The 57,671-nt window shown below is 36.5% G+C and carries 59 protein-coding genes, 2 other RNA genes and 1 other annotated feature (2 of these 62 only partly in view); of the genes, 5 read left to right on the top strand and 56 right to left on the bottom strand.

What is annotated here, in order from left to right; all coding sequences use genetic code 11:
* The 14 genes from VXM77_RS04440 to VXM77_RS04375 all read right to left on the bottom strand — a co-directional run.
* Positions 1-374 carry the 5' portion of a helix-turn-helix domain-containing protein gene (locus VXM77_RS04440; RefSeq protein WP_161832943.1) on the bottom strand. 160 nt of this gene lie to the left of the window's left edge, so 374 of the gene's 534 nt are visible here — the first part of the coding sequence; it begins with the start codon at positions 372-374; the stop codon falls past the left edge of the window.
* Between the two features lie 82 nt (positions 375-456).
* Positions 457-1,044, bottom strand: coding sequence for a helix-turn-helix domain-containing protein (locus tag VXM77_RS04435; protein WP_161830831.1), 588 nt, complete (start codon positions 1,042-1,044; stop codon positions 457-459).
* Between the two features lie 306 nt (positions 1,045-1,350).
* Positions 1,351-1,497 (bottom strand): hypothetical protein, encoded by a 147-nt coding sequence (locus VXM77_RS04430; protein ID WP_338507236.1) that lies wholly within the window; start codon positions 1,495-1,497, stop codon positions 1,351-1,353.
* Positions 1,498-1,556: 59 nt separating this feature from the next.
* A complete protein-coding gene (scpB, locus tag VXM77_RS04425) occupies positions 1,557-2,135 on the bottom strand; it encodes an SMC-Scp complex subunit ScpB (RefSeq protein WP_161830829.1) in 579 nt (192 codons plus the stop codon).
* A complete protein-coding gene (locus VXM77_RS04420; RefSeq protein ID WP_161830828.1) occupies positions 2,128-2,862 on the bottom strand; it encodes a segregation/condensation protein A in 735 nt (244 codons plus the stop codon). The genes scpB and VXM77_RS04420 overlap by 8 nt, the downstream gene beginning before the upstream one ends.
* Before the next feature lie 283 nt (positions 2,863-3,145).
* Positions 3,146-4,621 carry a spore germination protein gene (locus VXM77_RS04415; protein ID WP_161830827.1) on the bottom strand — a complete coding sequence of 492 codons (1,476 nt, stop codon included), beginning with the start codon at positions 4,619-4,621 and terminating at the stop codon, positions 3,146-3,148.
* A 40-nt stretch (positions 4,622-4,661) separates the two neighbouring features.
* A complete protein-coding gene (spoVAE, locus tag VXM77_RS04410; protein WP_161830826.1) occupies positions 4,662-5,012 on the bottom strand; it encodes a stage V sporulation protein AE in 351 nt (116 codons plus the stop codon).
* 49 nt (positions 5,013-5,061) lie between these two features.
* On the bottom strand, positions 5,062-6,063 hold the full coding sequence (gene spoVAD / locus VXM77_RS04405) for a stage V sporulation protein AD (RefSeq protein WP_262950258.1): 1,002 nt from the start codon (positions 6,061-6,063) through the stop codon (positions 5,062-5,064).
* 156 nt (positions 6,064-6,219) lie between these two features.
* Positions 6,220-6,672, bottom strand: coding sequence for a stage V sporulation protein AC (gene spoVAC / locus VXM77_RS04400; RefSeq protein WP_161830824.1), 453 nt, complete (start codon positions 6,670-6,672; stop codon positions 6,220-6,222).
* A gap of 328 nt (positions 6,673-7,000) precedes the next feature.
* Positions 7,001-7,711, bottom strand: coding sequence for a sigma-70 family RNA polymerase sigma factor (locus VXM77_RS04395; protein WP_161830823.1), 711 nt, complete (start codon positions 7,709-7,711; stop codon positions 7,001-7,003).
* Between the two features lie 46 nt (positions 7,712-7,757).
* A complete protein-coding gene (spoIIAB, locus tag VXM77_RS04390) occupies positions 7,758-8,198 on the bottom strand; it encodes an anti-sigma F factor (protein ID WP_161830822.1) in 441 nt (146 codons plus the stop codon).
* A 1-nt stretch (position 8,199) separates the two neighbouring features.
* Positions 8,200-8,553, bottom strand: coding sequence for an anti-sigma F factor antagonist (gene spoIIAA / locus VXM77_RS04385; RefSeq protein WP_161830821.1), 354 nt, complete (start codon positions 8,551-8,553; stop codon positions 8,200-8,202).
* Between the two features lie 173 nt (positions 8,554-8,726).
* Positions 8,727-9,896 (bottom strand): D-alanyl-D-alanine carboxypeptidase family protein, encoded by a 1,170-nt coding sequence (locus VXM77_RS04380; protein WP_161830820.1) that lies wholly within the window; start codon positions 9,894-9,896, stop codon positions 8,727-8,729.
* 279 nt (positions 9,897-10,175) lie between these two features.
* Positions 10,176-11,477 (bottom strand): pyrimidine-nucleoside phosphorylase, encoded by a 1,302-nt coding sequence (locus tag VXM77_RS04375; RefSeq protein ID WP_338507233.1) that lies wholly within the window; start codon positions 11,475-11,477, stop codon positions 10,176-10,178.
* Positions 11,478-11,645: 168 nt separating this feature from the next.
* Between VXM77_RS04375 and VXM77_RS04370 the strand changes: the two genes are divergently transcribed.
* Positions 11,646-11,927: a hypothetical protein gene (locus tag VXM77_RS04370; RefSeq protein ID WP_161830818.1), complete on the top strand. Its 282-nt coding sequence runs from the start codon at positions 11,646-11,648 to the stop codon at positions 11,925-11,927.
* A gap of 51 nt (positions 11,928-11,978) precedes the next feature.
* On the opposite strand, the gene VXM77_RS04365 is transcribed toward VXM77_RS04370, so the two are convergent.
* From VXM77_RS04365 to VXM77_RS04305, 13 genes are all read right to left on the bottom strand, one after another.
* Entirely contained in the window at positions 11,979-12,152 is a 174-nt protein-coding gene (locus VXM77_RS04365; protein ID WP_161830817.1) for a hypothetical protein, read from the bottom strand.
* A gap of 13 nt (positions 12,153-12,165) precedes the next feature.
* Positions 12,166-12,390 carry a hypothetical protein gene (locus VXM77_RS04360; RefSeq protein ID WP_161830816.1) on the bottom strand — a complete coding sequence of 75 codons (225 nt, stop codon included), beginning with the start codon at positions 12,388-12,390 and terminating at the stop codon, positions 12,166-12,168.
* 239 nt (positions 12,391-12,629) lie between these two features.
* Entirely contained in the window at positions 12,630-13,346 is a 717-nt protein-coding gene (locus VXM77_RS04355) for a 1-acyl-sn-glycerol-3-phosphate acyltransferase (protein WP_161830815.1), read from the bottom strand.
* Complete coding sequence (locus VXM77_RS04350) at positions 13,346-13,825, bottom strand: dihydrofolate reductase (RefSeq protein ID WP_161830814.1); 480 nt, start codon at positions 13,823-13,825, stop codon at positions 13,346-13,348. The genes VXM77_RS04355 and VXM77_RS04350 overlap by 1 nt, the downstream gene beginning before the upstream one ends.
* The gene (locus tag VXM77_RS04345) at positions 13,822-14,631 is read right to left on the bottom strand and encodes a class I SAM-dependent methyltransferase (RefSeq protein WP_262953507.1); all 810 of its coding nucleotides are present in this window, start codon (positions 14,629-14,631) and stop codon (positions 13,822-13,824) included. The genes VXM77_RS04350 and VXM77_RS04345 overlap by 4 nt, the downstream gene beginning before the upstream one ends.
* 116 nt (positions 14,632-14,747) lie before the next feature.
* Entirely contained in the window at positions 14,748-15,131 is a 384-nt protein-coding gene (gene ssb / locus VXM77_RS04340; RefSeq protein ID WP_161830812.1) for a single-stranded DNA-binding protein, read from the bottom strand.
* 477 nt (positions 15,132-15,608) lie between these two features.
* The gene (locus VXM77_RS04335) at positions 15,609-16,898 is read right to left on the bottom strand and encodes a pitrilysin family protein (RefSeq protein WP_262953508.1); all 1,290 of its coding nucleotides are present in this window, start codon (positions 16,896-16,898) and stop codon (positions 15,609-15,611) included.
* Complete coding sequence (locus VXM77_RS04330) at positions 16,898-18,172, bottom strand: pitrilysin family protein (RefSeq protein WP_161830810.1); 1,275 nt, start codon at positions 18,170-18,172, stop codon at positions 16,898-16,900. The genes VXM77_RS04335 and VXM77_RS04330 overlap by 1 nt, the downstream gene beginning before the upstream one ends.
* A 319-nt stretch (positions 18,173-18,491) precedes the next feature.
* Positions 18,492-19,202, bottom strand: coding sequence for a purine-nucleoside phosphorylase (gene deoD / locus VXM77_RS04325; protein ID WP_161830809.1), 711 nt, complete (start codon positions 19,200-19,202; stop codon positions 18,492-18,494).
* 29 nt (positions 19,203-19,231) lie between these two features.
* On the bottom strand, positions 19,232-19,894 hold the full coding sequence (gene deoC, locus VXM77_RS04320) for a deoxyribose-phosphate aldolase (RefSeq protein WP_161830808.1): 663 nt from the start codon (positions 19,892-19,894) through the stop codon (positions 19,232-19,234).
* A gap of 235 nt (positions 19,895-20,129) precedes the next feature.
* A complete protein-coding gene (locus tag VXM77_RS04315; protein WP_161830807.1) occupies positions 20,130-21,215 on the bottom strand; it encodes an AI-2E family transporter in 1,086 nt (361 codons plus the stop codon).
* A 239-nt stretch (positions 21,216-21,454) separates the two neighbouring features.
* On the bottom strand, positions 21,455-22,486 hold the full coding sequence (locus VXM77_RS04310) for an RnfABCDGE type electron transport complex subunit D (protein WP_161830806.1): 1,032 nt from the start codon (positions 22,484-22,486) through the stop codon (positions 21,455-21,457).
* A 191-nt stretch (positions 22,487-22,677) separates the two neighbouring features.
* A complete protein-coding gene (locus VXM77_RS04305; protein WP_161830805.1) occupies positions 22,678-23,439 on the bottom strand; it encodes a tRNA threonylcarbamoyladenosine dehydratase in 762 nt (253 codons plus the stop codon).
* A 417-nt stretch (positions 23,440-23,856) separates the two neighbouring features.
* On the opposite strand from VXM77_RS04305, the gene ssrS (VXM77_RS04300) reads away from it, so the two are divergent.
* A non-coding RNA gene (gene ssrS / locus VXM77_RS04300) (6S RNA) lies at positions 23,857-24,047 on the top strand.
* Positions 24,048-24,165: 118 nt separating this feature from the next.
* Positions 24,166-24,355, top strand: a non-coding RNA gene (ssrS, locus tag VXM77_RS04295) — 6S RNA.
* Between the two features lie 72 nt (positions 24,356-24,427).
* Here ssrS (VXM77_RS04295) and VXM77_RS04290 read toward each other — a convergent pair.
* The 17 genes from VXM77_RS04290 to recJ all read right to left on the bottom strand — a co-directional run bounded on the left by VXM77_RS04290 (position 24,428) and on the right by recJ (position 45,930).
* Positions 24,428-25,276 carry a beta-1,6-N-acetylglucosaminyltransferase gene (locus VXM77_RS04290; protein WP_262953513.1) on the bottom strand — a complete coding sequence of 283 codons (849 nt, stop codon included), beginning with the start codon at positions 25,274-25,276 and terminating at the stop codon, positions 24,428-24,430.
* 10 nt (positions 25,277-25,286) lie between these two features.
* Entirely contained in the window at positions 25,287-25,757 is a 471-nt protein-coding gene (gene pssE / locus VXM77_RS04285) for a PssE/Cps14G family polysaccharide biosynthesis glycosyltransferase (RefSeq protein ID WP_161830803.1), read from the bottom strand.
* Positions 25,754-26,218: a PssD/Cps14F family polysaccharide biosynthesis glycosyltransferase gene (gene pssD / locus VXM77_RS04280; RefSeq protein ID WP_161830802.1), complete on the bottom strand. Its 465-nt coding sequence runs from the start codon at positions 26,216-26,218 to the stop codon at positions 25,754-25,756. The genes pssE and pssD overlap by 4 nt, the downstream gene beginning before the upstream one ends.
* Positions 26,219-26,232: 14 nt before the next feature.
* Positions 26,233-27,207 carry a glycosyltransferase gene (locus tag VXM77_RS04275; protein ID WP_262953515.1) on the bottom strand — a complete coding sequence of 325 codons (975 nt, stop codon included), beginning with the start codon at positions 27,205-27,207 and terminating at the stop codon, positions 26,233-26,235.
* 9 nt (positions 27,208-27,216) lie between these two features.
* Positions 27,217-28,788 carry an O-antigen ligase family protein gene (locus VXM77_RS04270; RefSeq protein WP_161830800.1) on the bottom strand — a complete coding sequence of 524 codons (1,572 nt, stop codon included), beginning with the start codon at positions 28,786-28,788 and terminating at the stop codon, positions 27,217-27,219.
* Complete coding sequence (locus tag VXM77_RS04265) at positions 28,778-29,965, bottom strand: glycosyltransferase (protein WP_338507231.1); 1,188 nt, start codon at positions 29,963-29,965, stop codon at positions 28,778-28,780. The genes VXM77_RS04270 and VXM77_RS04265 overlap by 11 nt, the downstream gene beginning before the upstream one ends.
* A gap of 39 nt (positions 29,966-30,004) precedes the next feature.
* Positions 30,005-30,973 (bottom strand): glycosyltransferase family 2 protein, encoded by a 969-nt coding sequence (locus VXM77_RS04260; RefSeq protein ID WP_161830798.1) that lies wholly within the window; start codon positions 30,971-30,973, stop codon positions 30,005-30,007.
* Between the two features lie 175 nt (positions 30,974-31,148).
* Entirely contained in the window at positions 31,149-32,147 is a 999-nt protein-coding gene (locus VXM77_RS04255) for a glycosyltransferase family 2 protein (RefSeq protein ID WP_161830797.1), read from the bottom strand.
* Positions 32,148-32,189: 42 nt separating this feature from the next.
* Complete coding sequence (locus VXM77_RS04250; RefSeq protein ID WP_161830796.1) at positions 32,190-33,713, bottom strand: hypothetical protein; 1,524 nt, start codon at positions 33,711-33,713, stop codon at positions 32,190-32,192.
* 110 nt (positions 33,714-33,823) lie between these two features.
* On the bottom strand, positions 33,824-35,836 hold the full coding sequence (locus VXM77_RS04245) for an LCP family protein (RefSeq protein WP_262953520.1): 2,013 nt from the start codon (positions 35,834-35,836) through the stop codon (positions 33,824-33,826).
* 12 nt (positions 35,837-35,848) lie between these two features.
* Positions 35,849-36,541: a hypothetical protein gene (locus VXM77_RS04240; protein ID WP_338507229.1), complete on the bottom strand. Its 693-nt coding sequence runs from the start codon at positions 36,539-36,541 to the stop codon at positions 35,849-35,851.
* A 282-nt stretch (positions 36,542-36,823) separates the two neighbouring features.
* Positions 36,824-38,581: an aspartate--tRNA ligase gene (gene aspS, locus VXM77_RS04235; protein ID WP_161830793.1), complete on the bottom strand. Its 1,758-nt coding sequence runs from the start codon at positions 38,579-38,581 to the stop codon at positions 36,824-36,826.
* 15 nt (positions 38,582-38,596) lie between these two features.
* Positions 38,597-39,961, bottom strand: coding sequence for a histidine--tRNA ligase (gene hisS / locus VXM77_RS04230; RefSeq protein ID WP_161830792.1), 1,365 nt, complete (start codon positions 39,959-39,961; stop codon positions 38,597-38,599).
* A 92-nt stretch (positions 39,962-40,053) separates the two neighbouring features.
* Positions 40,054-40,270, bottom strand: a binding site (T-box leader).
* A gap of 41 nt (positions 40,271-40,311) precedes the next feature.
* Positions 40,312-40,752, bottom strand: a complete 441-nt coding sequence (gene dtd, locus VXM77_RS04225; protein WP_262950197.1) for a D-aminoacyl-tRNA deacylase — start codon at positions 40,750-40,752, stop codon at positions 40,312-40,314.
* Positions 40,753-40,768: 16 nt separating this feature from the next.
* On the bottom strand, positions 40,769-42,961 hold the full coding sequence (locus VXM77_RS04220) for a bifunctional (p)ppGpp synthetase/guanosine-3',5'-bis(diphosphate) 3'-pyrophosphohydrolase (protein ID WP_161830790.1): 2,193 nt from the start codon (positions 42,959-42,961) through the stop codon (positions 40,769-40,771).
* Positions 42,962-43,202: 241 nt separating this feature from the next.
* A complete protein-coding gene (locus tag VXM77_RS04215) occupies positions 43,203-43,715 on the bottom strand; it encodes an adenine phosphoribosyltransferase (protein WP_262953521.1) in 513 nt (170 codons plus the stop codon).
* Positions 43,705-45,930 carry a single-stranded-DNA-specific exonuclease RecJ gene (gene recJ, locus VXM77_RS04210; protein ID WP_237658853.1) on the bottom strand — a complete coding sequence of 742 codons (2,226 nt, stop codon included), beginning with the start codon at positions 45,928-45,930 and terminating at the stop codon, positions 43,705-43,707. The genes VXM77_RS04215 and recJ overlap by 11 nt, the downstream gene beginning before the upstream one ends.
* Positions 45,931-46,012: 82 nt before the next feature.
* On the opposite strand from recJ, the gene spoVB reads away from it, so the two are divergent.
* On the top strand, positions 46,013-47,560 hold the full coding sequence (spoVB, locus tag VXM77_RS04205; RefSeq protein ID WP_161830788.1) for a stage V sporulation protein B: 1,548 nt from the start codon (positions 46,013-46,015) through the stop codon (positions 47,558-47,560).
* 45 nt (positions 47,561-47,605) lie between these two features.
* On the opposite strand, the gene VXM77_RS04200 is transcribed toward spoVB, so the two are convergent.
* Entirely contained in the window at positions 47,606-48,274 is a 669-nt protein-coding gene (locus VXM77_RS04200) for a DUF421 domain-containing protein (protein ID WP_161830787.1), read from the bottom strand.
* Between the two features lie 102 nt (positions 48,275-48,376).
* On the opposite strand from VXM77_RS04200, the gene VXM77_RS04195 reads away from it, so the two are divergent.
* Positions 48,377-48,751, top strand: a complete 375-nt coding sequence (locus VXM77_RS04195) for a TIGR04086 family membrane protein (protein ID WP_161830786.1) — start codon at positions 48,377-48,379, stop codon at positions 48,749-48,751.
* 35 nt (positions 48,752-48,786) lie between these two features.
* Here the strand turns inward: VXM77_RS04195 and yajC are convergent, their stop codons facing one another.
* The 11 genes from yajC to VXM77_RS04140 form a co-directional block, all read right to left on the bottom strand.
* Positions 48,787-48,987, bottom strand: coding sequence for a preprotein translocase subunit YajC (yajC, locus tag VXM77_RS04190; RefSeq protein ID WP_338507227.1), 201 nt, complete (start codon positions 48,985-48,987; stop codon positions 48,787-48,789).
* A gap of 167 nt (positions 48,988-49,154) precedes the next feature.
* Positions 49,155-50,291, bottom strand: coding sequence for a tRNA guanosine(34) transglycosylase Tgt (tgt, locus tag VXM77_RS04185; RefSeq protein ID WP_338507225.1), 1,137 nt, complete (start codon positions 50,289-50,291; stop codon positions 49,155-49,157).
* Positions 50,292-50,325: 34 nt separating this feature from the next.
* Positions 50,326-51,357 carry a tRNA preQ1(34) S-adenosylmethionine ribosyltransferase-isomerase QueA gene (gene queA, locus VXM77_RS04180; RefSeq protein WP_161830783.1) on the bottom strand — a complete coding sequence of 344 codons (1,032 nt, stop codon included), beginning with the start codon at positions 51,355-51,357 and terminating at the stop codon, positions 50,326-50,328.
* 76 nt (positions 51,358-51,433) lie between these two features.
* Positions 51,434-52,435: a Holliday junction branch migration DNA helicase RuvB gene (gene ruvB, locus VXM77_RS04175; protein ID WP_202618673.1), complete on the bottom strand. Its 1,002-nt coding sequence runs from the start codon at positions 52,433-52,435 to the stop codon at positions 51,434-51,436.
* 3 nt (positions 52,436-52,438) lie between these two features.
* On the bottom strand, positions 52,439-52,642 hold the full coding sequence (locus tag VXM77_RS04170) for a hypothetical protein (protein WP_161830781.1): 204 nt from the start codon (positions 52,640-52,642) through the stop codon (positions 52,439-52,441).
* Between the two features lie 14 nt (positions 52,643-52,656).
* Entirely contained in the window at positions 52,657-53,217 is a 561-nt protein-coding gene (gene ruvA, locus VXM77_RS04165) for a Holliday junction branch migration protein RuvA (protein WP_161830780.1), read from the bottom strand.
* 151 nt (positions 53,218-53,368) lie between these two features.
* Positions 53,369-54,160, bottom strand: a complete 792-nt coding sequence (locus tag VXM77_RS04160; protein ID WP_161830779.1) for a formate/nitrite transporter family protein — start codon at positions 54,158-54,160, stop codon at positions 53,369-53,371.
* 150 nt (positions 54,161-54,310) lie between these two features.
* Positions 54,311-55,390, bottom strand: a complete 1,080-nt coding sequence (locus tag VXM77_RS04155) for an AI-2E family transporter (RefSeq protein ID WP_161830778.1) — start codon at positions 55,388-55,390, stop codon at positions 54,311-54,313.
* 153 nt (positions 55,391-55,543) lie between these two features.
* On the bottom strand, positions 55,544-56,407 hold the full coding sequence (locus VXM77_RS04150) for a patatin-like phospholipase family protein (RefSeq protein WP_338507222.1): 864 nt from the start codon (positions 56,405-56,407) through the stop codon (positions 55,544-55,546).
* Between the two features lie 129 nt (positions 56,408-56,536).
* A complete protein-coding gene (locus tag VXM77_RS04145; protein WP_338507221.1) occupies positions 56,537-57,622 on the bottom strand; it encodes a hypothetical protein in 1,086 nt (361 codons plus the stop codon).
* An 18-nt stretch (positions 57,623-57,640) separates the two neighbouring features.
* On the bottom strand, positions 57,641-57,671 hold the final stretch of the coding sequence (locus tag VXM77_RS04140) for a hypothetical protein (protein ID WP_161830775.1). Its footprint extends 260 nt past the window's final position; only the last 31 of its 291 coding nucleotides appear in the window; its start codon lies beyond the right edge, outside the window; the stop codon is at positions 57,641-57,643.

Here is a 57,671-nt window from a genome sequence, read left to right as displayed (position 1 = left end):
TTTAATTTTGGCATAGGGCTTTGAGACCTTCCTTTCGGTTTAAGTAATGCCTCTACACCGCCTTTTAGAAACGTTGCATTCCAATTCGCAATCGTTCCTATATCTGATATTCCAAAATGAATAGCAGTTTGGCTATATGAAGCACCTGTTGTCTTGATATAGTTTAATACATTTAATTTAAATTCTCCAGTATATACTTGTTTTTCTTTTGGTTGTAATCCGTTTTTTCCTTCTTGTTTATACTGTCTAACCCATGTTTCAATTTGTGATTGACTTGGAATCTGATATTTCTTAGCAAGCGATCGATAACCTAAAGTCCCTTGTAAATATTCATTAACAATCCTTAATTTGAATTCTGGACTATATTTAGCCATAGAAAAAACACCCCTAACGTTAGATTTTTTAGTCTAACATTTGGGGTGCACATCAAATTCATCCTTTTTTGTTCGTACCCGCCTATTTAATCAATTGATAAAACAGTCCATGTTCCTTACAGTAAAAATAAACACGAGCATATTTACGCTTTGGCATCCTAAATTGTAATTGCCACTCCGGATATTGTTTTTTCATGATGAGCGTATCTTCAATAATTGCGGCCGTAAACATAATGTAATGCTCTTTTGTCATCTCATGCGATGTTGTCAAGTAAAATTCACCGTCTACTTCCTCGACCACTAACTCATGCCCTTGTTCCGCCTTACGCGGTGTGAGGGGTTGTAATAATTGATGACAGCACGAAATCGTAGCTTCAGAAATCGATGTTGCAACATTACCGCATTGCGGGCAGACATAAAATTTTGATTGTTTCATATTTCCTCCTATTTGTTCATTTAAGTTTAATTCCCCTGATAACAGGTAATCGACACTTACATTAAAAAATTCTGCTAACTCCGGCAAAACAGAAATATCTGGACAGCCTAGTCCACATTCCCATTTACTCACTGTTTTATCACTTATATTTAAAGCGTTAGCCACTTGTTTTTGGGTTAAATCTCGTTCCTTCCTTAAAAAATAAAGAAGCTCACCTATTTTGTCCACTTGCATCCTTTCCACTCCTTCCTATATAAAAGTTAAGACTTTCTTTAATCTATGACCTCTTCCTTTTCCTTCTTAAACGAATTCCGCTGTTATCCCCCCAGTTAGTTTATCCGCTAAATGAGCAAACAAGGACACTTCCTCCCGCAGGGGCAAGTCGTCTTCCCTTTTACACGATTGATTTAACCTCTTTTCTATTTTAACATTCTCGCTAGCAAATACAATCCACGCTCCATAGAGTTCATCACGTGTAAACTAAAGAAAGCTATCAAATCCCCTTTGGGCGTTTGATAGCTTTCGCATTAAAATCCTTGATTAGTTATAAGTTTTTTTAGGTTTTTTCCCTTTTTTAAGACGTGGCTTTGAATCATCCACTACTTCAGCTGCGATTTCAGCAGACATCGTATTCTTCGCAGCTTTTGCATTTGTGACTTTTTTACTTTTAGGGTCTCTTGGCATCACATTACGCCTCCTTATAAACTAGGATACCTTTTTATTATGCCAAAAAGGGGAAAAAATATTTATTCTTCTTCATCTTCTGAAAAATTAAATAAATCGGATTCTTCTTCTAAGTTAAAATCCGGAGTAATAAACGGTAATTCAGGAAGTTCCTCTAACGTTTTAATTCCAAAGTAATCCAAAAATTCATCCGTTGTCTTAAATAAAATAGGGCGACCTGGTCCTTCTAGACGTCCTCCTTCTTCAATTAATGAAAAGTTTAATAACTTTCTGAGAACATTGTCACTACTAGCTCCGCGGATATTTTCAATTTCATGGCGCGTAATGGGTTGGCGATACGCCACAATGGCTAAGACTTCCAATGCAGCATTTGAAAGACCACGTTGATGTGGATTTTGAATCAGTCGCTTTAAATAAGGGGCGTGTTCCTTTTTCGTTGTCATCTTATAAACCCCTGCCACCTCAATAATTGTTACACCACTACTTATATTTTGATAGCGATCTTTTAATTCCAATAATAAAGAGTTTACCTCGTCTTTATTAACCTCTAATACGTACTCCACTTGTGCAGGTGTAATTCCTTCATCCCCTACCGCAAATAATAATCCTTCTAAAATACCTAAACGTTCTTGCTTAAACAACCTCATCACCTTCTAAACTTGAAATATAAATGTCCTCGTAGTAGCTTTGTTGAGAAATACTAATCTGATTACTTTTAACCAGTTCAAGCAATGCTAAAAAAGTAACAACAATATATTCTTTATCAAATCGCTCAAATAAACTCGCAAAGGCCACTCTTTTTTTATATTTCAATTGCTGACTTAATGACTTCATGCGCTCTTCAACAGAAATATTTTGTGGCACAATTCTCGTCTTTAGGGGCTTTGTTAACTTATGCCGACGTAAAAGCTTTTCAAATGCCGAGATTAATTGCTCAACTTGAAGATTTTGTGGCAACTTCTCGACATGATCAATATAATCAGAAAAATCAATAGGCGGCTTCGTAAAAAATTGTCCTCGCTCTTCCTCTAATTCTCGCAACTCCTTTGTTACCTCTTTATACTGTTGATACTCCACTAAACGTTGAATCAACGCCTCTCTCGTATCCTCTTCATACTCATCTTCTATTTCAACAACCTGTTTTGGCAATAAACTCTTACTTTTAATCTCAATTAATGTCGCAGCCATGACCAAATATTCAGATGCAATTTCAAGTTTCAACTCTTCCATAGCATGTATATAATCTAGGTACTGGTGCGTGATTTCAGATATTTTGATATCATAAATACTCACTTTTGCTTCTTTTAATAAATGCAATAATAAATCAAGTGGCCCTTCGAATGCATCAATTCGCACTTCGTAACCCATAACCCACCTACTTCCTACTAAATACCCTTTCTCTATAAAAACAAGTCACTTTTCTCATAGTTAAGAAAAAAGAGCCCCCTTATAAACCATTGAACGACAAAAGTCTCTCTATAAGTACTAGTTAACCCCCGTTGTACAAAAATAAGCCTAATCTCCCATCTTCATTTTAACGAATTTTTTTATTTTTCTCAATCGTTCTCAAAAAAAAATCAATAATCCTTATATTTCATCGTAAAAACCCCCTCATCATCCCATTTATCGGAATTTCATAAGGGGGCAACAATTATTCAGGTTGAGAATCTTTTTGGGATTGTCGTTGGCGACTGTTATATCTATACGGAATCGGATAGCGAATAATGGCTTTCATTAGCGCCTTAAAGTTAAATGGAACAAGTGGATAGAGATAAGGTTTTCCAAAACTTTTCATCGTTGCTAAGAAAATAAATCCCACTACAATCGCTCCAATATATCCATATAGTCCTAAAAGAGCGGTCGCGATAATAATAAAGAGTTTAAACATCTTATTAGCAAGCCCTAATTCATAACTTGGGGTAACAAATGCACCGATTGCACCGATTGCCACGCAAAATAAAATTTCCGGACCAAATAGACCTACATCAACAGCAACCTGACCAATTAGAATGGCCGAAACAATCCCAAGCGCAGAAGAAATCGCCGTTGGGGTATGAATGGAAGCTAATCGTAAGAATTCCATACCGATTTCACCTGCTAACACCTGAATAACAATTGGAATACTTCCTTCCTCCTGAGGAATTAAAAAGCTCATAAAATCAGGTAAATATTCCGGATGTAACACGAGTAAAAGCCATGTTGGCATTAAGAAAATGGAAACGATAATTCCTACATAACGAATAAATCTTAAAAATGTTCCCACCGCTGGGGTTTGGCGATATTCCTCTACACTTGTGAGGTGATCAAATAACGTAACAGGACCTATCATCACACTTGGTGATGTATCGACAATAATTGCTATCATCCCCTGATAAAGATGGGCCGCAACAACATCCGGTCGTTCTGTATACCTTACTAACGGATAAGGATTATAAACCTGTCCAGTAATGAACTCTTCTAGTTCTTTATCCGTCATTGTTAATCCATCAACCTTCACTTGTTCAATTCGATGTTTCACATCGTCAACCATTTGTTGATCGGCAAGCCCCTCGATGTACATTAAAACAACATCCGTTTTTGATTGATCGCCGACCTTTAAAATAACATTTCTTAACTTACCTGTACGGATTCGGCGACGCGTTAACGCCGTATTAACCACAATATTCTCAGTATACCCATCCCGAGATCCTCGTACGGTTTTCTCCGTATCAGGCTCAGCTGGGCCGCGTCCAGGATAACTACGGACATCAATAACAAATCCCTCTGCTTCGCCATCAACAATCATAGCCACTAGCCCACTCAAGACACTCGTACAAATTTCGTCAATTTTATCCGTGGGTGTGACTTGTTGGTGAACCAATCGATTATGTACCGTTTGTAAAACATCATTGCCGGGGTGCGGTAAGCTGTTGAGTAACAATAATTGTGTCATTAACTCGACTAATAACTCGGAGTCGACCAGACCCGTTACATAATAAATTTGAAGACGACGTCCCATGACAACAATCTCACGCTGTCCGACATCAAAACTTTTACCAATCCCAAGCTTTTCCTCTAATACCTTTTGGGTCTCATCAATATTCTTTTTTATGACTAAATCAGCCTGCGTCGTTTTATCTTCGGCCATAGTATCCCACCTTTCCTCATAGTCATTCATCCATTACCAATCAGCCTTTCGGTTTAAATACGAGAGCGATAATAAAGGCAAATAAAATGGCTGCCGTAATTCCAACAGCGGTTAAATCAAACATCCCCATTCCAATTCCAATAAACCCTAACTGTTCGGATTTTTCCATAGCTCCATGAATCACTGAATGTCCAAAACTCATGATAGGAAGTTGAGCTCCGGCACCGGCAAATTCAATTAATCGATCATAAAGTCCAAATACATCTAGTGCCGCTCCTGTCACGACAAAGCCACATGTAATATGCGCTGGCGTTAACTTAAAAAAATCTAAGATAAATTGTCCGAGGGCACAAATCAATCCACCAACCACAAATGCTTTTAAGAATATCATCTCGACAATCGCTTCTTTCCTTTTATATTTTAAACAACACACTTATTTATTAATCCGCCGAACAGAGTGCAACAGCATGAGCGATACATGGAATTGTTTCCTTTTGTTGCACAATTAAAGGATTTAACAAGGCCCCAGTCGCCACAACAAGAACCCGTTTTAATCTTTGTTGCTCTAATAATTTTTTAATATGACCATACGTCACAACTGCACAGCAACCGCATCCACTACCACCAGAAAAGACAGGTTGATCCGGTGAAAAAACTAGTTTCCCACAGTCATTATGCTGTTCACTGATATCGTATCCCTCCTGTCTTAGGATATCAACGACGATGGGACTTCCGCAACTCGCCAAATCCCCTGTCAAGATGAGGTCATAATAAGAAGGATCAACTCCTAAATCCACAAAATGTTGCTTAATAGTGTGTGCAGCAGCGGGGGCCATTGCTGCTCCCATATCATTAGGGTTATTTTGAGCCGCATCAACAATAATTCCCGCTGTCGCCGATTCAATACGAATTTTTGTTTTTTTATGACTGACTAACGCCACGCCCGATCCCGTCACAGTATATTGAGCCGTTTCTGGTTTTGGACCACCGTATTCTGTCGGATTACGATACTGACGTTCTGCAGAAGAGTTATGACTACTCGTCGCTGCCAACGCGATTTTGGCATTATCACTGTCTACCATCAACGCGCTCAACATTAGCGATTCCATCGATGTAGAACATGCCCCGTAAATACCGAAAAAGGGAATATTTGTCTCTCTAAATGTGTAATGCGTTGGAACAATTTGATTCACCAAATCTCCAGCAAAAGCAACGGATATTTCATTTTCTTGAATTTTAGCTTTTTCGATTACTTTTGTAATAGCGCTACGCATTAACTGAGACTCAGCTTGTTCCCAAGATTTTTGACCACAATAGGGCTCATCAAACATGACATCAAAATCATCTTTCAGTGGTCCCTGCGACTCTAGTGGACCAACTGCTGTTGCCGTTTCTAATAAGTATACGTCATTAAATTTCCAAGATTGTCTTCCGGCTTTCATTCCTATCATCCTTTTCTAACACGATCAATCTGACTAATTTTTTACACGGAGTCTGTCGTTAAAACGTTGGATACGACACCCCTTTAATAGAACTAAAGCTTCACCTTTAAGCACCCTTCGTCGCAAGGTGGCTTATCATCCAATCCATATTTTTTTCTAGCCTAGTACATTAAACTCTATTAATAAATAGCGTAAAATTCCGAATACATAGGCTGAAACAACAGCAAAGACAATTACCGCTCCCGCTAACTTAAATAAATTCGTCGCAATTCCAAGTACGACTCCCTCACTTTTACTTTCTAGGGCAGCCGAAGTCAATGAATTGGCAAACCCTGTAATAGGAACAAATGCCCCTGCCTTTGCCACTTGACCAAACTCATCGTAAACTCCAAGTCCTGTCGCCACCGATGCAATTAAAATCACCGTTACGAGCGCAAGCGTACTTGCTGTTTCACGCACAAAACCAAAAAAATGAACATACATCTCAATAAGCAGTTGTCCACCAACGCAAATTAAACCGCCAAAGAAAAAGGAAACTAGAGCATTTTTTAAATAATTAGGTTTTACTTCATGATTTTTAATAACCTCTTCATATTTTTTCGTTTTCACAGACGTCACCACTCCTCAAAAAATGAACTCTACACTTTAATATGACTTTATTTCTAAAAATTATAAGTTCTTCTCACAAAATTCCCCATAAAATCATAAAATTAATCGACTAAAATAATTTTTTTCATCGCTTCTAAGAGGGGCAAATACTTTTGTCTTAGTATCAACATTTAATCCCGTTACAAGCTTCCTTAGCTCCTTTGATTAAAGCGAGTCCTTCATCAATTACTCACCTATCTACGTCCATCTAACAAGCTCTCCTTATTTTCCTTAAATAAAAAAAACGTCGCCCCAACCTACGTTTACCGTAGATTGAGACGACGTTTCACTAACTTGTCATCTTTTCTTTTAATTCTTTTAATATTTTCTTTTCAAGACGGGAGACAGCTACCTGATTAATTTCTAACCGCTTTGCGACTTCCGATTGGGTGTAACCTAAGTCAAATCGTAAATAAATAAGCATTCTTTCGGTCGAATCTAGATCCGATACTAGCTGTTTTAACACGATTTTTTGCTCAAGTTGCATTCCTTCACGATGATTTGGAATCCGCTCAATAAGTGGCATATCCTCTCTCTCATAATTATCTAATGAAGAAACATTCGTCGGCGCATTTAACGCCAAAATAATTTGCTCTTCCGTTAGCTCGGTTGCCTCGGCCAATTCTTTCATTGTGGGCTCCCGTTCAAGCGTTTTATTAAGCTGATCCTTTACCTCTTGAATTTTATGAATATTACTTTTAATACTGCGGCTAATTTTGATTGGACTTTGTTCACGAATAAAAGCTTTAATCTCACCAATAATCAGTGGAATGGCGTACGTTGATAAGGTGGTATCATAAGAAATATCAAATTGGATGATAGCCTTTAGCAATCCCATACAACCTATCTGAAATAGGTCATCCTTTTCAACCTCTAAGTGCCCAAATTTATGAACAACAGACCAAACTAAATCCATATGATTTTGTACTAAAATTAGCTTTGCTTCTTCATCACCACTTTGAGCCTTTCGTATTAGCTCCTGAATTTCTTTTTTATTCATCCAACCATCCCTCATGCCTTGTCATTTCTGTCTAATGTTTGCCATGTTACTGCGCCGATGAATCTAAAGGTAAAAACTCTTTTTCAAATGAAACCACTGTCCCAACTCCCACTTCCGAATGAACCTCAAATTGGTCACTAAATGATTCCATAATCATAAATCCTAACCCACTTCGCTCTTCTTCCTGCTTTGTCGTATAGAGTGGTTGTTTTGCCAATTCAATATTTTCAATTCCTTTTCCAAAATCTTGAATAGTCACACGTAAGCGACGCCCAACAAGCGTAGCTTTCATATCGATCATTCCATCCTCATTATCCTCATACCCGTGAATAATCGCATTAGTTACCCCTTCTGAAACAATCGTTTTAATCTCATTTAATTCTTGTGCATTTGGATCTAATGGTGCAATAAAGCCAATAATGACAAGTCGTGCAAAACTTTCATTAATACTTTTTGCAGGAAATTGTAAATGCATCTCGTTATTCATATTATGCAATCCCCCTAATGGCAGACTCTAATTGTGAGTCATCTTCAATAACTTTAATAATTTTTGAAAGACCAGATAATTCGAACACCTTTGAAACTAATGGTTTCATTCCAATAACCATAACCGTTCCATTCACTGATTTTAATTGATTATATCGCCCTAAAATAATTCCGATTCCTGAACTATCCATAAAATCTAAATGTTTTAGGTTAAAAACGATATGCTTAATCTGTGATTCCCCCATCACAGTATTTAGACGGCTACGCAATTGATCGGATGTATGGTGATCTAACTCACCATTTAAATTGACGTATAACACTTGATTTTCAACATAAAGTGAGACAGTTATACTCATAATAATCCCCTTCCCATGTTAGATTGACTCCATTTTAACCGATTAAAAAGATTCATATTTCCTTTTCGACAATTGTAGTGTTTTATTTTTTTCGCCCCTTCCGCAATCGCTCCTAAAATTATCATCCTATTTGTCTTAAAAAATAAAAAAAGGAGGAAAATGCATAAACTCTGTTATGCATTTTCCCCAAATAACATTTGTGACACAATATAGCCGAGTAGTCCAATAAAACTATTTTTTTCAACAGGCTCTTTTACCGTTAAGGCCACTTCTTTATAAACTTCACCATTATAATAATAAGTTAATGTCCCAACTTTATCTCCAGGTTGAATCGGTAACTCCATATTATCGTTTAACGTTACCTCATAATTTGTCTCCTGTTCAGGATCAGTTTTCTTTTTAAGCAATGTAATTGGTTCTGACGTCACAATATCAAATTGACGGTTTTTGGCTAATAAATTATATCCAGTTGAAACTAATTTTTGATCCTCTAATTTTGGAACTAATTCATATTGTTCATAAGCATATTCAATTAAACGCGCCACTTCTTGGTTACGAATATCTGACTTACTTGCTCCCATAACAACAGCAATCACGCGCATATCATCGCGGTTAGCTGTTGCTGTCAAACAATATCCCGCTTCTTTTGTATAACCCGTTTTTAACCCATCAACGCCATCAACATACTTTAATAACTTATTCGTATTAACTAACCAAAATGGAGATTCCGTATCCTGGCGAATATAATCTTCGTAAAGACCTGAAAACTCCGTAATCTCAGGATAGTCTTGGACTAAATGACGTCCAATAATTGACATATCATACGCCGTTGTTAAATGTCCTTTTGTCGATAATCCTGTTGGATTTTTAAACTCCGTGTTCTTCATCCCTAATTCTTTTGCCTTCTCATTCATTTGTTCAACGAACTTTTCTTCTGTTCCGGCTACACGTTCAGCAAGTGCCGTTACCGCATCATTCGCCGATGCAATAGCAATACTTTTGAATAAATCCTTTACGGACATTTCCTCACCTGGTTTTAAGAAAACCTGTGATCCCCCTAGACTAGCCGCATGCTCACTGACACGAATCACTTCATCCCACTTCATCGATCCATTCTCGATTGCTTCTAGGATTAAGTACATCGACATCATCTTCGTCATACTCGCGGGTGCGAATTGTTCATGAGCATTTTTCTCATACAAAACATTCCCTGTTTGTGCCTCAATTAAAACCGCTGCCTTACCATCTGATACTAACTCATCTGCACGAGCCACAGTCACATGAATAAAGCAACTCAACGTAAAGCATGCAACTAAACTAATTAACACTTTTCTTATTTTCATTTTTACACCTCTTTTTCTTCCTGTGGCGTTACTACACATTTATGTCTCCCGAATTTAAAATATACCTTGTGACAGAAAGGTCACCTCCTTTTCACTTTAGGGCACCTTCTTCTTTTAGCAGATAACAACGAAATCCACCTAATCTGCCCTTGATTTGTTATAAATTGTTGCATTTCCTCCATACGTCTTCCTGCAAAAAAAGTTAGCCCGTAAAGACCCCTCGGTCTTAGCAGGCTAACCTTTTCATTGACTATTTTGTCACATAAAAAAACGATTAACTTAGGCAATGACATCATAAATTAAAGTAGGTGGACACACCGGGTCCTTACAGATACAATACGCCTTCTGAATATAGGCGATTGCCTCTTCATTATCAACACGATTCGCGTGAATATAAGCTAATACATCTCCTTCACCCACCGAATCACCGACTTTTTTATCGAGAACAACACCGACAGCCATATCGATCATATCATCTTTCGTCGCACGTCCCGCTCCAAGTTTCATCGCTGCAAGTCCAATGGATAACGCATCGATTTGGTGAACGTATCCTGTTTGAGAAGCTTTAACCGGAATAATAGAAGCTGCTTTAGGCAATAAATCAGGATTCTCGATTTGAGCAACATCACCGCCTTGAGCTTGAACAAACTCTTTAAACTTGTTAAACGCCTCTCCGCTATGAAGTTTCTCTTTAAGTTGCTCATAAGCCGTTTCAACATCCGGTGCCTTTTTCGCTAATACAACCATTTGACTTGCTAATTGAAGCACAAGTTCCTCTAAATCTTTTGGTCCATGACCCTTCAACGTTTCAATGGCCTCCTTCACCTCAAGCGCATTTCCAATGGCTAACCCCAATGGTTGATTCATATCTGTTAAAAAGGCCACCGTCTGGCGATGGGCATCGCGTCCAATTTCAACCATCGCTTGAGCAAGCTGCTTCGCATCCTCTAATGTTTTCATAAACGCCCCGGCACCAAACTTTACATCAAGAACGATCGCATCAGCACCCGCGGCAATCTTTTTACTCATAATAGAAGAGGCGATTAACGGAATCGACTCGACTGTCGCTGTCACATCTCGTAGCGCATATAAATATTTATCTGCCGGCGCTAAGTTTCCAGTTTGGCCGATAATAGCCAGTTTAATTTCATTAACTTGCTCGATAAAACGTTCCATATCAAGCTCAATCGTCATGCCTGAAATGGATTCTAATTTATCTAGCGTACCACCTGTATGGCCTAATCCTCTTCCACTCATCTTAGCAACAGGAACTCCCATTGAGGCAACCAATGGTCCTAAAATTAAAGAGGTCTTATCCCCTACTCCCCCCGTTGAATGTTTGTCAACTTTAATTCCCTCGATGGCTGATAAGTCGACAACTTCCCCACTGCCAACCATCGCCTGTGTTAGAGCTAAACGTTCAGCAGGCGTCATTCCATTAAAGACAACCGCCATTAAAAAGGCAGACATTTGGTAATCCGGGATTACTTTATCTGTATAATTTCGAATCATCCATTCAATTTCTTCAGTTGTTAATTCAATATGATCGCGTTTTTTAGCGATTAAATCTACCATTCGCATGCTAATCACCTATTTCCATTTATGATAAAAACACTTTCAATTATACCTTAAACAGGGGGGCGGATGAAATGTCTCCATGAAAATATCTATTAAAAAAGCGTTTTTTTGAATACTTCCCATAAGTCGTGGGAAAATATAAATATAACTTGATATCATTGGGGTGAAAATATGTTTCGACAACACAAAATCTTATGCGAAAATAAAGAAACAGTCATCTATCTTTTTCTATACGATCAACAGATTGACTTAGAAACAATGAAAATTATCTTTGCTCAAATTTCAAGTCAAAAACTCGAGGCGCGAATTATTGATTACTTTAAGCAATGTAACATTAAATATCAAGGGAATCATGTGCGACTCGTTTATCGTGAAACCATCATTCGAGACTTATATCTCAGTCATTATCACCAATCACATACGGACGCAACAAATGTCATCCATCTTTTTTAATATATTACCCACTTGGGACGTAAAAGCTGTAAAGAACATTCTTTACAGCTTTTACTTTTTCTCGGATGTTTTTGATTTTTTAAACCAATGAAATTCCTGTCCCATCTCAGTTGATAAATCAACGGGTGAAAGGAACGATCCAAAAAGATAACGATTCATCTCTTGTTCCCATGCTGTTGTAAAAGCATCAGGATAATCAATTGGCTGTCTCTTTTTCTGTTTCATGACAACCCTCCTTTTATGATAACATCCCCGTTAAACTCGCAAGTAATACAATAATCACTAAATAGATTAAAACAGCGATTGAAAAGTTCCGTTTATTCGCATTTAAGCGCCGATTAAAACAAAAATAACCAAAAACGATGAAGTTAATAATAGGAAGCATCGCAATTAAAATTAAAAATAGCCACTCTTCAATTTTAACTACGGGTTCAACCGATGTCTTCTCACGTTCCGCTTCCATCTATCCACGCCCTTCCCGTATCAAAGATAAAAATAGTATTTGAAAAAAATTGATTTTTATACCCTATTTTACTTGTGCTTATCAAATAAACGACGCTCAGAAGGGAAAAGATTACGGCTTTCTACCCTCTAGTCTTCATCTCATGCAAAACAAGGCCTGTCCTTAACCTACTAGCCCCTTAGGCCATCAAAAAAGAGGTGATCCGATTGGTCACCTCTTTTCAATTCATCTCTATTAATCTAGCTTAAAGGCTTTTTAATAAGTGCTTCAACTTGCTCACACACATCATTTGTTGGCAACTCGGCATAAGTCTCATAAGGAATAGGATCGTGAACCTCTAAACGAATCACAGTACGGCGCGGCCAACGTTTTGCCACCTCATAACTATTATAAATCGTTACGGGTATAATGGCAGCCTTAGCCTTCTGGGCTAACTTAAAACTACCTGCTTTAAATGTTCCCACTTCAGCCCGAACCATACGCGTACCCTCAGGAAAAATCACCATTAAATGACCTTCCTTCACACTCTTAGCCGCAGCCGAAATCACCTTAACCGATTGTCTCACATCATTTCGATCCATAAACTGACACTGGATTAAACGCATCGCATCGCTTAGTAAGAAAATATGATCCAATTCTTTTTTAGCCACATAGCCATGTGGACGTTTAATCACCTTTAACATGGCGACAATATCAAGGTTACTTTGATGATTCGCATAAATAACCCCATGCTCGATTGTATCTAACTTTTCAAGCCCCTTTGCTTCAACTCGAACGCGAAAAATAAGTGGGATCGCCCATGAAACAACCCAACTAATAAAGTTAAAACGCTCAGTATTAGAGTATTGATCCCCCTTTAATTGCTGTACTCGTGCATTCACACATAAAACAACAATTACAACAAGTGCTAACGCCGTGAGTAAAACGCCTAGCACAATCCATAAAATGGTTAACATTATTCCTTCACCCTTTCATAAATAGTAAAACGTAATTCATGACTTACTTTCTCCTTAACTTTCACCCATTTCGAAAAGTCTAGCGGTGGAAAATAGCAATCTCCCTCAAATTCCCTTTCAATATGTGTGATATAAAGACGCTCGACATAAGGAAGAAACTGTTCATATATTGAACGGCCACCTATAATAAATAACTCTTTCTCTTTCGGATAATGTTCGATAAACGTGACACCATCTGTAAGCGTCGTTACTTCCTTAAAGTCATAACTTTTTATCGTCGTTAAAACATAGTGATGTCGGTTTGGAAGAGGAACCCCTTTATAGGAGAGGATAGATTCAAAGGTTAAACGTCCCATTAGTAAATCGTGTCCTGTTGTTATTTGCTTAAAATAATCAAGATCCTCCTTATAAAACCAGGGTAACCGGTTCTTCGATCCAATTAAGTGATTCTGATCAAAGGCAACAATCAAGGAAATCATAGGCTGTCCGCCTTCTTATTCATGTCCTCAATCTCAATCACACCATAAAAAAAGTGACGCTTTTGATTTTGTCGAGAAATAGTAAACCCGAGCTTTTCAATGATAGGATTTTTATAACCCGATTTTACTACTACGCGTTTTTTAGCGACACGAATGGCCTCCTTCACATGGTCCTCCGTCATCACATCATAAGCAACGACCGGCTTAATGACTTTAATGCCCTGAGAACTTTCTACAGAATGATGAAACATAAAATCAAAATAAACGACATCGAAGGCATCATTTTCACAAGTGCGCAAATAATCTAAATTATCTGCTCGCACTAAAGAAACTCGGTCAATCAGCGCCTTCCACTCCGGCTTTTCATACGCTGCAAAATAAGTAAGTCCTTCCCTAACCAAAACAAATAATGGGAAGCTTTTTTCTAATGACACCACTTTCCCCTGTGGTCCTACTTGATAATTAGCTACGAGCGTATCGCTTGCTAGTCCTAGCGTACAATCTAAAAAACTCATCCCCTCTTTAAGGCCACATGCCGTAACTAAGCTATCCGTTTGCCCACGTTCAAGCTGTTTAATACGGTGCATTGCCATATTAGGGTGGAAAAAGACCTCTTCTTGACCTTTCTCATAGTAACTCAACCCTCTTTGGTTATTCACCACAAATAGTTGAGAATCCAAAGAATCAAGTAATGACTTTACGGTTTTTTTTCTTCTTGGCACAAACGGAATCGATAAATCATCTGCGAGGTGTTTTGCCCTTTGAACTAATTCCGCTGTTTCATCAAATGCTGTTGTAACAATCACCTTATCACCACTCTTTTTAAACTCTTATCTTCTTATTGTGACAGATAACAGGCAAGAGTTCAAGTTGTTTTAGATGGGAACTAAAAAATCGTCCTTTTACTGGACGATTTTTTCATTTATACCGAAGCTTCCTCCACTTTCATCTCTGTTAGTTCACTACTTTCTTTTATCGTTGATGTTTTCGTTTGAATAAACGATACCTTTTCTGCCACTACCTCGACCACCCGCAATGACTTATGATTAGGAATTTCATAAGTTTTGTGAACTAACCTTCCTTTAATTCCAATAATCGCACCTTTTCCACAATATTCTACCACGTTATGTGCTAAACCTTCCCACAAACTTACATTGATAAAATCAGTCTCATATTCGCCCGTCACTGAGTTTTTAAATGAACGATGAACCGCTAATGTTACCGTCGTCACTCGTTTCCCTTCCTGAGTCTCCATTAATTCCGGTTGACGGACTACCCGTCCAACTAAAACAACATTATTAAGCATCAATATTCTCCTTTATTTTGTGTCTTCATCTAACTATACGCAAAAAAACGACGATTTCCTTTTTTAATTTAACCTTTTTTATTCACTTCGTTCTCATAGGCTAAAAATTATTGAAAACGTATTCTGTCGATTTTTCTGCAAAGGACACAAAAAAGACATATTTTCTTGTCGAATTTTGATATAATAACAACTGTATTCATGAACATCCCCCCCCCGTTCATGTAATACATTCCTTTCATTATTGTTTTTCATTCCATTTTTTAATTTTTACATCCCCTCATCAAACAAATGTATTGGGTTAAATTTTAACAAACTTTTTTTGTTAAAATTCCAAAAACCTTATACTATTCCCCTCTGGGAGAATTAGTGCCCCCCACTAATTCTCCCCTTTTTTTATTTTCCTGACTAAATCTATTAAAATGCAACCTTTTGATAGGATGAAATAAATCTAAAAAAAAGCTCTCATATGAGAGCTTTTTACGATTGTTTAGGGAGTAATTTAAATGTGCTCATGCGATCTTCAATAAAATATTCTTTCGCAATCGTTTGCAAATCTTGTAAACTTAACTCCTCTAAAATATCTAAGATTGAGAATAATTGAACACCATTAAAAGCATATTGTGTAAATTGATTTGCAATAAACTCAACTGAGTTTAAAGCTGATAGGAAGCGTCCAACTTTTTTATTTTTAATTCGTGTAAATTCAGACTCATCAATTGACATGGTTGGAATGGTTAAAAGCTTATCCTTAATACTTTTAGCCAATTCATCAGGGTAGCGTGTATCCCCTCCGACAATTGAAAATCCAAATGATAACTCACAATTTGTCTCATATGAGAACGTATCATTAATATAGCCTTTATCTAATAATTCTTCGTAGTACGTCGATGAACTACCAAATACTAAATCAAAGATAATATCTAATGCAACTTCTTTTTTCAATAACGCACGTCCATCCTGATCGACGCTTGCATCTTTTACCCCAACAAATACTTTTGCTGTCCCAACTTCCATCTCCAACGTGCTTTCCTCACGAAAAACTTGTGGATTTTCTTTCGGATACTCACGAGGAATTGGGTCTTCTTTTTGATAATCTTTTTTCGCTTGATTTTCACGAACAAGTGCCATCATTTCTTCAACATCAAAATCCCCGATTACAAATAAAAGCATATTTGATGGGTGATAGAATGTATGATAACATTCGTATAATAATTCAGCCGTAATGGGTTGAATCGACTCAACCGTTCCGGCAATATCAATTCTCACGGGATGAGTTTTAAACATGTTTCCAATGATTTCATAATATGCTCGAAAATCGGGATTATCATCGTACATCTTAATCTCTTGTGCAATAATTCCTTTTTCTTTTTCAACGGTTTGCTCCGTAAAATAAGGAGATTGGACAAAGTCGATGAGCGTCGTCAAATTCTCTTTTAAATCACTCGTACATGAAAATAAATAACAAGTTCTTGTAAACGATGTAAATGCATTAGACGAGGCACTATGTGCAGAAAATTTTTCAAACACATCATAATCTTCTTTTTCAAACATTTTATGTTCAAGGAAGTGAGCAATTCCATCAGGCACTAATTTCATCTCATCTTGACCAATTGGAATAAAATGATTATCAATTGAACCGTATTTAGTCGTAAATGTCGCAAATGACTTATTAAAACCTGGCTTTGGAAGCATGTAAACTTCTAATCCATTTTCTAATTGTTCATAATATAATTTTTCTTTTAATTGAGGAAACTCTTTAAATTCCATTACTCGGCCACCTCTTTTCCTGTTAAGAAGAAGACTGTATCCTCTTTAATTTTTTTGGCTACTGCAACAACTTGCTCAGCTGTCACGGCATTCACCGCTGCTACCCATTCTTCAACACTTAATGGATGTTTTAATAATTTATTTAATGCTTCGTGAGCCATCATTCCTGAAGCTTGATCCATAGATTCTAATTTTGAATTAATTAAAGATTTTTTCGCTAAGTCTATTTCTTTCTCACTAAAATTACCAGACACCATATCTTTTAATTGCTCATCAATGATTTTAAGAGCCTTGTCATAATTTTGTGACTCAATCCCTGAGTATACATACATGACTCCTTTATAATTATCTAAGCGAGAGGCACAGTAATAACAAAGCGATTCCTTCTCACGCACATTCATAAACAATTTCGAGTGCGCATATCCTCCAAAAATTCCATTGAATACGAGCAATGGTAAATAATCATCATCGTCGATTCGTGTATGCGTACGATATCCGATATTTAATTTACCTTGTGAAATATCTTGAACCTCTTTAATGACCTTCACTTCTTGGATGACTTTATCTTCATGATCAATAACTTCTTGATTGACGCTTCGGTGAGCAAAGTTAAACTGTTTACTAAATATTTCATAAACATGTTGTGGGTCAATGTCCCCAACAACTGCAACGCTAACTTGGTTATTGTTTAACATTTCCTCATACGTTTTCATTAAATTTTTCCCGTTAATTTCAGCTAAATCATCGGCATATCCAATCGAATTGATACTAAACGTCTCACCTTGACACATGTTTTCAACGAGCTTTTGTAAAGAATATGAGACTTTATCATCATAAATCGACTCAATATATTCTTTTAATAAACGTTTTTCAATGTCAACCACTTGCTCCTTAAAAGCACCATCTACCAGCAATGGCTTTAAGATAACTTCTTTTAAAAGCGCGACTCCCTCTTCTAGTAAAGGCTCTTGGTGACCTAAAAATTTCTCATTTGCTAAAGAAAGATAGAATTTAATATTATGCGTTTTCCCTCTTTTCTCAACTGTCGTTGATAACGAAGCTCCATAGAGCGATTCTAGGTAAGTATTTAACGCCTTTTTCGAAGGATATTTCTCTGTTGCCCCACGTAAAACATAAGGTAATAATGAACGCTTCGTCACTGTGTCACGATTGATCTCCGACTGGAATGAAACTGAAATAAGATTCGTTTTAAATTTATCCGTTTTTATTGTTGTTAAAGTATAACCTAAATCATCAAATTGACGAACTTCCATAGAGTCACCACCTATTTTTCTAATATGAATTAATACACGGATGTTTTGAAGAGAATTCGGCCATTTTATTAGTCCATTGATTGTTGTTAACAAAAAAAGCCATTTTAAACTAGTGGGCACACCTCACCTAAATCTCTTCAGATTTTCCTCATTAAACACGATAGAGTACACGTTAAAACTCACTCTTTCACTATTTTATGATTTGTTGCCTTCTTTTAGTCAGAACTTTCACTCTTTTTTAAAATTTTTCTTTTCATAAACATTCTTAAACTTGATACAAAAAGAACAACCCCTTAGAGGTTGTTCTTTTTAATTAAGATTACGCTAACTCTAATGCAATCTCCATCATTTGCGTAAACGTATTTTGACGTTCTTCTGGAGTCGTTGCTTCATGTGTCACTAATGAGTCAGAAACAGTTAATAAACATAGCGCATTAACTCCTGCATAAGCCGCATTCATATATAAGGCAGCAGCCTCCATTTCAACCCCCATAACGCCCATTGCGCCCCATTTTTTCCATGAGTCTTTTTGAGCGTCATAGAATGTATCTGAAGATAAAATGTTTCCTACTTTAACTTCGATTCCTTTTTCTTTTGCAACATTTACAGCTTTATTTAATAATTCCCATGAGGCAATAGGTGCGTATGTTCCTGGAAGCTCATATTGAGCCGCATAGTTTGAATTTGTACAAGCACCCATTCCAATTAATACGTCACGAATTTTAACATCTTCACGGATAGCCCCACAAGAGCCAATACGAATTAAATTTTTCACACCGTAAAAGTGAATTAATTCATAAGAGTAAATACCAATTGAAGGGATCCCCATTCCAGAACCCATTACAGAGATTTTTTTCCCTTTATAAGTTCCTGTATACCCAAACATATTACGAACAGTATTAAACTGTACCACGTCTTCTAAATACGTGTCGGCAATAAATTTAGCACGTAAAGGGTCTCCTGGTAATAAAATAGTTTCGGCAATTAAGCCAGGTTCACTACATTGAATATGCGGTGTAGGAATTGTCATAAATCTCGCTCCTTACTTATGTATAAATTTTAGTATGCTGTCGTATTATCTTTTCCTTGAACTAAAGCAACTCCACCTGAAGTACCAATACGGTTTGCTCCGGCTTCTACCATCGCTTTCATATCATCTGATGTACGAACACCACCAGCTGCTTTTACACCTACAGTTTCTCCAACTGTTTGACGCATTAAACGCACATCTTCAACAGTTGCTCCGCCAGTTGAGAATCCAGTTGATGTCTTCACAAAGTGGGCACCTGCTTTCACTGACATCTGGCAAGCTTTTACTTTTTCTTCATCTGTTAATAAACAAGCTTCAATAATTACTTTAACTAGTGTACCGTTGGCTGCATCAACGACACTTTTTACATCTTCGTACACTAATTCCCAGTCACCATCTTTCGCTGCACCAATATTGATAACCATATCAATCTCAGTTGCCCCTGCTTCAATGGCACACTTTGTTTCGAATGCTTTAACTTCTTTAAACGTTGCCCCTAAAGGAAATCCAACAACTGTACAAACCTTTACGTCTGTTCCTTTTAACTGATCGGCACATAATGAAACCCACGTTGGATTTACACAAACAGAAGCAAAATCATGCGCTTTTGCCTCTTCACATAACGCTAAAATTTGCGCCTTCGTTGTTTCAGGTTTTAAAACAGTATGATCGATATATTTACTCGCCTTCATAAGGTACCTCCTCATTACATTGATCAAAAACGATCTAAGCCTTCTTTAGTATAGCTGAAGTTTGAAAGATTATATCAAAAAATAAAAATATTCTTTGTTCTGTTCATTTTCCCGTCTTTTAAAATAAAAAAAATGAAGACGTCTTACAAACAACACACGCTTCATTTTACCAAAAAACGTTTTATTTTAAAACAATTATTACAAAATAATTACAAAATCCGCCTAAGTCTTCCACCTATTTAGTTCCCCGTTTTATCTGAATCGCGTACGTCACTAACGTCCGTCCGACAAGAAAGACAGGAATTGCAAAAAAGATTCCCATCAGACCAAAAAAGCTTCCCGCAAGCATCATTAAAATCATAATAAACAGGGGGTGCATATCTAAATTTCTACCAATAATAAAAGGTTGTAAAAAATTCCCCTCGATTGCCTGTAAAATTCCTAAAATAATAATTACAACAATGACCTTATTCCACGAAATAGACAATGCAAAGATAATAACTGGAATCGCACCGATAAATGGTCCAATGAACGGAATAAAATCGGTAAGACCGATTAAAAACCCAAATAATAAAGCATAATCAATGCCTGCAAACATTAAGAGGACTGTTGCAATCAAAGACACACAGACCATCACTAAAAAGACCCCTCGAATATATTCACCTAGCGACCGATCTAAAAGTTGTGAAATTCTCACGACATGAGGACGATATTGACTAGGAAAAACACCGACCAATCCTTTAACTATTTTTTCATAATCCTTTAAGAAGTAAAATAATGCAATTGGTACGATGACAATAAACATGAGCGAACCTATAATGGAGAAAATCAAATTAAAGGTAAAGCTACTTACTTCCTGAATATGTTCAGAAATTGCCCCCATCCAAGAAGGATACTGACTAAAAAAGAACTCACTTAAATGAAGCCCCATCTCATGATCAAAAAGAAGTAATTGATTTTGAATGGCCGTTAAATAGGTCGGTAAATTTAAAATTAAATCATGAACCTCACGTATCAATGTTGGCAAAAACCAAGAAATACCTCCATATAATCCCCCAAAAACTCCCCCATAAAATAAGGTAACTGAGATTACACGAGGCAATCGTAATCGTTCTATCCATAAAATAAGCGGATGAATTAAATAGGCCAGTAAAAAGGCCACGAAAAATGGAAATAGACTACTAAATACTTCTCCCCAAATTTTTTTCCATACGGCGGATGTCTGAATGAATAAAAATAGGATTACTAAACTGACTAAAAAGGCCACTGAATATAAAACATAACGTATCATCCGATGATGTTTATTAAAAAATTCATCCATCTCTATCACCTCATTAACTCAAATCATTGCTACCCTTGTCTTTATATTATAAGTTTATCAACCTCAATTATGCTTATTTTTCTCTATATCCATAAATATCTCGTTTACTAAGGAGCACAAGCTCTTCCGATAGTCGTAAAAAAAATTTCTACTCCATTCCCTTTTTTAATAAACATCCTTATTAAAAAGGCCCCACCTGGTAAAGTAGAGCCTTCATCTAAGTTTCAATGGCGGTGTCCTCACCCCAACCGCTTCATTTGACCGACTAAAAAAACAAGTCCTTGTAAGAGCAGAAGCACCAAATAAGGAGCAATGACAAAGTGTACAAAATAACAACCAACAGCCGATAACACCGCTGCACCTACCACATAAATATATTTAAATGAAACAATTCGAGAAAAGGTAACCGCATCTGGTAACAGAAAAATCCCACTTAATACGATCGATCCATTCAGTAAAAAAAGTACCGTCAACCAAAGGGGTTGTCCGATTAAGATTCCCATTAATCCACCCGTTAAAATGTAGCCTAAAAAATAAACGACGACAACCCGCCACTCAATGACGCGGCGTCGCATTAAAAACAAGGCACTAACACATAACGGAATAATTAACGTATAACTCATTCCCCCTTCAAATAAACCAAAAATAACATTCGTCATCGAATAATAATGCTGTTTAAAAGCAGTCAATGATGAATGAAGCTCATAGACGGTCGTCCTATATGGGGCTGTCAATGAAGGTGAAATATCAGTTAATCCTAAATTATATTGAGTTGCCATAAGGCCAATTACACCTACTACATAAGCAATCAAGACCGGGTGAAAGGTATAATAGGAATATCCATGACGGGTATTTTGTGAAAAAAGGGCAACAACTGTTATGGCCACACAAAAAACAGAAATAGGTGCGTCTAAGGAAAACATTAAAATTAATAACATTGTGTTTAAAACCGTTGGCCTATGAAGTGGAAAAAGTAATCCTTCCTTTAATTGGCGCGGAAGTGTTCCCACTAAAAAAGCAGCTAACCAGTCTATTAGAAACGCATAACCCACAATCCCCCCAAACTTCACAACGTGTACTTTTACTATTTCAAATGCTATCTTTTGACCTAACTGGCCAATCGTGGAATAATAAGCAAATTCCACAAATATCCCTAATAGAATTAAAAGAACAGTCACCATTAAAAAATGTTGCGTTTGGCATTTAACATAAACACGTCGCTCTTCATACTCCTTGGCTTTTTTCTTTATAACTTCTTGAATCCTTTTCATGTTCGAATCAACTCACTCCCTTTTCAATCCATTCAAAATAATTATATTCTATCACGTTAATCCTTTTTTTGGTATATAAGTTGATGACTATTTAAAAAAAGATTAGCATGGCTAATCCTTTTGAATAAATCTTCTTTCAATCATCAATGGAGACTCCTCATCTAACTTAACTTATTTACATAAAGAAGCCCTTACTGTCCTTTACGTTGAATCGGAATAGATTTTGTTAATTCTCGAACCACATAACTTGCTGCAATCAACCCTGCAACACTTGGAACAAAAGCATTTGAAGCAGGCGGTAATTGTTGTTTACGAACTTCGCTCTCCTCCTTACCAACAACTTTCAACGTGTCTTCTCGACCAATAATTGGACTCTCTGTTGAATAAATAACTGGAATTTTCCCACTGATCTTTTCCTTCTTCAATTTTGTTCGAATCACCTTAGCGACTGGATCATACGATGTTTTCCAAATATCTGCGATTTCAAACCGTGTCGGATCCAATTTATTAGCGGCTCCCATTGAAGAGATAAATTTAATCTTACGTCGCAAACATTGCTTAATTAAGTGAATTTTGAACGTAATCGTATCTGAAGCATCAACGATAAAATCAATCGGATAGTCAAAAAGTTGCGGTGCTGTTTCCTCATTATAAAACATATGGAGTTGAACCACACGGCAGTTTGGATTAATCTCGGCAATTCGTTCGGCCATCACTTCAACCTTTGGTCTTCCTACCGTCTTAAGTGTCGCATGAATTTGACGGTTCACATTCGTTATATCTACTACATCCTTATCGATTAAAATGAGGGTTCCAACTCCTGTACGTGCCAATGCTTCCGCGGCAAAAGAACCTACACCACCAATACCTAAAATCGCAACTGTACTATTTTTTAAAATTTCTGTTCCCTCGGGACCGTAAACTAATTCATTTCTAGAAAATTGATGTAACATATTTGTGATACTCCTTACGCTTCTATTTTTATAAACCGATTATACCGTTATTATCTTCAAATTACTACATATATACAAATAAATCGTCTCATTTTTCACCTTCTTTCTTCTTGTAAAACAGGATGGCCTCACCCACACTAAATAGTTCATCATTTTTTTTATTTTTTTATCATAAAGATGTATTATTTTAAAAGACTCTGCTCATAATAGTATTGTCAAGAAGAGAAGTAAATAGACAGTGAGTATTTATTGAAGTTAAAATACTTATATTTCGGATTTAGAGTATGCAATATCAAGTCGCTGCCTATCCAATAATTTTATATATCGTTGATATGTTCAATTCATTATTGCCCTTCTTGATGACGTATATTCTGAATTTCCCTACGTGGATTGTAACGAATATACTCTTCTACTTAATCATCCCTAGATTGTGCGTATAGTGATTAGTTGTTGAATCCGAACATCTCTGATAAGGGAATCTGGCGTTCTAATATGGTGTTGAATGCTTAACCACTTCTTTGGTTAAGACTCCTAATATATTAGACAGGATACCCACCTGCTACCTTAGCGGGTTTTTATCCTAACACTTACGGCAATTTGGGCCCATTAAGTTAAGCACGAGAAATAATTCTCGTGCTTTTTTTAGCTTTCTTGAACCCTCTATAAAATCATTTATTTATATCTGTAAACTCTTGTTTTTTATCTCAGAACATGATAGAATTTAAACAACATCTGAGGTATGCGTAAGGTGATTAGTTCTTTAAATCCGAACACTTCTGATAAGGGAATCCGATTCGCTAATACCGTGTTGAATGCCTAGCCTTTTCCGCCTAGGACTCCTAACGTATTAGATACGATGCCCACCTGCTAATTTAGCGGGTTTATATCCTAACACCTACGGTACTTCGGAGAAAACACAAGCCCCGGCTTGTGTTTTTATTTTATCTAAAAAAAGAAGGTATCTGTCTAAATGACGATACCTTCTTTTTTATTTTATCTTACAGTAAACCCAATCAATAATCTCACAATCGACATCACTATCAAACTTGCGAGCAAATAATTCTGGACTATCGAGCAGCAAATCGGCATCTGACATCGTATACGTCTTAGGATTAGCGCCACCATCCCATTGAATTTCCCGAAGTGTTCGATTAATCACACTCTCTTTAAAGGGTGAATTTAAAATAAGGGTCTGTATAAAGTGCTCATCTGCACAAATCGTATGTTTAAACTGGCGAATAAACTCCGGATGTTGTTGTAAATAATCAAGCACATACGTCACACAATCACCCGATAATGTAAACCAGTTTGCCCCCTTGTAAACAGTAAACCCCTTTAAGTTAGGACGCATCGGAAATCTTTTATACAGGGAGGAAAGGAACGCATTCACCTTGGCAAGCGGACGAGCACGATTATATTTACAATCTGTTAATAGATAATACCCCTTCACCCGCCAATAATCCTGATTTTTACGAACCTCTAAAAATTGATGCCCAACATATTGTTGAAGAAAACGTGTAACCTCTTCCTTTGATTTAATAAATAAATCTTGTCCACTAATTAGGTGATAAAAATCATACGTTTTTCCTCTGGTTTGTTTTAATAACGCCACCATCGCTAAAACCTGAGAATAACCACCCCAATGAATACTAATTCGTTGTTTAACAAAAAATACATGAGGATTTTCATTAAAATATTGACTTAACGAAACAAACATCTCCTCACTTTTTTGATCAATGTGAACATAGACCTGATGGTTTTCATCGGCAATCCATTCAATGAGCCGCTTCGTTTGCTCTTCATTTTTGTGTGCCATCATTAAAAAAGCTTGCTTCATTTTTCTCACCCTATTTTAAATATTTATCTAATCGTTGATCAATGAGCGATTCCATATTGCCCTTTTGTTGAAACTTTGCTGGCGTAAATTTTTTAGCACGCTCATACAACTCAAGAAAGTCCTCTCCGTCATGGTAAGTTAAAATACAGCCAAGTTCCTCTAATTTATTTGCCAACTCAATTTGATGGTCGTTTACATGCTCCTGGTATTTTTTCAACCGCGGAACAGCAATAATTCTTTTTTGACTTTTCACACCTTGTAAAATCGAACCTGCCCCTGCATGCGTCACAATCAGATCAGCTTTCTGATATAACTTTTCCATCTCATCATTTGACGTAAAATCAAATAATTTCATTTTATTCGTTTTGTACTGATTATGCCCGGCTTGCACCACGACTTCTTCCTGATCGGCTACCTGTTCAACTAAACGGAGTAATCGCGTAAAATCTTGCTTTTGAGTTCCACATAAAACTAAAATCAAAATAAACACCCTCCTACAATAGCATTCGGATAAACTTCTAATAATTCTTCCCATTGAATATAAAAATCCGTCGCAATCTTATACATCAATTTTCCACTCATTGACGGGCTATGAACATTGGCAACCGTTTCAATATAGATAACCTTCCGTCCGAATAGACGACCATAAACACACATCGGAATAGTTGAATGAACACCCGTTGAAACAATTACTTTTGGATTGTACTTCATAAAATAAATAAATGAAATGAGCCAAACGTAGAGATATTCAAAAATATAAATCCAACCATCATTCTTCGAACAATACATTAAATACTCAGTTGGAAAAACACTATCCTGAGAAATCTTCGTTTTCTCCGTGACAATCACGCCGTGATATTTTTCGATTAAATGACTTAACTGCAACAGCTCCGTATAATGGCCGCCTGCACTTGAACAAAATAAAACTTTTCCTTTTTTCACGTCTAATCACCGCATTATTTTTTAAATTTAACCTTCGTCAGATAAATGACCCTTGATAACATCTGATAAAACAATCGATTCGTACACTTGTAATATAGATGTTTTTTATCTTTTTTACTCATAAGATATCGATTTTTCTTCCAATTGGGAAAACATTCATTTAACAAACGCCATCCCTCGTTTAAAATCCGCTCTCGGTCTTTTTTATCTCCTATTTGAGACGCCCTTAAAAATGAACTTCCTAAAAAATACTTTAATGTTAAATATTCGAGCTCCTCATGATATTCTTCCTCAAGACCATGACACTTATAAAAATCAAAAATATCATAAAAAACAGTTAACATATCGCCCACTTTTGCATTTTGCGTATAAGTAATCGAATCTTGTCGTTGAACATAGTAAACAAGGGGTTCGGAAACATAAGCTATTTTTTTTATAAACGGGGCTACCCGGATGGAAAAGGAACTATCTTCATACCTTAATCCAACTGGAAATTCAATTCCTAATGTTTCAAACCAACTTCTTTTATAGAGCTTATTCCACACCGTAGGCATCATCTCAACGAGCATCTCTTTTGAATGATGGTAAGGTCCATCTATTTGACGCTTGAGTTGATCGGGGTATGCCCAATAAAAATCACACGTCGTTACCTCAGCATCCGCCTTCATCGCCGCGTCGTATAGCTTTTCAAACATCGTCTCATCTACGTAGTCATCACCATCAACAAACCCAAAATAATCTCCACGCATATGTTTCATTCCATAGTTTCTTGCATCTGATAATCCACCGTTTGGTTTTATTAAACTTTTAATCTTATTTGGATAACGTGCTTGATAGCGTTCAATAATCACATGCGATTCATCAGGAGATGAATCGTTAACAACAATAATTTCAATATCTTCGAGCGTTTGGCGAACCAACGATTCTAAACAACGCTCTAAATAGTTCTCCACATTATAAACGGGTACAATGACACTTACCTTGGGCATGATTTCACCTTATCTTTCTATATTAACATTTTTTACAGAAGTACATAAAAATAAGGTCATCGCAATAAATCCTAAATATAAATTGGTAAATAGTTCATCTATTACATGACCACTATAGTAAGCAGCTCCAAGCCCAACCCCTACCGATAAAAGAAGCATTAAGTTACTAAACTTAACAACCTTCTTAAACTGGAGTAATGCTCTAATGGTTGAAAGGAACACCAGTAATAAATAAGGACCAACAAATAAAATAACTCCAACGAATCCCATTGTATAAAGTTGGCGCCATCCATCTTGTTCAAGGATCAATTCTCCTTCACTCAATCTCGAGAAGCCCATTCCTAACATTTTTTCTTTAGTATCCATCATATCCCATTTATACTCTGCAAATAATTTTTGTAATTTTCGTCCATCGCTTCGCTTTTCAAATGGTTCATTTAACACAAAGTTCCAAAATTCTGGATCAAACTCAATCGGATAACTTTTATCGTAATAAATAGATGGGAACGTAAATAAATATGAGTTTTCCCTCAATACGGCAATCAACACAGCGTCTTTTCCCTCTTTATCATCGACGTGTTTTTGAAGTTGCTCCACTTGATTTGACATTTGGTTAATTCCGTCGGACTTCTCTTCTTCTTCCTTTAAATTTTTAATTAATTGCGTATTACTCTCCTGATATTTAATGGCTGGCGTATACGGATACACAACAACTGTTAGAGCAATCATCGCAATAATAATCATAAAAAACTTTAATCTAAAGGGGTTTAACCTTAAAACACTGCATCCAATATAACTAAACAATGCCGCAATAGCAACTAAAACAACACCGAGTGTAGCCACGCGTGTTCCGATCATCATCATACAAAGTGAATGTAACATGATGAGTAAAACAATTGGCCATTTTCGTTTCATCTCGTATAAAACCTTATACAATAACGGCAATAACATAAATAATAAGGCCCCTAACACGTTGGCCGCAGGGTACCAACCTTTTGACATAAGTAACTTAGGATCTAGTCCCTCACGATAACTTTCCGTAAACCACGAAATAAAGTTAGCTTCTGTCATTCCACCATAACTTCCTAGTGAAACATGAAAAATATTCGTTATAAAGATAACAGAACATGTAATAAGTGAGACACTGATCACTAATTTATTAAGTGTCTCTTTTGTAAACTGGGCTAAATATGTGCAATACATCATTAAAAAAGGCAGCACCAGAATTAAAATGTATTTAATCTCTATTTTAAAGTCAGCCCTAAAATTAGCCGGTAAATGAATATCTAATTTTTTCATTCCAATAAGGTGAAAAACTGAATAAATTCCAATGACAAGAGCACAACCCAATAGGAATGGAAAAGATTTCTTCTTATTTTTATCAATAAAAAAGAACCCTATCATTGCTAAAACTGGAAGGCCTAAAAAACGAATAATCGTTGATGGAACGATAAGCCCATATCCCTTTAAAAAATCGTTTGCAAGATAATCCAGCTCAAGAATGGGCTGAATCACTAACAATACAAATACCGCTACTGAAAAAACCTTAACTCTATCCATTTCTCTAAACCTATTTACCATATGTCCCCTCCACTAATTGATTAAATTGATCAATAATAACACTGTTTTTATAATGATAATTTTCTAAATTTTGACGCATTGCGGTTAATAAAGACGGATTTACTAACACATTTTTCATTGCCTCATAAAATTTTTCCTCATTATTTTCTGTAACAAGCCCATATTGATCTCCTTTTAATTGTTCTTCGATTCCTGCAACCTCAGTTGCAATAACAGGCGTTTTGCAAATAAATGACTCAAACACAACGGTTGGTAACCCCTCATACCTTGACGGAAGTAAAAAACAGTCAGCAAGCTTAAAATAAGCAAATGGATTTTCCTTAAATCCAATGAGTTTGAAAGTTTCTTGACACCCAAACTCTTCTATTGCTTGACGAAGTGCCGCTTCATCTTCACCACTTCCAATAATCATAATCTGATGATCAAACCCCTCACTCATAAGCCTACGGTGAATGTTAATTAGGCGATCGTACCCCTTTTGTTCAACCAATCGACCAACACTTATAAATGTTAACGCGTCACCTTTAAATAATTTGACATATTCCTGTGGTACTTCTTGTTTTGATTTTTCTTTAATCATTTTTTCTTGAATGACGTTATGAATGACTTTAACCTCTTCTTTTAAACCAAAAACCTCTTGATAAGATTTCGCTGCAACCCTTGAAACAGCCACATTTTCATCGATCAATTGTAACACCTTTTTCATTAAAGGCATATGATTGGCTGAAAAATTTTGTTTTTTATAGTCTAAATGAACCCAATTAATCTTTTTACGACTATTCCCATATGCCACAAAAATGGTACAAAAACCTTCCTTAAATGCGATTTCTACATCGTAAGAATCTAATTTCATTTTTTTCCGCTCAGCCTGAATTTTTTTACCTATGCTTCCCGTCTTCATTAAAAAAAATAAATATAATTTATTTAAAATTAAACGAAGATTTTTACTTTTTATCACCTGATTTAATGGTTGATCAATGACCTTAAAGAAAGGCGACCCCTCAATAACACGAATGTTCGCTGGAATATCCTTTAACATCTCTCCGTGTTTATGTAAGACTAAAACATCTATTTCATGAGAGGTGTTTGCCCCTAATTCCTGCAATAAATTATTTAATACTCGAGAGACGCCTCCAAGTGTCATTTCATCTGTTACAAATAAAATTTTCTTTGACATCGTTTCACTTCCTATCTTTGATTTATGACAAGGCGTAGCCTATTTCAATTTCTTTTTTAAGAAGTGTTTACCTGCTAATAACCATCGAACAATAAAAAATAATTTATACTTATACAAAGTTAAAATTAGACGATCTTTAAAAGAATACGTTTTAACATATTTATTTTTTAACCAATTTGGGTAATATTCATGCATAAAATCAATCGCTCGATTTAAATACTCCCCTGCATCTTTCACATTTAGTTGACGTGAACACCCATAAAATATTAAATTTTTGATGTATAAATATTCCACTTCTTCTTGATAATCCTCTTTAAAATGTTCTTTAATTAAGCCAAGTGCCGTATAGATATCCAAGCTTTTTGTTGAATACGTGTTCATGATGGATCCTTCACGTTGAAAGTACTGATAAAAAGGTTCATTAATCTTTACAATCTTAGAAGCGTTAGCTAAAACCATCGGGATACAACCTAAATCCTCATACCATATTCCGACTGGAAACTTAATATCTTCGAATAATGATTTTTTAAATAACTTATTACACGCACTGTTGTCAATCGTCAATAAAGAGGGATGAGTCTTCACACTTCCAGACTCAAAGTTCCCACAAGATACCGTCTCAATTCGCCCCCCGTCATAGACATTATTAAGATCACAAACCACAATATCCGCTTGAGTAGATAGAAGTAATTGATACATCTTCTCGCACATGTCGTGACTAACCCAGTCGTCACTATCGATAAAGAGCACATATTCTCCTCGAGCGTAATGAAGACCGTGATTTCGGGCATCCGCTAGCCCTCCATTTTGCTTAATGATGGAGATTACCTGCTTAGGATAATCTTTAACAAATTCATCAATAATCACTTGGGATTGATCAGGACTTCCATCATTGACACAAATAATTTCAATTTCCTTCATCGTCTGATTGACTAAAGAGTTTAAACACCGAGCAAGATATTTTTCTACATTATAAATTGGAACGATAATACTAATGATTGGATTCATTCTTTTATCCTACACTCCCTTCATTTACAACAGTTTTTTTAGCTTACCTACAATCAAGCAAAACTCACTTAAATAAGAGGTCGCATCGACTTGTTTTATTGTTTTGATTAAACAAGACTCCGTATTCCTGACCTTGTCTTATATATACTCTACTTACAACTATATTTCCGATGAACTAGGACCTAACCGATTTCACTTTATTGACGGTATGTTGTTTAATAAACAAAATGGTTTTTAAAATGAGAAAATGTTTGTGATACAATAACTTGAACACTACCTTTTCTTTTTTAGATTGTTTCTGAATATACGGGTTCTCAACCCATTTTGGAAACTTTTTATTCATATAAGAAATCGCCTTTTTCAAATAAAGGTCACCATTCTCAAACTTTCGCCAATTCAAAAGACTAGTTAAAATAACGTGTTCAACATAAAGGAATTCTATTTCATCCTTATATTGATCGTAATATCCATTTGATTTATAATAGTCCTCTATAAGCTCAAGTACTTTATAAATATCTAATACTTTTTCATTTAAGGTTGCCATAATAGACCCTTCACGTTGAATATAGTGAACAAATGCTTCTTTAACATGGGCAATTTTATTCGTATTCATGATAAGTCTTAACGTCGTTGCTAGATCTTCATACCATAATCCCTTTGGATAACGGATATCTGTCTTTAAAAATAAATCTTTTTTATATAATTTATTCCAGGCAGATGGACCGCTTAACAACACGTTCCTCATAAAGTCAGTAGATTCCTGTCTTATCCCTGAAATATACAGACTTTCTTTTTCCTTCGTCTCCCAATCCATGACAAAGTCACAGATTACTAAATCAGCCTCTTGCTCTCTCGCCGCCCTATACATTTTTTCAATCATCTCAGGTTCAACCCAGTCATCACTGTCAATAAAGGCAACGTAATCTCCCGATGCAAGATTTAATCCATAATTTCTTGCATCACTTAATCCCCCATTTTCTTTTAAATAACCTTTGACAAGGTGAGGGTATTTTTCGACGTATTCATCAACGATTTTTTGTGATTGATCAGGACTTCCATCATTCACACAAATAATCTCTATTTCTTGAAACGTTTGTGACACTAACGATTCTAAACACCGTTTTAAGTATTTTTCTACTTTATAAATAGGAACAATAATACTTACTTTCACCATTATAAAAGCTCCTTTAACTCTATCATTTTTATTAATCATTATTTATTTGCGACGGAAAAACGGAATCTTCATTCTCCATACAAACTTTCTAAAATCTTCAAATAGGATATAGTACATCAAGGTATATAGCAGAGTAATAATTGCCCCAACCCCACTTGTGACGATAAACCACATCAGCATATTAGAAACTCCGTTTGGAAATAGTCGTTTCCAAATAAACATTCCAACTAATGTTAAAATAAACATCAATGCCGTCCGATTCATAACTAGGCGATAATATTTTTGCGCCGATAGTTCAAATACTTTAGGATAAACTAATTTCGCTGTCATCATTAAGTCAATAGCATAATACATGACAAACGTTCCTAATAAAATTCCTACAATTCCTAATGGCTTAATCAGAAGCAAAGAGATTCCAAGATTAACAATAACAGATAAAATCGCAATCATTCGTGTTTCTTTAAATAAACCATTAACATCGCGAAGAATCAATAATGGCTCCCGAGAAACAAGATAATAGGTATTCATCGTAAATAAAAATACCCCCGCGTAAGATAACACATACATATCATCTTTCATCCATAAGCGAACAAAGTCATTTGCCGTAATAAATAAAATACTTGAAACAATCGAACTCAAAAGAAAAGAGAAATTGGCATACTGCAAAAATGTTGAATACTTATGATCCTCATCACTTGAGAATAAGTTTCCGAAACTATCCGCTGGCGCCTTAATAATACTATATAAAATCTTAATTAAACTCGAACAAATCATATTATAGGCATTATAGACATTTGTCATTAAAGGCGAAATGAAATAAGTTAACAATAAAGGATCCGTATTTGATAAAGCGACCCCGGCAATTCGATGAACAAAAACGTGCTTTGTATTCTCGAGCGTACTTAAGTCGCGGCCTTCCTTATTATCCCTCAAATAAGGATATAACTTCAACGCTTTCTCCCTCGAATAAGCATATGAAATGACCGTTAAAATTCCATCAATAATTAAAACAACTTCAAAAGGAAGCCCCATTAACGCAATCACAATTGAAAACAGCGAACGTAAAACCGTAATAATTTGAATTCCTAAGTTTATTTTATAATATTGTTGGTCAGCCTGTACGACGATATTGGGTCCCATTAAGAAGTAAGAAATAACAACTGGGATAAGTAATAAAAAGTAGATACTATAAATCATAAAGGCTGAAATAGTACCATCCTTTTGACTAATGAATAACGGTTGGACAATCCCTATAATAAACCCTAAAATTCCAATAACCAGCCCTATTTTTCTAAACAGAAATACTGCACCATTATAGAGCTCAGTCACCCGCTTGTCATCTTTCTTTGCTAAAGGTTGATAGAGAATCTGTTGAAAAGCAATCCCAAATCCCCCTTCAACTAGACTTAAAACCCCCATTAGTTGAATCATTGTAGAGTAGAGCCCATTTATTGATCCACCATAAATACTTGAAAATAAACTGAACTTTATAATCCCCATAACGGGTAAAATTAAATTCGGTATTGTTGTCACAAGCATATTTAATAACGAATGTTTCATCCGCATAAAATCACCTCTAATTCTATAGTCTTTCCTATCAAATGATTAAATATTAAACATTATGAAAATGTGTGTCATAAAAGAATCTATGACACACATTTTCATTTTAATGTTGTTTAATTCCCTTCTACGCCTAAAACACCTTGAGTTTCTCCTGATCCTGATGGCTGTTCCTGATCTGGCGTTAGAGACGGTTGATCGTCAGGTTGTACGGGTGTTTCATCTGGTACGACTGGAGTACTACTTTCTCCTCCATTACCTGTTGTTGGCTCATTAGTCGGAGGGGTACTTGTATCTGGTGTGACTGGTCCTGGATAATTTCCTCCACCTGCACTCGGCTTATTTGAGACATTACCTGAATCAGTCGTCCCATCTGTTTTATTTGAAGAAGCGTTCGATCCACCATGCGATGATGAACTTGGCACCTTGTTTAAAACGGGCGCATCTTCTTTTGTCGTACTATTTACTTTTTCAATATCTTTATCTTCCTGATCGAGGTCACTTACACTACGATCCTCTTCTTCAAACGGCATTGTTTCATCATAATAAGATTTAATCCATCTTCCATCGGGAGTTTCTTTAAACCCATTAAATGAGAATGTCGGTTGAATCGTTGGCGATTGCTCTCCTAAGTTGATCATCATTTGCTTACGAGCATCCGCAATTGCCCCTTTGTATGGGAAGGCATAGCTTAATTTAAATGAGTAATATGGATTAGATAAATAACCATATTCTGCGCTTAATACCATACTTTTAATGTAAATCATTTCCAACGGATTTAGCCCCGTTGAACCTGAAAGTAATCCTAACAAATATTGAATACCTGAGGTCATTTGATTCATTGAAATATTCGTTTCAATATTATTTCCTAACACATCTAATAAGTCTAAAAACTCACCTACTGTATCCATTTCCGTTAACATCTGATTAACAATACCTTCAATCACAAGTTGTTGATGCTCTGCACGGCCTAAATCACCTTTTGCTAACGTCTTACGATGACGTGAAAGGGCCAATGCCTGCTCTCCGTTTAATAATTGATAACCTTCCTCAACCTTGATTAAATGCTCACCAAATTGACGATTACTGTCCTGTTCCTCAATAGTTACCGGAACATCCACATAAATTCCACCAATCGCATCAACTAACTCAACTACCCCCTTAAAGTTAATCTTCACATAATAGGGGATATTTAGGTCAAACATTTTCTCTACTGTTTCCATTACACACGTTGTTCCCCCGTTATTTGAGTGGGTAATTTTATCTTTCGTGTTATTAAAACATGGAACCTCCACATAAGAATCCCTCGGTATAGAAGTCATCGTCACCGATAAATTTTTAGGATTGACTGTCGCTACAATTAAAGAATCTGCCAATGAAGCAGCACCTAACCCTTGTTCAGTTGAATCGACACCAATTAATAAAATCGAGAACGGATTCTCAATTAACGATGTATTTGTAATTTTCGCATCTTCCTCTGTCGCTTTAAGCACTGTTTCTATCGTTGCTAACACCTTGGTCTCTTCTTTAATATTTTCAAAGCCTGATTGTCCAGAAAATAAAGTCGCATAATTATCTCCTACAATAATTGCATCAATTTTTTCAGAATATAAATCTTGAAGCATCGCAATCGGTGAATTATACTTTTCTACTTCCGCCTCATCACTCAACTTATTTTTCTCTAAAAATTGATCAATATTGTCTGAAACCTCTTCTTTAGTCATATTTAACGTTCCGATTTTATAACCCTCTAAATCTTTGACCTTTTCAAATGATCGATTAGATAGGGTTACTAAACTATAATTAACCGTTGATTCATTCATTGTCATATTTGTCAATGAATTATACACGCGTGTATTAACATAGCCACCGTAACCTCCTAAAAGAAGTCCGATTACTGAAAGTGTTAAAAATACAACTGTCCCTTTTTTTGATTCAACTTTAATTGCGTATAATCCGAACATTAATAAAGATAAGTATAATAAAATTAAAACTAAAATCACGTTGACACGTAATGAAAAATCAAACCCCGAATACTTATTAAGATAAATCGCATTCCAAATAATCGGAACGATTGGAATCATCATAATTAATCGATAAATCCATTTTAATCCTTTTTTATTAAACATATCTGCCCCTCCCTACTCTGATAAAATTGCGTTAATGAATAAATCACCATCAACCTTGGTTAAAATAAATGTCGCTGTTGTTTGAAGACTCGTCTCCTCAGCAAGCCCCATCGGTTCATATGACCAATTTGCCTGAAGTGAGATACAATCCAGTTGTTCCATTTCATCCTCGTCGCCTTCGACATCAATAACATCATTTAAATTAACATTTGTGATTTGCACCTTATTAACGCTCATCAATGAAGAGGCATCTTCATTTTCCAAATAATAGTCTAACGTTTCATAATAACCATCAATCGCTTGTTTTTTAAACGCCGAACGCATCTCTTTATCAATAAATTGAACACCACCTACATCACTATGATTAACTTTATTGGTCCACGTGTAAAAGTCGGCAATAAAGTTTTTAACAATAGCTGTGGCATATGCTTGCGTCATTTGTTCCGTCTGACTGTTCTGATAATCTTTTTGCGCTTCTAACAACTCATCAAAAATTTCCTTTTGATACCCTGTTGCAGTTTTTGATAAATGATACTCTCTCTTCTCATTTTCAACCACCGGCGTACTAGGTTTTAATGATTCATTTGGTCCCCCGGCCATTTCCTTGACCTGATGAATAAGCATACCAGTTAGCACCATTGTTGAAACAAAAAAAATACTCCCAAAAATAATAAATGGCTGTTTAATGATTTTTCTCATATTCATGCCTACACCCTCCCTTTAAACTCTGCCTTATGCTCTATGTCTGTTTGTTATTATAAATTACTTTCGCTATTCCTATAATGCAAATGCGATTATAAAAACGTGAGACATTACATGAAGAGAAATCATCTAGCACCATTTTACATGATTTAATGCTATTTGAAAACACTTAGCCATTTTTTTACACAAAAATGTACAATTTTATTCATATCCTTGCAAAAAAAGAGTGCCATCAGGCACTCTTTTCGTCGATTTAAATCAAAAATTTTATTATTATAGGAAATCCTATTTCTTCAACTGAATACGTAACTCATCTAGTTGTGCTTCAGAAACCACACCTGGTGCCTCCGTCATCGGACATGATGCAGATGCATTCTTAGGGAAGGCAATAACATCGCGTAAACTTTGAGAACCCGTTAAAATCATCGCAATTCGATCAAGTCCTAATGCTAATCCCCCATGTGGTGGTGTTCCATATTTAAAGGCGTTCATTAAGAATCCAAATTGTTCCTCTGCCTCTTCCTCTGTAAATCCAAGTGACTTAAACATACGCTCTTGAATGTCTTTTTGGTAAATACGCAGTGATCCTCCACCTAATTCATATCCATTTAAAACAATATCATAAGCTTGAGCCTTTGCCTGATGACCATCTGTATCAAACGTCGCTAATGTATCTAAGCTTGGCATCGTAAATGGATGATGTGCTGCAAAGAAACGACCAAGTTCCTCGTCATATTCAAATAGCGGCCAATCAATGACCCATAAGAAGTTAAATTTCGATTCATCAATTAAACCTAATTCTTTTCCTAAATGTAAACGAAGTGCTCCTAAACTATCAGCAACAACCGATTTTTTATCAGCGACAAATAATAACAGGTCTCCTGTTTCAGCTTGCGTCGTTTGTTTAATACGCTCGATTTCTTGTTCACTGAAGAACTTAGCGATTGGCCCGTTGAATCCCTCTTCAACAACTTTCATCCATGCTAAACCTTTTGCTTTATATTTTTTTACATAATCGGTTAATTTATCAATGTCTTTACGTGAGAAACGATCCGCAGCCCCTTTGACACATAAAGCTTTAACTTCGTTTCCTGCCTCAATCGTTTGCGCAAAAACTGAAAATCCGCAATTTGCCACTGCATCATTTAAAGCAATTAATTCCATTTCAAAACGTGTATCTGGTTTATCAGACCCAAAACGTCCCATTGCCTCTTCATAACTTAAGCGTGGGAATGGACGTGGAATATCTAAACCTTTCACATCCTTCATCATCTTGACTAGCATTTCTTCAATCATATTCATTATCTCTTCTTGCGTTAAGAATGAGGTTTCAATGTCAATCTGCGTAAACTCAGGTTGACGATCCGCACGTAAATCCTCATCACGGAAGCAACGAGCAATCTGGTAATAACGTTCAAATCCAGATACCATTAATAACTGTTTAAAAATTTGTGGTGATTGTGGTAGCGCATAAAATTCCCCTTCGTGCACACGACTTGGTACTAAGTAATCACGCGCCCCCTCAGGAGTTGATTTATTTAAGTAAGGTGTTTCTACCTCAATAAAATCGTGTCCGTCTAAATAGCTACGAATTGATTTTAAAATATTGTGACGTAAAATAAAATTTTTCTGCATAACAGGGCGTCTTAAATCTAAGTAACGATATTTTAAACGCGTATCTTCTAAAGCATCCGTTTCATCAGCAATAATTAACGGTGTCATTTCCGCCTCAGAAATAATCGTCAACTCATCTAAAACAACCTCAATATCTCCCGTCGGCATATTTGGATTTTTACTTTGACGCTCTGTAACCTCACCCTTAACAGCAACAACATACTCATTACGTACCTTATTCGCAGCTTCCAACGCCTCTGGTTTTGCTGTTTCTGGATTAACAACTAATTGTGTCATTCCATAACGGTCACGTAAATCAATAAAAATAAGTCCACCTAAATTACGTGTTTTGGCAACCCATCCTTTTAATTCAACAATCTGGCCTACCTGTTCAATTCTTAATTCTCCGTTATTATGTGTTCGATTCATTTAATTCACCTCTTACTAATGTTGACATCCGCAGCTTGAACCATTTCCATGGCCCCCACAACATTCATAATCCTCACCGTGTCCATGACCTCCACAGCAACCTGCGTGATTTTTCTGCTGATCTTCTAAAATATAATCAATAATTAAAGCAACCGGAATCGTTTGTTGTGTTCCCGTTTGATTATTTTTTAGGTTAATCATTCCTTGTTGTAGTTCATCATCACCTAAAATCGCAGTATAACGAGCATGGTGACGATCTGCTTGTTTAAATTGTCCCTTTAAGTTTTTCCCTAGATAATCTGTTTCACAAATTAATCCGCGTGAACGTAAGTCTAATAATAAACGAGACCCAAACATTTTAGCATCTTCACCTAATGTTATTAAGAAGAAATCTACTGCGTCATCACCGCCTACTTGAATTCCCTCGGCTTCTAAAGCAAGTAACAAGCGTTCTAACCCCATCCCAAATCCAATAGCTGGAACTGTTGGTCCACCAAGTTCGGCAACCAATTTATTATAACGCCCTCCTCCACACAATGTATTTTGAGCTCCAAATCCTTCAATATCAGCTTGAATTTCAAAAATGGTATGCGTGTAATAGTCAAATCCTCGAACTAGAGTCGCGTCGTATTCATAGTTAATTCCCATTGATTTTAAATATTGTTGCACCTTTAAGAAGTAGGCACGATCCTCTTCGACTAAATGATCGATTAATTGAGGTGCGGTTTCCATAATCTCCTTCTCACGGTCTACTTTACAATCTAAGACACGAAGGGGATTCTTCTCCAAACGAACTTGACAATCCGCGCATAATTCATTCTGGTGTCCCTCAAAGTGATTAAGGAGTGCCTGACGATAATTTTCACGGCTTTGGGTATCTCCTAGTGAGTTTAGTTTTACTTTAATATTTCGTAATCCTAATACTTTATACAACGTAACAGCCAATGAAATAACCTCAGCATCTAGTGCTGGATCCGCGCTTCCAAATACCTCTGTTCCGAACTGGACGTGTTGGCGATAGCGTCCCTTTTGTTGACGCTCGTAGCGGAACATTGGCGCAATATAAAATAGTTTTTGTACCATTTGGTCTGCATATAACTTATTTTCGATATAACTACGTACAACGCCCGCTGTACCCTCAGGACGTAATGTCATCGAGCGATCACCACGATCTTTAAAATCATAAGTTTCTTTTGAGACAACATCCGAAGTTTCTCCCGCTGAACGATGATAGAGACCGGTACTTTCAAACATCGGTGTACGGATTTCCTTATAATTGAAAATTGAACAAATTTCTCGGATAAGACTTTCGATATTTTGCCAACGTGCACTTTCTTTCGGTAAAACATCGTAAGTTCCCTTTGGTTTACTAAAGTTCATGTTAAAGCTCCTTCCTAGTTATTACTGATGATGACTACTTCATTATTTGGTACTCCTACAAGTTAAGCATAAAAAAAGCCCCTAGATAAAATTCTAAGGACGTAATATACGCGGTACCACCTTAATTGCCATCGTCTATCAAACGACAACCACTTTCAAACGTTAACGCCGCCTACGGATATCTCTACTATAACATTCAAGATACCTTCTCACAAGTGTCTATCTATTATGTATTCGTCGAAGCTTCCAGCCTAGGCTTCGTTCTCTGTTACGACTTCCATTCTAGCCTCTCTTGATCATTGAATTTATATTTATAGTTGACCATTTTCTTTATTATAATACATTTTCTTTTAAGATTCAATCATTAACGTCGTTGGACCGACATTTGTAAATGAAACATTCATCATAGCCCCAAACACACCAGTTTCAACAGTTATTCCATACTTATCTCTTAATAACTGATTAAACTGTTCATACAAGGGTTGGGCTACTTGTGGAGGAGCCGCTTGAATAAAGCTAGGGCGATTCCCCTTCTTTGTATCTCCATATAACGTAAATTGAGAGATTGAAAGAATTGATCCCGCTTCATCTTGAATTGATTTATTCATCTTACCAGCCGCATCCTCAAAAACTCTAAGATTCGCTACCTTCTTAGCACAATACTCCACATCCGCTAACGTATCCTCATGTGTCAATCCGACAAGTAAAACGAATCCATAATCAATTGCACCTACTACCTGATCATCGACCGTAACACTTGCATTTCTTGCCCGTTGAACGACTACTTTCATTAAAACAAACACCTCACTACTGTAAAATACGCTCTACGCTAAAAACATCTTTAACACGTTTAATCGTATTAACAATTGATAACAATTGTTCAATATTACGCACCGAAAATGACATATTGATAATCACTGTATCCGCAGATGCCTGCGCGTTCAATTCCGTAATATTTGTATTGATGGTTGCTAACCTTTGAATAATATCCCCTAAAACATTTTTACGGTCAAGTGCGACAACCTTAATTTTAGCATTGAACGTATTTCGATGCTCATCATCCCATTCAACAGGCACCAATCGACCATTCATTTTTGCATTATGACATTCCGCATGATGAATTGTGATCCCGCTTCCCTTTGTAATATAACCAACAATCGGATCACCTGGAACTGGATTACAACATTTAGCAATGCGTAAATCAACATTGTCTAATCCATCGACAATAATTCCAAAACGATTTTTTGCTTTTTTACGTTGTCCCTCTTTGACTTTCGCAGCATCATTAATCTGCTGAATAAGATCCGTCTCATTAACCTCTTTTCCATCCGATAAATAACGTTCTAAAATTGTCTTCGGAACGAGGCGACCACGACCGATTTGATAGTACAATTCCTCGAGTTTATCAACATTTTGTTTTTTATAAATTTTTAAAAGCTTTTGAGTATCAATGGAATTAATGGATAAATCCTTTGACGCAAGCTCTTTTGCAAATAATTCCTCACCTTTACGTGTATATTCCTCACGTTTTGTTCGATTAAAGTACTGACGAATTTTATGGCGCGCCTGCGAAGTTTTCACTATATTTAGCCAATCTTCACTCGGTCCAAATGAATTACGTGACGATTTAATTTCTACAATATCACCTGTTTTTAATTGATAATTTAATGTCACAATTTTTCCATTTACAATCGCCCCTGTTGTCTTATGCCCCAGGTTTGTATGAATTCGATAAGCAAAGTCAATTGGGGTTGATCCAGGTGGAAAATCAAACACATCACCATTTGGAGTGAATACATAAACATTCGCATTAAAAATGTCATCTTTAACTAATTTCATTAACTTTTCAGCATCGTTGACTTCTTCTTGATAGGCAATCAGTGTCTCATACCATTTTAATTTGTCTTGAATTTCCTTTTGTTCCTGCTTAGCCGTCACTTGACGATTTTCCTTATACGCCCAATGTGCAGCAACCCCTTGCTCTGCAATTTCGTCCATCTCTTTTGTTCGAATTTGCACTTCAAACACATGGCCATTTGGACCGATAATAGTTGTATGTAAAGACTGGTACATATTAGGCTTCGGCATTGCAATATAATCCTTAAAACGATTTGGAATCGGTTTAAAATTTGCATGAATAACCCCTAGTGCCGAGTAACATTCAGGAAGCGAATTAACGATTAAGCGAAGAGCTAACAAGTCATAAATTTCATCAAATTCTTTTTCGCGCGTTTGCATTTTCTTATACACACTATAAATATTTTTAATACGTCCCTTAATTTCAAAGGGAATATGATACTCCTCAAGAGCGGCTTTTATCTCTTCTTCCATCTCTCGAATTTGTTCCTCACGCTCATGTTTCTTTTGTTTAATTAATTGAGCAATTCGATAAAAATCTTCTGGCTTTAGAAAGCGTAACGACGTGTCTTCAAGTTCTGCCTTTACTCGATACATCCCTAATCGATGCGCAATTGGAACATAAATTTCCATTGTTTCATGGGCAATTGCACGTTGTTTCTCTGGAGGCAAAAATTTAAGTGTTCGAATATTGTGCAAGCGGTCGGCAAGTTTCACTAAAATAACACGGATATCCTTACTCATAGCTAATAGCATCTTCCGATGATTTTCCGCCTGTTGCTTTTCTTTTGACTTATAGGTTAACTTTGTTAGCTTTGTGACACCATCAATAATTTCGGCAATTTCATTATCAAATAATTCAGCAATTTCTTCTTTAGTAATATCTGTATCTTCTATAATATCATGAAGCAATCCTGAAGCAATCGTTCGTGGCCCCGTTTGCCATTTCGTAAGAATATGAGCCACCTCAATGGGATGAATAATATAAGGTTCGCCTGATTTTCGTAATTGATCTTTATGTTTCTGAAAGGCAAGTTCAAAAGCACGTTCAATCACCGCAATACTCTCTGGATTTTTAATATACGTTTTAGCTTGCTCTAAAACATGATCAATAGATATCTCATATCCGTTTAATTGATACATAAACATTACTCCTATTATTTAATCTACTTAATTTTATTATAAAGCTAAATTTGTCATTTGTTTCATGAAAGACATAATTTTTTAAAAATATTTACTAGGATGAAAAAAAAGGATGATTATTCATCCAACCTTTCCTATCATTTAATAATTTTTTCATACTTTTTAAAAGTTTAACACAAAAAAAAGGAAGAATGCAACACAAAATGTGCCATTCCTCCCTTAGCTTTTCAATTATTTTGAATTAATATTTCATTAATGACAAAACTTCATAGTTTTCTAACAATTTTCGACCGTTTAACTCTTCTAATTCAATTAAAAAAGCACACCCTACAACAACTCCACCTAATTGTTCAATTAGCTTAACTGTTGCTTCAACCGTTCCACCAGTTGCTAATAAATCATCTACAATTAAAACACGTTGTCCTGGCTTAATTGCATCTTTATGCATACATAATGTATTTGACCCATATTCGAGATCATAATTAAAAGACACCGTTTCACGTGGTAATTTTCCTGGTTTACGAACAGGGGCAAACCCAATTTTTAACTCATGGGCAACCGGACATCCAAAAATAAATCCTCGGGCTTCAGGTCCAACAATAACCTCGGCCTGCTGTTTTTTTGCAAATTCAACCATTTTTTGCGTCGCATAATTATATGCCGCGCCGTCTGACATTAATGGTGTAATATCCTTAAATTGAATTCCTTCCTTCGGAAAGTTAGGTACATTCGCTACATAGTCTTTAAGATTCATCAGTCATTTCCTCCCTAGCTGTTGTAAAAATATGTTTTAATTCTGTCCACGTTGTTAATTCAAAAAATTCAAGCATCTTCAATTTTGAATTTTGGAGTTGATACGTTGCAGCCTCTGATAAATCGCGCTTTGCGATGCAATCGGGTAAAAAAACAGAACCATTTTTTATTATAACAAGTTCCACTTCAAAAAACACCTGTAAAATAAATAATAATTCATTTTTGCTAATTCCCAGTCTTAAAAAATAATTCATCATTTGGTGGTTTAGCGTGATAGGGGCATGTTGTTTAATCACCCGATAAACGGTGACAAATTTCTCACGACTAGCAAACGTTATATTCGAATCGATAGGCGCTATAACAATATTATTAGGCTTTTTCTCTCGAATGAGTCCTATTAATTCTTCCTTTGAATTCGGTAGTTGATCAATAACTAATGTTTCAATATGATTTTCATCTTTCGCCTTTGCATAAGACGTTGCCAAGAACAAATCATCTTTTCGTTGTTCATACGCCTGTTTATTACGCAAATCGATTAATTGAAACTCCTCACACAAAACGTCAACAAAGTGAAATTGAACATTTCGATGCCCATTCCATTCATTAATTTTCAGTTCTCCTACAAAACTAAACCGTGTATCTTTCGTCAAATAAGTCGATAAATGGGCTTGATTAAAGGCAATGCCTTCCAGACAATTTCCATCTTGTTCGAGTGTAAATTTTAAATGCTGCATTTTGTTTCCGATGACTTTTACGTTGCTTACATATACATCTCGCATTTCAAATAAGGGTGGGCGATTCCCTTCTCCAAAGGGAGCCAGGCACTGCAATTGATCAACGAAAGAAACATCTAAATCTGAGATAGGTAAGCATAAATCAACGGTAAGAGAGGGCTTAAGATCCGTATCTTTTAAAAGTTCATTCATTTGATTTTCAAGAGGTTGAAGATTTTTTTTATCAAATGTAATTCCTGCTGCCAAGGCATGTCCACCAAAGCGTTCTATCAGTGATTGACATTGCGTTAATAATTCAAATAAATGGTATCCTTCTACCGCTCGTGCCGACCCTTTAATAAAACCTTCGTGATCATCTGTCACTACAAAGACAGCCTTCTGCCACTGCTTTGCTAAACGCCCAGCTACAATTCCAAGTATCCCCTCATGCCAATGAGGAGCATATAGAATTAACGCCTTTTTCACTGCTAAAGTCTCCTGATCTACCATTTTCATCACTTCTTCTAATACTTGTTGTGTTGTCTTTTGCCGTTCGGTATTAATTTGTTCAATTTGTTGAGCCAGCTCCGTCGCCTCATCTTGATCCTCACAAATTAAACACTTTACAGCTAGCGTCGCCTCATCCATACGACCAGGAGCGTTTAGGCGGGGACAAATCTCAAACCCTACGTTAACCTCTGTTACCTCGTTCTTATTCGTATTGGCCATCTCCATAATGGCATTCAATCCCTCAATCTCTGTTTCCTTTAAGGCGGCAAGACCTCTTTTCACAATCGATCGATTTTCATCAATTAACGGGACAACATCACCAATGGTTCCAAGCATGGCAATAGCATAATAATCCTCAGGAATGACTTCCTCTAGTAATGCCTCCGCTATCTTCAACGCAACCCCCGCGCCTGATAAGTGATGAAACGGATAATTTTTATCAAGCTCCGGATGCAAGATAGCATACGCGCGGGGAAGTGTTTCCTTTACCTGGTGATGATCTGTAATAATAAGATCTACCCCATGTTCCATCAACAATTCCGCCTCTTCAATTCCGGCAATTCCGTTGTCTACCGTAATGACTAATTGAAAACCATCCTCTATTGCCTGCATAAACGCTTCTTTATTCGGGCCATATCCCTCATAAAATCGATTTGGAATATAATAATCAACCAAAGCTCCTAGCTCGCGAAGACAACGAACTAAAATAGATGTTCCAGTTACCCCATCTGCATCGTAATCGCCATAGACTAGAATCGGTTGTCCCTCATCTATGGCCGTATTAATTCGCATAATAATTTTAGACATTTGCGAAAACAATAACGGATCGTGGTGAACCGGCACTTGATGGTTAAATGTTGCAAGATTTTCCGGTTCTACTAACTTTCTAGATAAAATAAGACGTTCAATCGCCGGGTGGAGTTCACCTCTCTCTCCCTGCATACTTTCGTCTAATATGTCACATTTTCTCCAATTCATCATCGATTTAAGCAAAAGTATCTCCTCACCTTCATATTTTAAAATTCTTATTCATAGACTTAAGCAAAATCATAACTAAAGTATAGGTGAAAAAATTATGAAAAAACAAAACGTCGTACAAGGAACATTTATTCTCGTTATAGCGGGACTCATCACCAAGGTCCTAGGAATGATTAACCGCGTCATGGTGACACGTCTACTTGGTGAAGATGGAATTGGAATCTATATGTTAATTGGGCCAACCCTCATGTTACTTACAACCTTTGCAAGTATCGGTCTTCCAATTGCTATTCCAACCCTTATTTCTCGCGCCAACGAACGCCAAAAAAAGGTTTTATCTGTATCACTCATTATTGCTATGGTTTCGAGTTTACTCATTAGTATCTTATTGTTTTTTATTGCCGAACCATTAGCCGTTTATTTACTCAAGGATGAGCGAACTTATCTACCCTTGATTTCCATTGGTCCACTACTCTTTTTTGTTTCACTTTCAACTATTTTCAAGGCCTATTTTCAAGGAGAACAGAATATGTTCCCATCAGCCATTTCAACCCTAGTGGAACAAGTTATCCGGATGGTTTTCTCTGTTCTTTTTATCTCATGGCTACTTCCACACGGAATTGTATTCGGAATTGTTGGAACAATTTGGGCATCAATTGCAGGAGAGTTTTCTTCTATCTTAATTCTTATTTTTCTATTCTTTAAAAACATCAAGCATAACCATCAGGGGGCAAACTTAAGACCGATTCATCTAAGCCCTCAGAACTTTAAAGATGTATTAGCTATTTCATTACCGGCAACAGGAAGTCGACTCATCGGATCATTCTCGCATTTTCTTGAACCCATCGTTGTTGTCCAATGCCTTTTCAAAATTGGTTATAACAGTGCACAAAGTGCGAAATTATACGGAGCCGTTTCCGGTTTTGCCCTGCCTATGGTTCTCATGCCTTCGTTTATCTCAAATGCAATTACTCAAGCAATCGTTCCACCAATTAGTCAGGCATTTGCTAATAAAAGATATGATAGAATTTATTCGCATCTTAATAACGCCTTCTTGATCTCATTCTTACCAAGCGGAATTTATACCGTTTTATTGATGCTATTTCCAACCGAATTAATGAATCTACTTTATGGCTCTTCAACCGGGGCAAATTACCTCATTCTAATGGCCCCTGTCTTCTTACTCCTTTACTTTCAAGCACCACTCACTTCTACCTTACAAGCAATTGACGAGGCGAATCAAGCGATGAATACGACTTTCATCTCCTCAGTTATAAAGATTATTATGATGATTATTTTGCTTCAAATTCCAAACCTAAATATTTATGGGTTAGTTATTTCTGTTTTGTTTAATGTTATATTTGTAACCGGATGGCACTTTCTTCTAGTAAGAAAACATATCGGTTACCGCATGAATCTACGTTCCGTTTTCAATGCAACATTAATCATCGGAATTACGTTCATGCTTGGTTCCTATTTAAAATTAGCTTATACCTTCCATACCAATCAATTTCTTAATATGATTATTATTTGCTTTATCGTGGGCATTTCGTACTTATTTTTACTTTTTGTCTGCGGTCTATTTCCCACTCAGGTCAGTGATGGAAAGCGGATCAAACGACAAGCTAATTATAACACGAAATAACAAAAGAAGTAGCAACTTTACTTAAAGTAGAAAACGTCGTCAAAATTAACGGCGTTTTTTTTCATTTAAATTTAAGGATTCTCGCGTAATAAACTGAAGTTCCTTTCCATCAAATGCAGCATAGTAAACCTCTTTTACTCCAAAAATCCCTTTTTTCTCCATTTGTTCTTCTACCCATTTTTCCGTTTTATGAATTTTTAATAAATTTTCTTTTTCAATACCTCCGGATGTAATAATAGGAAGTGGACAATAGGTAACATCTTGCCTTTTAAAGGAAGAGAGTTGTCCATTTGACTCTAAAATGGCATACTCAACCTCAAAAACAGATGAAATATTATTTGCCCGTAATTGGAGCATGAGGTCATCAAAAGTATATCGTTGTTTTCTCATCTCATGGATATTAATTCTTCCCTGATGAATAAGAATGGACGGCTTCCCATCAACAAACTCCCGAATTTTTTTGTATCGTAACGTAATAAAGGCGGAAGTAAATTGCAAAATTCCAAGTAATCCAATGGCTAATAAAACCTCATGAATGGGACGTTCTAGATTATCAATTGCCATTGCTGCAATCTCCGCCATTAAAACAGAGACCACTAAATCGAGCAACGTCAATTGACCAATTTCCCTTTTTCCCATTAACTTAAACACGATTAATAGGACAATATAAAAAAGCGTCGTTCTATATATCACATTATAGCAATTAAGATCCATATTTTTCCCTCTATTTCAATCTTTTATCCTTAAAGTTACATAATCATTTCAATTGGTTCATAAAGTTACTAATGAATACACATAGTCATAGGAGTTGAGAATATGTCAGAAAAACTAGGAAAAGCATTACTAGACGGATTGGCATTCATTGTTATTAGTATCCTCATTTTCGGTCTACTTATAACAACAATTGCTTATTTTGGATGGGTCTCAGTCGGGTTACTCGGAAACATCATCTACGCTGCTTTTGTTATTACCTTTTTCACGGGGACTGCTATTATTTCTAAAAAATTCGCTGAAAAAGGATGGTTAATCGGTATTTGTGTTGCTTCGGTTATGGTATTATTAAGCCTTCTATTTTATACCATCGGTGTTGAGGCACCTTTAAGCCTACAATTTTACATTCGAAGCATTATCACCTTTGTCATTTGTATTGCAGGGGGAATGATTGGGGTTAATTTACCAACTAAAAAATAAAAAGAGGAAGAGCCTCGTATCAGGCTCTCCTCTTTTTATTTTTCTACTTTACGAGCGATTGCGTGACGTTCAAAAATCCATTTTTGACCCTCGTCATTAATTAACGTCACCACTTCTTCTTCAATTGAATGAATACGTCCATGAATTCCTCCAATAGTTACAACTCGATCCCCTTTAGATAAACTATTTTGCATCGTTGTTACTGCCTTACGACGTTTGTTTTCTGGGCGAATCATAAAGAATTAAAAAATCGCCCCTAATAACACTAGTTGAATAGCTAACATAACTGTTTGATTCATTATAAACCGCTCCCTTTCTTACTCGTCAACAAACTTATCATTGATGACTTTATTTATCTATCTCCATAAATCACTGAAACCTTTCAATGACACATGGCCTATGCTTAAAATCCTCGTGATCCTGGCAAATTAATCCCATATTGTTCAAAGAATTCTTCACGGAAATCCAATAAACGATCTTGTCGGATTGCCTCTCGTATCTGCTCCATTAAATGGATTAAGAAATGTAAATTATGATACGAAACTAATCGTTGTCCAAACGATTCATTCGCCTTAATTAAGTGGCGAATATATGAACGTGTATAATTCTTACATGTGTAACAATCGCAGTTTGGATCTAACGGCGTAAAGTCGCGCTCATAAACTTTATTCTTAATAACCACACGTCCGACTGAAGTCATGGCTGTTCCATGACGAGCGATACGCGTTGGTAAAACACAATCAAACATATCAATTCCGCGAATAGCCCCATCGATTAAGTCGTCTGGTGACCCTACTCCCATTAAATAGCGTGGCTTATCCTTTGGCAAATAAGGAATAGTATATTCAATCATTTTTCGTGCGACATCCTTTGGTTCCCCAACTGATACCCCTCCGACTGAATAACCTGGGAAGTCCATTTCTACTAATTTTTCAGCACAATACTTACGTAGTTCAGGATATTCTCCTCCCTGAACAATTCCAAATAAAGCTTGGGTTTCGGGATTTTTATGCGCTTTTTTTCCTCGTTCCGCCCAACGAATCGTACGATCAACTGAATTTTTCATATATTCAAATGTCGCAGGATATGGGGGACACTCATCAAAAGACATAATAATATCAGCCCCTAATGAGTTTTGTACTCCGATTGAAATCTCAGGTGACATAAATAAAGGAGCCCCATTACGATGGTCGCGGAAAGTTACTCCCTCTTCAGTAATTTCACGTAATTTGCTTAAACTAAAAACTTGAAATCCACCTGAATCGGTTAAAATAGCTCCTCCCCAATTTTCAAACTTATGAAGTCCACCTGCTTCCTCAACAATCTTCTCACCTGGTTGTAACCAAAGATGGTAAGTATTCGCTAAAATAATTTTAGCTCCCATCTGATCAAGTTCTTCAGGAGATAACGTTTTAACAGTGGCCAACGTTCCTACCGGCATAAAAACTGGGGTTTCAAATGTCCCGTGTGGGGTGTGCAATTTACCATAACGAGCACCTGATTGTTTACATTCATGTATTAATTCATATTTAATCGCCAACAGAGGCACCTCACTTTTTCTAGATTCTAAGTTGTTATTCTTCAATAATTAACATCGCATCTCCAAAGCTAAAGAAACGATACTTCTCCTCTACCGCAATGCGATAAGCATTCATGATAGATTCCTGTCCTGCTAGAGCCGAGATTAACATAATTAATGTTGATTTTGGCAAATGGAAATTAGTTAACATCCCATCAATTCCTTTGAACTCATAAGGAGGGTAAATAAAAATATCTGTCCATCCTTCACAAGCCTTAAATGTTTGATGATTACGAGCGATTGTTTCAAGTGTTCGCGTCGAAGTCGTTCCTACGGTAATAATTCGACCACCCTTTTGTCTCGTTTCATTTAATAAATCAGCCGTTTCCTGTGACATCTGATAAAACTCCGCATGCATCTCATGTTCTTCAACACTCGTCGCAGATACCGGTCTAAATGTCCCTAATCCGACATGCAAAGTAACATATGCAATATTTACCCCTTTGCTTTTAATTTTCTCTAGTAACTCTGTCGTAAAATGTAATCCGGCAGTAGGAGCTGCGGCAGATCCAATTTCTTTAGCAAAAACGGTTTGATATCGATCACGATCGTCTAGCTTTTCCGTAATGTAGGGCGGCAGTGGCATTTCACCTAAGGAATCCAATACCTCATAAAAAATTCCCTCGTATACAAATTTAAAAATTCGTTTTCCCATCTCGCCCGTTTGAATACATTCAGCTTTTAGGCGACCATCACCAAACTCAACCACCGTCCCAACTTTAACTCGCTTAGCCGGTTTAACTAACGTTTCCCAACAGTCGTCTTGTTCCTGTTTTAAAAGAAGAACCTCAATATGAGCCCCCGTATCTTGTTTTTGACCCATTAATCTAGCCGGCATCACTTTTGTATTATTTAAAACAAGCGTATCATTCGGTTTTAAATAATCAATGATCTGATGAAAAACCTCATGTTTGATTTCACCTGTTTTTTTATTTAAAACCATTAAACGCGACATATCCCGGTTTTTTAAAGGGGTTTGTGCAATTAACTCTTCTGGTAATTCGAAGTCGAATTGATCTACGCGCATAACACACCAACTTTCTATGTTGCAAAATTTATCACTATGTATAAATTATCTACCAAATATCGTTATTTTTCAATCTTTATTTTAACGGATACGGGACGTTCAAATGTTCACAAGCTTGAGGAGTAATCACCCGACCACGAGGGGTTCGCTTGACAAATCCTAATTGTAACAAATATGGCTCATAAACATCTTCCAGTGTTTGGGGCTCCTCCCCAATTGACGCCGCAATAGCCTCAATTCCACACGGCCCTCCATTAAATCGTTCAATAATCCCCATTAAATACTTGTGATCAACATAATCTAATCCTAGTGAATCTATGTCTAAACGGTCCAATGCTAACTTTGCAATATCATGTGTAATGATACCATCCCCTATAACTTGTGCATAATCGCGCACACGTCGAAAAAGACGATTAGCAATACGTGGGGTTCCTCGCGAACGCCGCGCTAGCTCTAAAGAAGCTTGATCATCAATCGGTGTATCATAAACAATCCCTGTTCGTTTTACAATGGATTGGAGTTGCTCTTCCGTGTAGTATTCTAAACGATTCATAACACCAAAGCGGTCGCGAAGTGGAGCTGATAAATCCCCTGCACGCGTCGTTGCACCTACTAATGTAAACGGAGCCAAGTCCACACGGATAGAACGGGCGGAATCATCTTTTCCGACAACGATATCGAGCACGTAATCTTCCATCGCTGGGTATAAAACCTCCTCGATACTTTTAGGTAAACGATGAATCTCGTCAATGAATAAAACATCTCCAGGTTCTAGAACCGATAAAATAGCAGCTAAATCACCACTCCGTTCAATCATCGGCCCTGAAGTCGTTTTAATATTAACTCCCATTTCATTTGCGATGATCGTCGCTAAAGTCGTTTTTCCAAGACCTGGTGGGCCAAAAAGCAACACGTGGTCTAATGACTCATTTCTACTTTTTGCCGCATCAATAAAAATTCTTAAGTTCTCTTTCACAGCCGTTTGGCCAATATACTGATTTAGACGCTCAGGGCGCAAACTTAATTCTGATTCATCTTCTCTCATTTCATCCGGCGTCACTAAGCGTTCCTCTATCATCATCTAACCTTCTTTCCTATTTATTTTGGCACATTCTGATAAAACAATACCAAAATTTTCTTTTAATAATCGTTCACCTTGATCGGTTAAGTAATATTTAATTTCATGATTTTTATCCATCTCTAAGTGCAAAATGCCTTGATCAAGACAATATTGAACAAAAGCTCCCCCTATTCCAAACGGATTAACTTGCTGTCCTTTCCCCATTTTAAATATCCCCCTTATTTAACCAATAATTGCAATCCCTTTTTAATAATCTCATCAACGGAAGCCGTTGTATCCTTGAAGGCCGTCCTTACCTTCGTTAATTCCTTATCCCCATAACCAAGCGCCTGTAATGCCTCAATGGCCTCCGTTAAACCAGGATTCGTAAATAATGGACCTTCTGGAATCACAAGCTTCCCTTTTAAATCCAATATAATTTGTTGGGCTGTCTTCGGACCAATTTTAGGAAATTTGCATAAATACTTCGCATCACCATTTTCAATAGCCTGACGTAAGCCATTCATGTCTTTCATCGCTAAAATTGCACAGGCTGTCTTCGGACCGATTCCACGAGCACTAATTAAATTAATAAATAAATCATGCTCCTCTAGGGTTCTAAACCCATACAAACTAATTTCATTCTCGGATACCACCTGATGTGTAAAAACCTGAACAGCTTCTCCCTTTTTAAACTCATACGGATTCGCTGTATGAACCTTATACCCGATTCCGTTAACCTCAATGACAACAAAATCCTTTCCACCATACGATGTGTGTCCCTTTAAATAAGCGAACATTTCAAATCACCTCTTTATCGCCCATTATAACATAAAAAGAGACAGCTAAAAAGAGGAGAAAAACAAACATTAGTTCTATGGTTGCAAGTTATAAACTAAAAAAAGTGTTAACTCAATCACGGACTGAATTAACACTTTTTTTATAATCGATTTAATGATTTTTATGTCTATAAGAGTGAATGAAATTATAGTAATATGGAATAACGATGACAAATCCACCAATAATGTTACCAATTGTTGCAATAAATAGGTTCCAAGCCATCCCTGCATAAGAAGCATCTGCCCCTAAAACTTTCCCCATTCCTAAAACAAACATATTGGCAATACAGTGTTCTACTCCCATTAATGCAAAGACCGCAACAACTAAAATACTTAAGATACATTTACCTGCCACGTCTTTAGCCGCGTATGCCACGTAAACTCCACCAGCAATTAAAATATTACATAAAATTGCACGGAAGAAAATTGCTGATGTCGATAAGCTAACTTTTGCTTCTGCTAAATGGCGAATATTCTCAGCAACATGAGGGTTCACACCATTTGTAAATAACTCTGCACCTGCTAACAAACCAATTCCAAGTAAAACTCCCAAGAAGTTTCCAATCCAAACTAAAACTAAATTTTTAATAAACGCACCTAATTTTACTTCTTTTTTAAAGTAAGCCTTACCGATTAATGTATTTCCAGTGAACAAGTCAGCTCCTGTTAATAAGATTAAAATTAAGGCAACAGGGAATAAAAATGCCCCCACAATTTTTCCTGCATATGGGTCTGTCATTTGTCCGTAAACAAGTAAATAAACCGTATACCCTAATGCGATAAATAACCCCGCTAACATTCCCGAAACAAGAACGACACTGTCTTTACGCGCTACCTTATACTTTCCAACTTCAACAACTTCATTTGCAATTTCCTTAGCCGATAACATACGTGGCTGTTGCATACCAATTCCTCCATTTACTAATACATTAACTTTTCTTTTTTATAATTCCTTTAATAAAATACCACTTTTCCATCATTTTTTCAAATGTATTTGGCTACTTTTTTATTCGTAAAGCGCTATTTTATACTTTTGAGGACGATATACCTAAACTTATCTTTTTAAACGTTTCTTTAACATTAACTCATAAACCTCTTTCATAACCGCCGATATAGGAACAGCCAAAAAGACTCCGATAAAACCAAAAAGGGATCCCCCTAAAATAACAACAGAAATAATCCAAAGAGGAGATAAACCAACAGAATCCCCCATAATTTTAGGTCCTATCACATTTCCGTCCAGTTGCTGTAAGACAAAAATGAAAATGGCGACCCAAATCGCACGAATGGGATCGATCATCAACGTCATACCAATCGGAAAAATCGCTCCAATGATAGGACCGAAATACGGAATAATATTGGTGATAAAAACAATAAAAGAAAACAATAAAACATAGGGTACCTTCAAGACCGAAAAACCGATTAGCGCAAGCAGACCAACAATTAATGAATCCAATAACCGGCCTACCATATAATCTTGAAACGTATGATAAGTAAATCGGGTAAAATAAAGAACCCGTTCTTCTTGCCTTGGAAAATAGCCTGCTAAAAAACGTTGGAACGAACAAAAAACCTTCTGTTGATCGATGATTAAATAAATTGAAATAGTAAAACCTAAAAACCATTGTAAAATCTCGGCTAACACGCCTATCAGTGAGGACCATAAAGAAGTCGATAACTGATTCACAATGCGAAATGTACTTTGACTAATACTTTGGATATTTTCCTCTATATATGCCAAAATCTCATTCCAATACGGAATTCTCTCTATCACCTCATAGCCAAACTGATTTGAATCTAAAGATCGAATATGTTTCGTGATTTCCATAATACACTCAGACACTCCAACTAAACACGATGGGATAATTAAGCCAACACAACAAAGGACTCCCCCTACCATAACCAAATACGCATTAAAGATACTTAACCCACGAGAACATTTTAGCCGTCTTTCAAACCAAAGGACAATAGGGTTCGTTAACGCGACTAAAATAGCTCCAATCAAAAATGGCTTAAAAATCCCTACAACGGACCCTATCAGACGATAAAAAAACTCGGGATAGCCGGTTAGGCGATAAAATAAAACCCCAAAAATAGTTAAAAATAGACTATACTTTACTGTTTCCTTCGTCATCCCTCTCACCTCTAACTTTATTTCCTGTATTATGGTCAAAGAAGAGAGGGTTAAATCAACTGCTTTTATTTATTCAGCAAAACACTGCAGGAAACCCATTACAAAAAGTTAACGAATTTTATTTTCTCACAATTTATTACATGGCATAACCTTCTATTTTTTCACCCGCACGCGGTTTGGCGACTGAGGATTCTCCCTCAACACACGATATAAAATTCGATACGCATCCTCACTGCCTAAATCCATATAATACTTCAACACTTCCGGTCTAAAATCAAACGATCCATAAATTCCGTTCCCCAGCTCTTTACTCGGAAAAATTTCAATAATTCTTTTTCCTTCAATCGAGGACTTTCCAATTCTTGAACGTGGATCCAAATAAACAACAATAATCGTCTCACAATCCGTTGATAATAGGGGGCGAAGAGGAGCTAGCTCCGATTTCATTGGATCAACATAATTAACCCCCTCAATCGAAACAGGCTCGTATAACCCTGGCACGGCAGTTGTCGCTAAAAGAACACCTTTCATCTGATGATAAGAAAGATCATTCAATTTAAAAAAACGTCGTCGTGAAGACTTCGACTCCTTACAGGAAATATAAAGATCACGATGATCCTCTTGAATTGAAACAGGATTTAAATAGTAATGAAAAACTTTATCAAATCCCTTCCTTTTTAAAGGTAGGCCAACCTGATTAGCCATACTTGCTAAATTCATCATCCCCATAAAAGAAGGGATTTTTCGATAATTTATAGAATCTACAATTTGATTCATTCGATTCATATTTTCTTTGCTGATTGAAAAAATAGAAGACCACGGGCAATTGAGCCAAAACTTTTCCATTTCTTCTGGCGTATATTGCAAAAACAACGCACCATTGACTCCTCCAATAGAAGATCCTGCCACGGCATGGATATGGGATAATAGTCCAAATTCCTCAAGCACACGCAGAACACCAACCTGATACGCGCCCTTTGCCCCACCTCCGCATAAAACTAAACCTATTTTTTTCATGCTATCCCTCCTTTCCATCTAACATAAAATATGACAATGTTCACCTAACAGTACCTACCCGCCCAAACTTTTTTAATGTTCTACCTCCACCGCACATAAAAAAAAGTTAGTATAAACTATTCGTTCATACTAACTTTCCTGTTTTGATAATTTTCCAAGCACAAAGGCATTGGCTACTTTTTTCATTTCTTTGGTTGAATTGAGCGTACAAAAATGTGGTTGCCCATTAAAGAAGGCCGTTTGATAACCCACATGCTCATCTTGCAAATATTTCGATAACTCTCTTCCAAGAGGCCCACTTGCAAACTTCATCACAAATATAGATTGACCTTGCCATCGGTTAGCGCGTTCATCCATTGATTTAACATACGTGTCAATCTCATCAAAACATCCGAGACACCCCTCACACTGTTTCCGCTTCCCGCTTAAATGCCGCGCAATACACGGCGTCGGAGTTAAGGCCATTAAATGATTTTTCTCCTGAAAATGGTGACAATACTTTACATAATCAAAAATAGCCCTTTGTGACAGCGAACGATCCCCCTGATATTGCGACTTTAAATCCACCGTTTCTAACCAAACGGCTACTCGGTCTGGTAATAGATGATAGTTGAAGAAGGCGTAAAAGTGGTACGGATGAAACCATCCTCGAATTGATTTCTCATTCATCCATTTAAACCCATGCATCAAATCAAACTTTTCAACACCATACGGAGTAAAACAGCGGTCCTTTAACTCTTCTTTTAATCCCCGCAACCCTGGCTGTATCACCGCGGGAATTGGAACTAACTGAACCTTATTTGCGATGAGGTTGCCCTCGATATACTGTTTAAATAAATTAGTTTGGCTTTGAAGGGCATCCTCATTTCCTTCAACAGAAAAAATATGAATCGTTTTACCTTTAAAATATTTTTCAAAGGCATGAATCAAGCCGAATACATCGCCCCCAGACCCGGTGGCCATCGCTAAAACATTGATTGTGTCTAACGAATGATAAACCGAAAAAATTTCAGATTGATTAAAGAGGTCACTATAAACTTCGTAAGATTGACGATAACTCATCGGAAACTGTTCGATGAGACATGCTACAATTTTTTCCTTCGAATTATGTAAATTGTCTCGTGTATTTCCTTCTCTTTGCACCTCATAATCAACCGGCAAATCATTTGCCCATTCTTGAATCACTTCATATAACGTCGGATTTAAATGTCTCATGGTTCCTCATCCAATCTCTTATTCAGCCGCTCTTAAACGGTCAACTTCA

Source organism: Turicibacter sp. KK003 (assembly GCF_037014675.1).
GTDB lineage: Bacteria > Bacillota_I > Bacilli_A > MOL361 > Turicibacteraceae > Turicibacter > Turicibacter faecis.
This window is presented reverse-complemented; position numbering and strand designations above follow the sequence as displayed.

Excerpts from the sequence above, each read along its gene's own strand:
- VXM77_RS04435 (WP_161830831.1), bottom strand. The coding sequence starts at position 1,044 with ATGCAAGTGGACAAAATAGGTGAGCTTCTTTATTTTTTAAGGAAGGAA.
- VXM77_RS04420 (WP_161830828.1), bottom strand. The coding sequence starts at position 2,862 with ATGGGTTACGAAGTGCGAATTGATGCATTCGAAGGGCCACTTGATTTA.
- VXM77_RS04415 (WP_161830827.1), bottom strand. The coding sequence starts at position 4,621 with ATGGCCGAAGATAAAACGACGCAGGCTGATTTAGTCATAAAAAAGAAT.
- spoVAE (WP_161830826.1), bottom strand. The coding sequence starts at position 5,012 with ATGATATTCTTAAAAGCATTTGTGGTTGGTGGATTGATTTGTGCCCTC.
- spoVAD (WP_262950258.1), bottom strand. The coding sequence starts at position 6,063 with ATGAAAGCCGGAAGACAATCTTGGAAATTTAATGACGTATACTTATTA.
- VXM77_RS04395 (WP_161830823.1), bottom strand. The coding sequence starts at position 7,711 with ATGAATAAAAAAGAAATTCAGGAGCTAATACGAAAGGCTCAAAGTGGT.
- spoIIAB (WP_161830822.1), bottom strand. The coding sequence starts at position 8,198 with ATGAATAACGAGATGCATTTACAATTTCCTGCAAAAAGTATTAATGAA.
- spoIIAA (WP_161830821.1), bottom strand. The coding sequence starts at position 8,553 with ATGAGTATAACTGTCTCACTTTATGTTGAAAATCAAGTGTTATACGTC.
- VXM77_RS04380 (WP_161830820.1), bottom strand. The coding sequence starts at position 9,896 with ATGAAAATAAGAAAAGTGTTAATTAGTTTAGTTGCATGCTTTACGTTG.
- VXM77_RS04375 (WP_338507233.1), bottom strand. The coding sequence starts at position 11,477 with ATGCGAATGGTAGATTTAATCGCTAAAAAACGCGATCATATTGAATTA.
- VXM77_RS04370 (WP_161830818.1), top strand. The coding sequence starts at position 11,646 with ATGTTTCGACAACACAAAATCTTATGCGAAAATAAAGAAACAGTCATC.
- VXM77_RS04365 (WP_161830817.1), bottom strand. The coding sequence starts at position 12,152 with ATGAAACAGAAAAAGAGACAGCCAATTGATTATCCTGATGCTTTTACA.
- VXM77_RS04360 (WP_161830816.1), bottom strand. The coding sequence starts at position 12,390 with ATGGAAGCGGAACGTGAGAAGACATCGGTTGAACCCGTAGTTAAAATT.
- VXM77_RS04355 (WP_161830815.1), bottom strand. The coding sequence starts at position 13,346 with ATGTTAACCATTTTATGGATTGTGCTAGGCGTTTTACTCACGGCGTTA.
- VXM77_RS04350 (WP_161830814.1), bottom strand. The coding sequence starts at position 13,825 with ATGATTTCCTTGATTGTTGCCTTTGATCAGAATCACTTAATTGGATCG.
- ssb (WP_161830812.1), bottom strand. The coding sequence starts at position 15,131 with ATGCTTAATAATGTTGTTTTAGTTGGACGGGTAGTCCGTCAACCGGAA.
- VXM77_RS04335 (WP_262953508.1), bottom strand. The coding sequence starts at position 16,898 with ATGGAATTTAAAGAGTTTCCTCAATTAAAAGAAAAATTATATTATGAA.
- VXM77_RS04330 (WP_161830810.1), bottom strand. The coding sequence starts at position 18,172 with ATGGAAGTTCGTCAATTTGATGATTTAGGTTATACTTTAACAACAATA.
- deoD (WP_161830809.1), bottom strand. The coding sequence starts at position 19,202 with ATGACAATTCCTACACCGCATATTCAATGTAGTGAACCTGGCTTAATT.
- deoC (WP_161830808.1), bottom strand. The coding sequence starts at position 19,894 with ATGAAGGCGAGTAAATATATCGATCATACTGTTTTAAAACCTGAAACA.
- VXM77_RS04315 (WP_161830807.1), bottom strand. The coding sequence starts at position 21,215 with ATGGATGAATTTTTTAATAAACATCATCGGATGATACGTTATGTTTTA.
- VXM77_RS04310 (WP_161830806.1), bottom strand. The coding sequence starts at position 22,486 with ATGAAAAGGATTCAAGAAGTTATAAAGAAAAAAGCCAAGGAGTATGAA.
- VXM77_RS04305 (WP_161830805.1), bottom strand. The coding sequence starts at position 23,439 with ATGTTACATCAATTTTCTAGAAATGAATTAGTTTACGGTCCCGAGGGA.
- VXM77_RS04290 (WP_262953513.1), bottom strand. The coding sequence starts at position 25,276 with ATGAAGCAAGCTTTTTTAATGATGGCACACAAAAATGAAGAGCAAACG.
- VXM77_RS04275 (WP_262953515.1), bottom strand. The coding sequence starts at position 27,207 with ATGCCCAAGGTAAGTGTCATTGTACCCGTTTATAATGTGGAGAACTAT.
- VXM77_RS04270 (WP_161830800.1), bottom strand. The coding sequence starts at position 28,788 with ATGGTAAATAGGTTTAGAGAAATGGATAGAGTTAAGGTTTTTTCAGTA.
- VXM77_RS04265 (WP_338507231.1), bottom strand. The coding sequence starts at position 29,965 with ATGTCAAAGAAAATTTTATTTGTAACAGATGAAATGACACTTGGAGGC.
- VXM77_RS04260 (WP_161830798.1), bottom strand. The coding sequence starts at position 30,973 with ATGAATCCAATCATTAGTATTATCGTTCCAATTTATAATGTAGAAAAA.
- VXM77_RS04255 (WP_161830797.1), bottom strand. The coding sequence starts at position 32,147 with ATGGTGAAAGTAAGTATTATTGTTCCTATTTATAAAGTAGAAAAATAC.
- VXM77_RS04250 (WP_161830796.1), bottom strand. The coding sequence starts at position 33,713 with ATGCGGATGAAACATTCGTTATTAAATATGCTTGTGACAACAATACCG.
- VXM77_RS04245 (WP_262953520.1), bottom strand. The coding sequence starts at position 35,836 with ATGTTTAATAAAAAAGGATTAAAATGGATTTATCGATTAATTATGATG.
- VXM77_RS04240 (WP_338507229.1), bottom strand. The coding sequence starts at position 36,541 with ATGAATATGAGAAAAATCATTAAACAGCCATTTATTATTTTTGGGAGT.
- aspS (WP_161830793.1), bottom strand. The coding sequence starts at position 38,581 with ATGAATCGAACACATAATAACGGAGAATTAAGAATTGAACAGGTAGGC.
- hisS (WP_161830792.1), bottom strand. The coding sequence starts at position 39,961 with ATGAACTTTAGTAAACCAAAGGGAACTTACGATGTTTTACCGAAAGAA.
- dtd (WP_262950197.1), bottom strand. The coding sequence starts at position 40,752 with ATGAAAGTAGTCGTTCAACGGGCAAGAAATGCAAGTGTTACGGTCGAT.
- VXM77_RS04220 (WP_161830790.1), bottom strand. The coding sequence starts at position 42,961 with ATGTATCAATTAAACGGATATGAGATATCTATTGATCATGTTTTAGAG.
- VXM77_RS04215 (WP_262953521.1), bottom strand. The coding sequence starts at position 43,715 with ATGAATCTTAAAGACTATGTAGCGAATGTACCTAACTTTCCGAAGGAA.
- spoVB (WP_161830788.1), top strand. The coding sequence starts at position 46,013 with ATGAAAAAACAAAACGTCGTACAAGGAACATTTATTCTCGTTATAGCG.
- VXM77_RS04200 (WP_161830787.1), bottom strand. The coding sequence starts at position 48,274 with ATGGATCTTAATTGCTATAATGTGATATATAGAACGACGCTTTTTTAT.
- VXM77_RS04195 (WP_161830786.1), top strand. The coding sequence starts at position 48,377 with ATGTCAGAAAAACTAGGAAAAGCATTACTAGACGGATTGGCATTCATT.
- yajC (WP_338507227.1), bottom strand. The coding sequence starts at position 48,987 with ATGATTCGCCCAGAAAACAAACGTCGTAAGGCAGTAACAACGATGCAA.
- queA (WP_161830783.1), bottom strand. The coding sequence starts at position 51,357 with ATGCGCGTAGATCAATTCGACTTCGAATTACCAGAAGAGTTAATTGCA.
- ruvB (WP_202618673.1), bottom strand. The coding sequence starts at position 52,435 with ATGATAGAGGAACGCTTAGTGACGCCGGATGAAATGAGAGAAGATGAA.
- VXM77_RS04170 (WP_161830781.1), bottom strand. The coding sequence starts at position 52,642 with ATGGGGAAAGGACAGCAAGTTAATCCGTTTGGAATAGGGGGAGCTTTT.
- ruvA (WP_161830780.1), bottom strand. The coding sequence starts at position 53,217 with ATGTTCGCTTATTTAAAGGGACACACATCGTATGGTGGAAAGGATTTT.
- VXM77_RS04160 (WP_161830779.1), bottom strand. The coding sequence starts at position 54,160 with ATGCAACAGCCACGTATGTTATCGGCTAAGGAAATTGCAAATGAAGTT.
- VXM77_RS04155 (WP_161830778.1), bottom strand. The coding sequence starts at position 55,390 with ATGACGAAGGAAACAGTAAAGTATAGTCTATTTTTAACTATTTTTGGG.
- VXM77_RS04150 (WP_338507222.1), bottom strand. The coding sequence starts at position 56,407 with ATGAAAAAAATAGGTTTAGTTTTATGCGGAGGTGGGGCAAAGGGCGCG.
- VXM77_RS04145 (WP_338507221.1), bottom strand. The coding sequence starts at position 57,622 with ATGAGACATTTAAATCCGACGTTATATGAAGTGATTCAAGAATGGGCA.